We start from the raw sequence: 47,902 nt of genomic DNA on the forward strand, positions 1-47,902 counted from the left end.
TCGGAAGAGGTGCACCTGCGCCCGCTCCGGGACTTCTTCCAGCGTCAGAGCCTCCCTGTTTCGGTGTGACGGCCGTGCTGGCGACGATCCGGGACTTCGAGGCGGCGGCCCGCGCCCGGCTGGACCCCGCCCACTACGACTATTTCGCCGGTGGGGCCGGCGACGAGGTCACGGTGAAGGCCAACGAGGCGGCGTTCGCCCGGCTCGGGCTGCTGCCGCGTGTCCTGCGCGGCGCGGGAACCCCGCAGATCGGGGTCACCCTGCTGGGCAGCCGCATGGCCATGCCGGTGCTGGTGGCGCCGACCGCGTTCCACCGGCTCGCCGACCCGGAGGGGGAGAAGGCCACGGCCCGCGCGGTGGCCGCCGCGGAGACCATCATGATCGTGAGCATGGCCGCCACGGTCGCGGTCGAGGACGTCGCGGCGGCGGCGCCGGGCGCCACCCTGTGGTTCCAGCTCTACGTGCAGCCTGACATGGCGTTCACCGAGGCGATCGTCCGGCGCGCCGAGAAGGCCGGCTGCGCGGCGCTGGTCGTCACCGTGGACTCGCCCGCCCGGGGACGCCGGGACCAGGACGTACGCAACGGCTTCGACGACCTGCCCGAGGGCATGCACTGCGAGAACCTGCGCGACGGCGACGGCGACCACGATGCTGACGGTGACGGCGACCGGGGCCCGGTGCGGCCGATCGTCATGTCACCGGCGATCTCCTGGGAGCATGTCGATCTGCTGCGGCGGATGACCCGGCTGCCGATCGTGCTCAAGGGCGTCACGCATCCCGCCGACGCGCGCCTCGCCCTCGACCACGGCGTCTCGGCGCTGTACGTCTCCAACCACGGCGGACGGCAGCTCGACACCGTTCCCGCCACCGTCGATCTGCTGCCGGAGATCGTGGCCGCCGTCGGCGGGGCCGTCCCGGTGCTGGTGGACGGCGGGATCCGGCGCGGCACCGACGTGGTCAAGGCGCTGGCGCTGGGCGCGTCCGCCGTCGCGGTCGGCCGTCCGGTGATCTGGGGCCTGGCGGCGGGCGGCGAGTGCGGCGTGGCCCGCGTGCTCGAAATGCTGCGGGACGAGGTCGAGCACGCGCTCACCCTGTGCGGCCTCGCCTCGGTCCGTGACCTCGAACCGGGATTGGTGCGGCGATGCTGACGGCGGTGTGGGTGGCCGCGGCCGTCGTGGTCGTGATCAGCCTGCCCCGGTGGCTGCCCGGGCGGGTCGTCGCGCTGCGCGGCTGGGTGTTCACGAGGATCAACGGCGAGGAGAGCATCACGGTGCCCGGCGACCTCGTCGGCGTCGACCGGTTCAGGGAGGTCTACTCCCATCCGGCCGCCTCCGGCCGGAGCGAGGGCGCCGCCCTGTCGGACCTGTTCTGGTATTGGCTGTCGCCGGGGCCCGAGATGCACCAGGAGCACCTGGAGGCCGGGGAGCGGTACGACGCCGTCGCCCTCGCCACGCGCCGCATCCTGTCCGTGCCGCGGGCGCGGGTGGAGGAGCTGACCCGATCGTGCGTCGTACGGGCACTGGAGGGTGGGCGCGGGGACAGACGTCGGGTGGTCCGGCTGCGCGACCTGATGATGCCGGTCTGGGCGGAGTTCTCCTACGAGCTCGTCTTCGGCGAGCCGTGCCCGCCGCATGCCCGTGATCTCATCGTCGGCAACGCGGACGACGTCGTGACCGCGCTCAAGTGCTGCGGCCTGCGGCACATGGACCGGCGCGACCGGCTGACCGCCTATCTCGTCGAGTCGCTGCCCCGCGTGAAACACGAGCTGCCCGCGGGCCTGACCACCCGGGAGTGCGCGCTGTATCTCCAGGGCGCCTTCTTCAACACGGCCGTCGTGCAGATGTCGGAGGCCACGGCCCATGTGCTGATGGCGCTCGCCCGGCACCCGGACGTACAGGCCAGGGCGCGGGCCGGAGACGACCGCTACCTCGACCAGGTGATCGCGGAGACGCTGCGGCTCTATCCGCTCTTCGGCATCGCCCACCGGATCACCACAGGCGACATCCCCCTCGGCGAGGACGTCGTCATCCCGGCCGGTTCGGTGCTGTGCTTCGACTACCCCGCCTTCCACCGCGCGGGCTTCCCCGACCCCGGGCGTTTCGATCCCGGCCGCTTCGCCCCCGGGCACGCCCCGGTCAGGGAGCTCAACCACATCCCGTTCGGCATGCCGGCGAACCGTCCCTGCCCGGCGTGGCGGCTCGCGCCGCTCGCCCTGCGGGTCGCGGTCCGGGAGATCCTGCGGGCGTACGAGCTCGACTCCACCGCCGCGCACACCCGGTCGCTGCCCAACCGGGGACCGTGCCTGCTCACCCCCCTGGATCCAGCAGGCTCGGCGGCGGCGCGGCACGGGCCGGGACGCCGCCTGACGCTGCTGTACATGCGGCTCAAGGACGGCTGGGAGGACGTCTGGCGCAGCCTGGTCCAGCTCGTCCTCGGCACGTACATGGTGTGGGACGCGCGGCGGCTGCGGCTGTGCGAGCGCCACTTCTCCGGCCACGCCCGTACCGAGGGCACGTAGACGACCCGCCGATCTCCGGCTCCGGTCAAGATCTCAGGCCCCGCCGGATCTCCGGCTCCGGCCCGCCGATTTCAGGCCCCGAACGAGTCACAGGTTCCGAACGAGTCACAGGTTCCGACCACGAGCGGAGGCACTTGCCATGCCCGTTCCGGCCCTTCTCTCCGTTTCCGCCCCTGATTCTCCCCCCGCCCTCGCCGCCCTTGCCGAGCAGGCCCAAGCGGTCGATCCCAACCTGGAGCTGGTCCTCAGGGTGCTGCCTGCCCTGGCCGTCATCCTGCTGACCGCCGCGGTGTGCGGCCGGCTGGCCAACATGGTGCTGCAGCCGCGTGTTGTCGGCGAGATGGTCGCCGGCGTCCTGCTCGGGCCGACGCTGCTCGGCGCGGTGTTTCCCGACGCGCAGGAGGCACTGTTCCCCGACGAGGTCAGGCCGGTCCTGTACGTGCTCAGCACCCTCGGCCTGACGTTGTACATGTTCCTGGTCGGGGCGGGGATCGACCACGACGCCCGGGAGCCGGGCGAGCTGCGCAAGGCGGGCGTGCTCGCGGCGGCGGGCATCCTCTCTCCGGTGGTGCTCGGCGGCGCCGCCGGTCTCGCCCTGTGGGACAGCCTCTCCCGCCCGGACGTCGGCCGGATCGAGTTCGCCCTGTTCCTCGGGGGAGCGCTGTCGCTGACCGCGTTCCCCATGCTCGCCAGGATCCTGTACGAGCGCGGGCTGCAGAACTCCCGTATCGGCAGGGTCGCCCTGCTGGCCGCCTCGATCGACGACGCCGCGGCGTGGTGCCTGCTCGCGGCGCTGTCGGCGGTGCACCTGGGCGGCGGCACCGGTGACACGCTGCGCACCATCGCCCTGGCGGCGCTGTTCGCGGTGGTGATGCTCGGGGTGGTGGCCCCGCTGCTGCGCCCCCTCGGCCGCCGCGTCGCGCGCACCGGGAGCCTCAGCGCCGGAGCCGTGTACGTGATCGTGCTGGTGCCGCTCACGGCCGGATGGATCACCGACGCGATCGGCGTCTACTCGGTCTTCGGCGGCTTCATCGCCGGGTTGTCGATGCCGCGCGATCCGGCGTTCCGCGCCGCTCTGCACGGCCGGATGATGGACGTCGTATCGACCCTGCTGCTGCCCGTCTTCTTCGCGTTCTCGGGGCTGAACACCCATCTCGGCGGCATCGCCGGAAGCTCCGCGCTCCTGACGTTCGCGCTTATTCTGGCCCTGGCCTTCTCCGGGAAGTATTTCGGCTGTTCGCTGGCGACGCGGGCGTTGGGATTCGGCTGGCGTGAATCCTGGGCCATGGGCGCGATGATGAACGCCCGCGGACTGATGATCCTCATCTTCATCAACATCGGCCTGGCACAGGGCATGATCACGCAGGAGCTCTTCGCCATGCTCGTCCTCGTGGCGGTGCTCACCACCGCGGGGGCCATGCCCCTGTACAAGCTCGCGCTGCCGGAGCGCCACGAGCGGGCAGGCGCGGCGACCACGGGGAGCGCGACCCCGGTGGGCGCGGCGGCCGGCGAAACCGGTTTCAACTAATTTCATGTGTGAATTCGGACATTCGCAGAACACGGAGGGAGGTTTCCGGGGAAGGCGTTCCGAAGTCTGGAAATTTCCCAATTGTGGTGCCACGGTGGTCCGGTGGCACGGATATCGGGGACATCCGAACCGCGCTCCATGCGCCTGCTGCTCGTGGAGGACGACCGCGAGCTGGGAGACATGCTGGTCGAGGTGTTCGCCGACCAGGGCTACACGGTCGACCTGGCGCTGGAGGGCCAGCGGGGCCTGCATCTGGCGCTGAGCCGCGGCTACGACGTGATGATCATCGACCGTGGGCTGCCAGTGGTCGACGGGCTCGATCTGCTGCGGCGGCTGCGCAAGCAGGCCGTCACCGCTCCGGTGCTGATGCTCACCGCCTTCGGCGCCCTCGCCGACCGGGTCACCGGACTCGACGCGGGCGCCGAAGACTATCTGGTCAAGCCGTTCGAGATCGAGGAGCTGCTGGCCAGGGTGCGCGCCCTGCACCGCAGAAACCTGGACCAGGCCGCGCTGCTGCCGCTCGGCGACGGCTGGCTCGACTCCGCGTCCTGCACCGTACGGCTGCCGTCCGGCGAGCAGGTGCCGCTGTCCGGCCGGGAGTGCCGGCTGCTCCACGCGCTGGCGGCCCGCCCCCGGCAGGTGCACACGCGTACGTCGCTGCGGCAGCGGATCTTCGACGGCGCCAGGACCGAGGCCATCGTGGACACCTACGTCTACTACCTGCGCGCCAAACTGGGGCACAACGTCGTCCGTACGGTGCGGGGCGTGGGGTATCGCCTGGGTGAGCTGTGACGGCCCTGCGGTCCTACGACCCCGAGCGGCGCCTGCTGACCCGGACACGCCGCCGGATCACCGCGCAGGTGGCGGCCGTGTTCTCGCTGGCGATCGCCCTCCTGGGCACGCTGGTCTACTGCGTGGTGGTGGACGAGCAGGACGCCACCGCCCGGCGTGATCTGGCCGTGGCCGCGATGTCGGCCCCGATGGACCACCCGCCGCCCTGCGTATGGCTGTTCGAGCTCCGGGCGGGCACCCTGCGGAGCACCCCGGGGGCGCCGGAGAACCTGCCGGTGCGCGAGGAGCTCGACCGGGTCGCCGCCGACGGCCGCACCCGGGTCGAGGTCGCGGAGATCGGCGGCGCGACCTACCTGGTCCGTACGCAGTGGCGCGGCGACGCGCTGCAGCAGGCGGTGATGGACCTGTACTACCCCGTCACCGAGCGGGAGCGGCTGCTGCGCACGCTCTGCGCGGCCGAGATCGCGGCTCTGCTGGCGGCGTTGCTGATCGGCCAGGTCCTCGCCCGCCGGGCGATCGCGCCGCTGGGCGAGGCACTCGACCGGCAGCGCCGGTTCACCGCCGACGTCAGTCACGAGCTGCGCAGCCCGCTGGCCCGGCTGCACGTCCGCGCGCAGCTCGCCGCCCGGCGCCTGCGGCGCGAGCCCGATCCCGATCTCGTCGCAGGCGACGTCGACCGGCTGGTCACCGGCATCGGGCAACTCGGCGAGGTGATCGACGACCTGTTGCTGTCGGCCCAGCTCAGGCAGCGCCGCCGGCCGTTCGAGCCGGTGGACCTGGGCGCGCTGGCCGAGGAGTCGGCCGACGCCGAGGCGGCCCGCGCCGGGCAGCGCGGGGTGACGATCGACGTGCGGCGGGGTCCGGGTGACCATGTCGTGCGCGGAGCGCCGTCCGCGCTGCGCCGGGTGATCTCCGCGCTCCTCGACAACGCGCTCCGCCACACCTCGGCGGGCGGCCACATCAAGGTGACCGTGTCTTCGGAGGAACAGACCGTACGGCTCAGCGTCCGGGACGACGGCGTGGGTCTGGACCCGCGTGACGGCGAGCGCCTGTTCGGCAGGCATGCCGGATTGCCCCACGCCGGAGGTCTCGGCATCGGCCTGGCCCTCGTGAGCGAGGTGATGGACGCCCACGGCGGCACGATCGAGGTGGACGGGCGGCCGGGAGCCGGGGCCGCCTTCACCATCCGCCTCCCCCGGGCGGCGCCGGACCCCGCGCCGCGTCTCGCCCGGGTCCTCCTGCCCCAGCAGGCGCACGGCGAGACGAACCGAACGCCCGAGGCGACCACCTCCGGCCACGGCGACGCCTCCCTGTAGTCCTCCGACCTGTAGTCCTCCGCGCCGTTTTCCGGGCACGGGCCGTACGCGGCCGGCTGCGAGACCCGGAGGCGGGCAGGGGGCGGATACGGGACGGGTCGGCCGCGGGACGGGTCAGCCGCGGGACAGGTCAGCGGCGGGATGGGGCCGGTCGGCGGGCCGCCGACAGCAGGGCAAGCGCCGCGGACCGGGCCCGCTCGGCGGGGCCGGTGGCCGTGCCCATGGCGGCGGCGACGATGGCCCCCTCCACCAGCAGCAGGAGCTGGTCGGCGAGCGCGTCCGGATCGGCGGCGCCCGCCTCCGCCGCGAGCGTGCCGAGCCGTTCCCGCAGCCCGTTCTTGTGCGCCCGCGCCGCCGCGGCGACGGGCGGTGACGTCGGGCCGAGCTCGCCGAAGGCGTTGATGAACGAGCAGCCGCGGAAGTCCGCCGTGCCGAACCACTCGGCGAGGAAGCCGAAGACGGCCGTCACCCGGTCGCCGGGTGCGGCGGCGCGGGCGACGTGCTCGTCCAGGGACCGCGTCCACCGCCGGTCGCGATGCTCCAGGTAGGCCTCCACCAGCGCGTCCTTCGAGGGGTAGCTCTGGTAGAGCCGCTTGAGCGAGACCCCGGCCGCGTCGCGGATCTGGTCCATGCCCACGGCCTGGATGCCCTGGGCGTAGAACAGCCGCTCGGCGGCGTCGAGGATGCGGCGGCGCGCCTCGTCGCCGTCGATCCGCCCGCGCCGAGCGGTGCCCGTGCCATCGGTGTCCCCCGACCCGCCCCGGCCGGCGTCCGCGTGCCGTACGACCTTCGACCCGCCCCGAGCGGGGTCCGTGCCTCGGTCGTGCACCGGACCGCCGCGAGCGGTGTCCGTGCCTTGGGTGTCCGCCGACCCGCCCCGAGCGGTGCCCGCGCTCTGTGGTGCCACCGACCCCCTCCTCGCCCGCGAAAACGGTCGTTCTCTAGGATACGTATGGAGAACGATCGTTCTCCAGCTTGGGAAGGAGAGCCTGATGAGCACACGTCCCCCGCTTCCGCCGTTCACCGAGGAGACCGCCAGGCAGAAGGTGCAGGCCGCCGAGGACGCCTGGAACACCAGAGATCCCGAACGCGTCGCGCTCGCGTACACGGAGGACTCGGTGTGGCGCAACCGCTCGGAGTTCCTGACCGGGCGAGAGGAGATCGTCGCCTTCCTGCGCCGCAAGTGGGAGCGCGAGCGTGACTACGCCCTGCGCAAGGACCTGTGGACCTTCGGCGGCGACCGCATCGCCGTACGGTTCCAGTACGAGTGGCACGACGCCGAGGGCCGGTGGTGGCGCAGCTACGGCAACGAGTTGTGGGAGTTCACCGCAGACGGCCTGATGAGCCGCAGGGAGGCGAGCATCAACGACGTGCCGATCGAGGAGAGCGAGCGGCGCATCCACGGCCCGCGCCCCGAGTCCGAACGCGGGGCGGCCATCCCGCTCGCCTGACCATGCGCTCGGTCATCTGATCGTGAGTGCGCCTGACCGGCCGGATCGCGCGGCCCGCTTGATCCGGGGCGCGGTCGTCCGATCGGGGACGCCGCTCGGGTGATCGGCCGGGCGACGTGGCCCCCTGATCGGGCGCGGTCCCCTGATCGGGCGCGGTCCCCTGATCGGGCGCGGTCGCCTGATCGGGCGCGGTCGCCTGATCGGGCGTGGTCCCCTGATCGGGCGCGGTCCCTGAACCGGCCGGGGTGGCACGGCGCGCCCGGCCGAGGCGTGCCCGCCTTGTCGGCGGCCGGTTGTCCGCACCGGCCGCCTGGGGCCGGGTCACCCGATCATGCTGCCGAGGGGCCCGGCGCCGAGGGGGCCCGTGCGGAGCGCGTCCGGCGCGCAGGCCGGGCAGTCGGGCGCCGCCGGATGGCGTGTGTAAACGTGCTGGTCCGGCGCGACGAGGTTGACGCCCGTGACGTAGCTCCCCGAGGTCGTGGGCATCCCGGTCAGGAACGCGATGACCGCCTGGGCGGTCAGGTGACCCGAGACCCCGGCGGAGGGCGCGATGACGTCCGGCCCGCCGAGGTCGAGGGGGATTCCCGGCGCGAGCGGGGCGTCGACGCTCGCGGTCAGGCACTCGTAGCACGGGCCCTCGGGTGTGAACGCCGCCACGCTCACCAGCGGGCCGTTGTAACCGCCGAGCGCCCACGGGATCTTCTCCGTCAGGCAGGCCCGGTTGACCCAGATGCGGATGCCGCCCCGGCCTGCCGGTTCGTCGGCGCACATCGCCACCGCGTCGAACCCGTGTACGAGGTCGAGCATGTCCTCCTCGCATTCGACCGCGCGGGTCTCACCGGTGACGCGGACGGAGGAGTTGACCTCGGCCAGCCGGGCGACGGCCACGTCCACCTTGGGACTGCCGATGTCGGCCTCCCGATAGAGGGCCTGCCTCGTCAGGTTGGACAGCTCGACCAGGTCGCGGTCCACGCAGTGGATCGCGCCGACGCCGCACGCGGCGAGTGCCCAGGCCGTGTGGCTGCCGGTGCCGCCGAGCCCGAGAACGAGCACGCGCGAGCGTTTGAGGCGCACCTGGGCATCCCAGCCGTGATCGCGTGGCGCGAGGCCGCTGCCGTGGAAGAACGCCGCGTTACGCGAGTAGCGTTCCAGCTCCCGCGGGCTGAGCTCCTCGGGCCGCGAGCCGGCGGCGTCCTCCACATATCCGGAGGTGAGCAGGCGATCGACGATGCCGGTCGCCTCGGCCTCCGTGAGCCGAGGGTACGCACGGCGCAGGCGGGCGACGACCTCCTGCGGAGTCCTGGTGCCGTCCATCGCGTTCAGAGCCGCCCAGACGTGCCCTTCCGGGTCGTTGATCTCCCGGGTGGTGCCGCCGATCCGGATCCGGTCGTTGCCGTACCGGTGGGGGCGGTGCTGGGTTCTCACACGGGGCAACCGCAAGGCGACCTCTCGGCATCGCGACCGGGACAGTAATCGACAGATGGATCTTTCTGGAATTGACCAGATATGTCAAGACGAATGCCGAAGCAGCATGCCCTCTGCGTACGGCGGCGACGAGGTCGATTCGTCCGGCCCGAGCAGGTCAGGGCCGCCGGCCGGTGCGGGAGCCGTACGTGGATGGACCGGCCCGGACACGTACGTGACCGCATAATGCCTGGCAGCCCCACGTGCGCGGCTAAATGTCGTAGGGCTCGGCTACGTTCCGGATCATGACAGACCGTTCCCCCAACGGCTCCCCCAACAATGCCGCCGAGTGGGCGCGACACAGCAGGCTGCGGGTGGTGCCGCAGGTCCAGCCTCGCAAGCTGGCGAAGGTCCCCTTCGTCGAGCTGGCGGACGGCAGGCTGCAGGGCGTGGTGTCGAGCGGCTCGGACATCGGCCGGGTCTACGTCTCCTCCATCGCCGCCGGCACCCACAACTACAACTGCAGCACCAACAACAACCGCCCCTGCGGCGGCCTGTACGGCTCGCCGTGCAAACACCTGCGGGCCCTGGTCGCCGAGGCCGTCGTGCAGTACGGCGCCGACCGGGTGTCCCGTTATCTGCGGGTCGAGGTCCCCGAGGGCGCGGATCTGGCCGACTGCCTGGGCGGCGTCCACGAGCCCGCCCCCGCCGCGGTCGTGTTCAGCCGGTTCCTGCGCCACCTTGCCTATCTGGAGGTGCCCGGCACGACCCTGCCGATCCCGGAGCTGCACTGGTTCCCGGCCACGGGGACGGTGGGCTGATGCTCGCCGTACAGCTCGCCGCCCTGCTCGGCGGCGACCAGGGAAACGCCGGTGAGGGGACGGAGGAGGCGCTCGCGCTGCTCGACGGCTTCGACGACGCCCTGGTGCACGGCCTGGCCCGGCTCGCCGACGAGCGCGCCGAAGCGGTGGCCGCGCTGGCCGCGGCGTTCGCCGCCACGCCTCTCGGCGACCGGCTGGCGGATGCCGTCGACGCGGTCGTGTCCGGTTCGATCACGCAGGAGCACCTGACGGCGCTGGCGGGCGGCCGGGTCGCGTTGTCCGGCGCCGTACACGACGCCCTGCTCGAAAGCCTGGACACGGCCCTAGGACGGGAGCGAGCGGAATGGCCGCCGACGCCCGGCATCCCTGAGGCGGCGAGCGACTCCGGCGCCCAACCGGCTGGTCGGCCGGCCGCTGAGCCGTCCACGCAACCGGCCGGTCGGCAGGCCGCTGAGCCGGCTGCGCAACCGGCCGCTCAGCCTGTCGCGCCACCCGCCAGCGAGTCGGCCGCTCAGCCTGCCGCTCAGCCTGCCGCGCAACCGGCCGGTCAACAGGTCGCTCAACCGGCTGGTCGGCCGGCCGCTCAGCCTGCCGGGAACGTGCTCGGCGGCGTCCGGTCCTGGCTGCGCGAGCTGGCCATCACCGGCTGGCGCGGCGTCGACCACGACCTCGTCTCCGCGGCTGACCAGGTCATCGAGGCCCTGCTCGCCGCGCCGGGTCTGCGCAGGCTCGCGGTGCTGATCGACGGCTTCGCCGCCGAGCTGCGCGCCTCCTGCCCGATCGGCTCCGCGGAGCACCTGCCGGTGCGGCGCTGGGCGGATCTGTGGACCCGCGCCCTGCTGCTGTCGCAGGACGGCGTGCTGACCGGAGAGCCGACCGGTGAACCCGGGCCCGCCGCCATGGTGTCGGGACGGCTGCTGGTGCTCGGCGTCGACGTGCACGAGCACGGCACCGCCGTACAGTTCCAGGTGCACGCCGTTCTGGAGCCCGCCGACGGCGGCACGCCCCGGCTTGTGCGCACCTCGGTCACGGCCGCGAAGGTCGACACCATCGTCGGGACCGCGCTGTGGAAGCTGCCGCAGCGCCACAAGGTGCTGCTGGCCGCGCTGGCCGACCGCCGCAGCATCGAGATCGCCGACGTGCCCCTGCTCGACAGCGGCGACCTCGTCTGGCACGACGACCGCGCCTTCGTGAGCAAGCCCGCCGACCCGTTGGCGACCGCCCGGCTGTGCCTGCCCGGCGCGCTCGCCCCGGCGGTGCCGCCCCTCGATCGCGTTCCCGTACGGATCGCCGAACCCGTGCTGGTGGAGGGCTACAAGGTCACCAAGGACGGCTCCTTCGACCTGGACGGCACCCTGCTCGCCGTGGACACGGAACGGCTGCCCGACTGCGGCCCGCTCACGCCCAAGCTGGTGGCGGCCTCGTCGGTGTGCGTGGGACTCATGCGGTGGGACGGCGGCCGATGGACGCTGCAGCCGGTCGCCGTACAGGCCAAGGTCAAGCGCGAGGCGGTCGTGGTCGCCACCGGCGACTGGGCGCTCGGCCCCACCGACCCCAAGGCGGCCAAGGCCGAGGCCAGGGCCGCCGACGCGGTCGCCGTACTGCAGGAACGAGCCGGACGGTTGCTGCGACGATGAGCGACGACACCCCCACGACCGGCATCCCCGCAGCCGGTGCCCTCACGACCGGCGTCCCCACGGCCGGTGAAGAGGGACTGCCGAGCGCCGGCAGCTCCACGAGCGACATCCCCGCCGCAGGCGTCTCCGCGACTGGCGTCCCCGCGACCAGCGGCTCTGCGACCGGCGTCCCCACCGCCGGGGAAAGCGACCTGACGAGCGGCGGCATCTCCGTGGCAGGCGAAGGCGGTTTGACGGGCGCCGAGCGCAACCGGCGTCAGGTGCTCTACTGGCGGCTGCTCGCGCGGCTGTTCGACCACGACGAGCAGCCCGCGCTCGAGACCGCCAACGTCGCGGTCGTCGGCGACCTGGGCCTGCCCGCCGGGTTGCTCGACCCGGCCGTTTCGGTCGACTCGCTGGTGCAGCGCTTCCCCGAACTGGCCGCCGAGTTCGAGACCCTGCTCACGCCGGGCGAGCACGTGCCGGGCGGCGAGGTGCGCCGGGCGGCGCTGGTGTCGAAGCTGCTGCTCAACGTCTTCGCCACCGGTTCGGGTGACGTCAGCGCCACCCGGCTCGCGACCTGGCAGAAGGACGCCGCCTGGCTCAAGCAGGCCCTGTGCGCGGGGCAGGCGCCCGGACCGGGATCAGGCGCCGGACCGGGCGCAGGGCCAGGCACCGCGCCGGGAGCGGCGGGCGGCGACTCGGGAGCGGAGGCCGAGAGCGGTCCGGGGGCCGGGCCCACGGCGGGGCACGGGCCGGGTGCCGGGTTCAGGATCGGCGACGACGACCTGGCCAAGGCGCTGGCCGGCATCGAGGCCGAACTTGTCAGCCGCATGCGGCTGCGCGAGGTCCTGGCCGATCCGGCCCTGGCGCGGCAGCTCACGCCCAGCATGTCGCTGGTCGAGCAGTTGCTGCGCGACAAGGCCAACCTGTCGGGGGTGGCGCTGGCCAACGCCAAGGCGCTGATCCGCAGGTTCGTCGACGAGGTCGCCGAAGTGCTGCGCACCCAGGTCGAGAAGGCCAGCGTGGGCGCGATCGACCGGTCGGTGCCGCCGAAGCGGGTGTTCCGCAACCTGGACCTCGACCGCACGATCTGGAAGAACCTCACCAACTACAGCCCCGAAGACCAGCGGCTCTACGTCGACCGGCTCTACTACCGGCGCACCGCGAGGCGTACGACGCCGGCCAGGATGATCGTGGTGGTCGACCAGTCGGGTTCGATGGTCGACGCGATGGTCAACTGCACCATCCTGGCGTCCATCTTCGCCGGGCTGCCCAAGGTCGACGTGCACCTGGTGGCGTACGACACCCGCGCGCTCGACCTCACCCCGTGGGTGCACGATCCGTTCGAGGTGCTGCTGCGCACCCAGCTCGGCGGCGGCACGGACGGCACCGCCGCCCTGGCACTCGCCCAGCCGAAGGTCGCCGACCCCCGCAACACGGTGGTCGTGTGGATCTCGGACTTCTACGAATGGAACAGTCCCGCCGTCTTCGCCGGGATGGAGGCGCTGCACCGGTCCGGCGTACGGCTCATCCCGGTGGGCTCGGTGGACAGCGGCGGCCAGCAGAGCGTCAACCCGTGGTTCCGGCAGAAGCTCAAAGACCTGGGCACGCCGGTGATCTCGGGCCACATCCGCAAGCTCGTGTTCGAACTCAAGAACTTCCTCGCCTAGGAGACCCCCTCACATGACCAACGAGATGCTCCGCGCGCCCGCCGAGGTGAAGTACGCCGAGGAGCTCGACTGGCTGGAGTCGATCGACGACGGCCCCAAGCCGTTCTCCTGGCGGCTCAGCCCCCGAATGGTGCGGCTGTTCGTGCTCGGCAGCGAGCGGTCGGACGGCCTGGACCGTGAGATCCCGCAGAAGTGGTTCGGCGACCGGGGCTTCGTCGAGCGCAGCATCGTGACGCTCGCCTCCGACCGCGGCCTGCTGCTGATCGGCGACCCGGGCACCGGCAAGAGCTGGCTGGCCGAGCTGCTGTCGGCCGCCATCTGCCGCGACTCCACCCTGGTGGTGCAGGGAACGGCGGGCACCACCGAAGACCACATCAAGTATTCGTGGAACGTCTCGATGGTGATCGCCAAGGGCCAGTCCCGCGAGTCGATGATCCCCTCGCCGATCATGACGGCCATGGAGCAGGGCATGATCGGCCGGTTCGAGGAGCTGACCCGCGCCACCAGCGACGTGCAGGACGCCCTGATCTCGATCCTGTCGGAGAAGTACGTCTCGATCCCCGAGCTGGACACCGACAACACGGTGTTCGCCAGGCCCGGGTTCTCGATCATCGCCACCGCCAACAGCCGCGACCGTGGCGTCAACGACCTGTCCTCGGCGTTGAAACGGCGTTTCAACTTCGTCCGCATCCCGGTGGTGACGAGCAAGACCAGCGAGGCGGAGATCGTCCGCTTCCGCACCACCGAACTGCTGCGCCGGCACCGCATCGAGCTGGACGTGCCGCCCTCGCTCCTGGACATCCTGCTGCAGAGCTTCGCCGACCTGCGCGCCGCGGCGGCGTCGGCCACGAGCGAGGACGAGAAGCTGGAGTCGGCCCTGTCCACCGCCGAGCAGATCGGCGTGCTGGAGGACGCCATCCTGCACAGCCACTTCTTCGGCGACCGGACGCTGCGCGCCGAGACGCTGGCGGGTGCCCTGGTGGGCTCGCTGGCCAGGCGCTCTCCGGAGGACCTGGCCATCCTCAACAAGTATTGGCACGGCGTGGTCGAACCCCGCAGCAAGAACGACGGCGGGGAGTGGACACGGTTCCTCGACGGTGGCCGCCAGGCGATCTCGACGCTGTCATGAGCACCTTCGACGCCCTTCGGGAGCAGCTCCTCGACGCCGCCGCGGCCTTCTCGGGTGGCGGGGACGCGCCGCCTGCCCGGACGCTGGCGGGCATCCTGTCCGGCATGGTCGACGACGTCGACCGCATGCTGCGCGAGGAGCTGGAGATCTTCCCGGTCTGCCACCACTCACCGGCCTCCGCCCTGGCCATGACCCGGAGGCTGCGCGACAAGCGGCCCAAGGTCGTCTACCTGGAGCTGTGCGAAGACCTGCGTCCGCTGCTCGACGAGCTGCGCAACTGCCGGCTGCCGGTGGCGTTGCAGGCGTTCGCGACCGATCTCGACGGATTCCCGCCCGGCTCCGGGCCGCTCAGCGTGATCGCGCCGGTCACCGAAGCGTCGGCGGAGTATCAGGCCATCGCGTACGCGCTCGACACCCCCGGCGTCGAGATCGTGCTGGTCGACCGCTCGGTGGACCACGTCTTCCAATGGCTGCCCAAGGAAGGCGACGGTTCGGCTCCCCAGCAGGAGCCCGGTGAGGCCGGAGACGGGCAGGGCGACGAGGCGGCGCTGCACGGCGACGCCGTGGGCGTCGAGATCGGTGACCTGCGGCCGCGCTTCGCCGAGCTGGAAAGGCACCTGCTGCACCACGGCAAGGTGCGGCACTGGTCGGAGTGGTGGGACCAGTACGTCGAGCAGACGCTGACCGGGGCCGACTACGCCACCTACCGTCAGGCGATGGCGCTGGTCGGCAGCCTGTTCCGGCGGCTGCGGCCCGACGGGGACGGGCGTGTGGCCGTCGACGAGGAACGCGAGCGCTACATGTGGACGCGGATCCGCGAGCACCTCGCCGCGTCGGGTGCCGACCCCGCCGACTGCTTGTACGTGTGCGGGGCCTTCCACGCCGTCAGCGACGTCGCCGAGTTCGGCCTGCGCTCCGAGGCGGTGCCGTACGAGATCGGTCCGCGTACGGGCACGCGCTGGCTCTACGGGCTGATCCCCTCCAGCCACTCCGCGATCGAGGCGCAGTTCGGCCTGGCCCAAGGCTCGGTGTCCATCGCCGCCGCCACCTGGGCCAAGGCGGTCAAGCGCGGCGGCCTCACGCCCCACCGGCTGGCCGGGCAGCAGGACGGGCCGGGGAAACGGGCCGGCAAAACCACCCAGGCCGCCAAGTCCGGTGTCAGAGCCGCTGCGAGAGCCGGTACGGGAACCGGTGCGGGAGCCGCCAAAACCGGCTCGGCCACGGCCACACCGGCCGTCGCCGAGCCGGTGGACGACCGGCTGTCGGGATTCCTCGCCGGCCCGCCAGCGCTCGACGGCCTGGATGAGGACGAACTGCGCGGATGGTGCGTCGACATCGTGCGGCTGGCCCGCCGCAACGGCTATCTGGCCAGCACGGCCGACGCCATCGCCGTGTTCGAGACGTCGATCCTGCTGGCGGGGTTGCGTGGGCGGGCCAGGCCCACGCCGTACGACTTCGCCGACGCGGCCGTCACCTGCATCGAGAAGGACGCCGTGCCGGGCCGCCGGGACGTCCGCCGCCTGTGCGAGATCCTCCTGGGCGGCGACAAGATCGGGATGGTCGGCTACGAGGCGCTGCCCCCGCTGGTCCGCGACGTGTACGACCGGCTGGAGCCTCTCGGGCTCGACCTGACCAGGCGCACCCAGCACCGGGTGCTGCTCGACCTCAAAGCGGATCCCGAGCTGGAGCCGTGCTCCGATCTGCTGTGGACGCTGCGTTACCTGCTGCCCGAGGGCGCGGTCCGGCCGATCATGGGGGCACGCCGCCTCGGCGAGCGTCCGATCCAGGAGAGCTGGGACGTCGCGCTCGGCAAGCACCAGCGGGAGATCATCGAACTGGGCTACGAGGGCGTCACGGTCGAACAGGTGCTGGAGCAGCGGCTGCGCCGCACGGCGTGGGACCCCCAGGCCACGGCGGGGGTCGCACTCGTGGCCGTCGAGGACGCCATCCTCTACCTGGGCGGCCGCCGCCTCGCCGGCGAGCTCGGCACCCGCGCCGTCGAGCTGCTGGCCGCCGAACGCACGGTGGACGACGCACCCGAGGTGCTGCGCCGGATCAGGCGGCTGCTGACCTACTACCGGTCGAGCGAACCCGAGCTGCCCGCCTGGTGCGAGGACTTCGTCACGGCCGGATACGCCCACTACTGCACGCTGCTGCCCACCGCCTTCGCCGACGACGACACGGGCGTGCGCCAGGTCGGCGCGATGCTCGGCTTCCTGTTCACACTGGAGAGCCTCGCGCTGTCGCTGGGCTGCGACCGCGCCCAGCTCGAACTCGCCGTACGGCAGTCGCACCCGCGAGCCCCGGCCAAGGTCGCGCTGCTGTGGGCGGCGCAGACGCAGCTCGGCCTGCTCACCCGGGAGGAGCTGCGCGCCCGCTGCGACGAGCTGCTGGCCAACCCGCTCGTCGTCCCGGCCTATCCGCTCTATGTGAGCGGGTTCGTCCAGGCGCTCGAACCCGTCCCCGGCCTCGCGCCGTTCGTGGTCGAGGCGCTCTCGAAGGCGTTCGCGCGGCTGCCCGACCCCGTCCTGCTGCCGTGGCTGCCGAAGCTGATCACCACGTTGCGCAGGCACGCGCCGGAGCTGGTCCCCGTGCTCGTCCGCGAGGCCGGGCGGACCTTCCCCGGCACGCTGGCCGAGCTGGACGCCTGGACCCCGCCCTGGGAACGGCCGGCCGCGCCGGCCCGGAAGCCCCGGACAGCGCCCGCGCCGAGAGGTCCGGTGCCCGCGCTGCTCACCCGGCATCCGCAGGCGTGCGACGCCATGGCCGCGCTGCTCGGCTGTACGGCGGAGTGGGGGAGCGCCGGGCCGGAGCCGGGTTCGGAACACGGTGCGGAGCGGGGTTCGGAGCACCGTTCGGAGCACCGTTCGGAGCACGGCGAGGTGCGGGCCCTGCTCACCCGGCACCCGGCGACGACCGGCGCGGTCGCGGCCCTGCTCCGCCGGTGACGCCCGCGCTCACTCAGTGGTCCGCGATCACTCAGTGGTGGCGTCGGCGAGCAGGGCGGGGACGAGCGAGGCGAGGACGGCCCGGTCCTCCTCACGCCGAGGGGCATACTCGGTGATCCCCGAACCGGCCAGGGGAAAGCGGGCCGTCAGCGCGCGTACGGCGTCTCGCAGCGTCGCGACGGACAGGCCGCCCGCCTCCGGGTAGCTGAGCGACCCGAACTCCTCGGGGTCGAGTACGTCGAGGTCGATGTGGATATAGACGGCGGTGCCCCCTACACCGGCTCCGCCTCCACCCCGCAGTCGCCGCCGACCGGCCCGGTGCCCGGCGGCACGTGCGGGTGACACTCAGGCCCGGTGGTTCGTACGCGTGGAGGCCGGGCCTGGTGGCTCGTGCGCGTGGCGGCCCGGCCGGGCGGTGGGTGCGGGTGGTGCTCCAACCGGGGGTGCGTGCGAGTCGGTTTGGCCCGTCATGCCGGGCCTGTCGTGCGGGGCCTGTCGTGCGGGGCCTGTCGTGCGGGGCCTGTCGTGCGGGGCCTGTCGTGCGGGGCCTGTCGTGCGGGGCCTGTCGTGCGGGGCCTGTCGTGCGGGGCCTGTCGTGCGGGGCGTGCCGTGCGGGGCCTGTCGTGCTCGGGTCTTCGCCGGTGGGATTTCCCAGCCGGTGGGGGGCTCAGCTGGTGGTTCTGGGGCGACGGCGGAAGCGGCAGGGCGACGGCGTGCGCCGATCTTCCAGTGCTTCCAGCACCGCGTCGATCCGCTGCCGGCAGTCATACGGCTTCGTGTGCCGCAGGCGCCCGTCCCGCCTGTTCCGGGCCGCGTCGGCGGGTGCGTCGGTCATGAGGCCCCACTGCCAGTACCACTTCTGCACGCCGTGCAGCACGCACACATAGAGAGTGCCGATCTCGCTGGAGCACTGCGCGGCGTACGTCGCGATCTGGTGCCAGTTCGCGACGAGCGGTGTGGTGGTGGTGGATCCTCCGGCGCGGACGTGCGTCACAACGTACAGGCGCGTGTGCTGGTCGAATTCGGCTTCGACCATGTCGCTGAGCAGGCGTGGCTGCCGCAGGATCAGGTGGGCTCGGGGCGGGGGCCAGGACGAGAACGCGAGCAGGCTGAGCAGTGCCACCTCGATGCACCAGTCCAAAGTCATCGGAGGGGTTCCCTTCGTCGGAGGCCGCACCGGCATTCGTCCCCGGGCGAAGCCCGACCGCGCACACCGCCTTGCTTCTGTCGTGTCGCGGGATGTCGGAATCGGGACGCGGGTGCGGTCCAGGAGGTGAGACGAAACAAGGAGAGCGGCTGCGACGATGCCGGTCGCAGCCGCTCTCTCGCGGCGCGTTTCCATCCGCGACCCTGCCCCAGGTAGCGGGGCGCGAATGGAAACGATCATCCGGTGCTCCAGATGGCAACTCCGCCGCGAACCGGACGAGGGACGTCCACTAGTAACCCCCACGTCCCTCGTCTTTCTCGGCGGTGGCGCGCATCGCCGAGAGCATTTCGGTGCTGTCGTCGCCGGCGCGGTGGGATGTCGGTTCACCGCGCCGGCTGACACCAGGGCGAGCGGTTAGCCGCGCCGCCCGGCGCCGTGGCCGCCCCAGCTACCGGCCCCCGCCGTGGCTGGAAGAGCCGAAGTGGCTGCCGAAGCCGCCCGGACCGAAGTGGTTCGAGCCGCCCCGCGGACCGCCGCTGTTCGAGCCGCCCCGCGGACCACCGTGGTTGCCGTTGCCCCAGCCGCCGGGGCCGCCGTGGTTGCCGTTGCCCCAGCCGCCCCAGGTGCCACGGCCCCAGTGGCCGCCCCAGTGGTTGCCGCCCCAGTTGTGGCCCGGGTTCCAGTAGCCGCGGCCGGGCAGGCCGTACCAGCGGCCGGGCAGGCCGAGGGTCGTGTCGCAGCCCCAGCTGCCGGGCAGCGGGACGTAGCGGTCCTCGACGACGTAGACCGGCGTGGTCATCCCAGCCCCGCAGGACGGCGAGACGTAGATCCCGCCGTTGACCACGGACTGGCAGCTGGGGAGCACGTAGGTCTGGGTGCCGACGACGTACTCGTGGACGCCGGTGCCGAGCTCGTAGCCGGGGAGGCCGTACCAGCGGCCGGGCAGGCCGGTGACGATCTGGTCGCGCCAGACGCCCGGCAGGGCATAGGTGCGGCCGGACAGGACGTACACCGGCCGGGTCAGCCCGGCCCCGCAGGACGGCGAGACGAGGACCCCGCCGTTGACGACGTACTGGCAGCTGGGGAGGATGTACGTCTTGCCCTTGAGGATGAACTGGTGGACGCGGATGTCCGAGCGCGGCGCCGGAACGTGTCTGGCGGTGTCGACCGGACGGACAACGCTGCCTGAGGCCTGCGAGGCGGTGCTCGCCGCGCTCGCGGCTTCGGCGGCCACCACCATGGGAGTGACCAGGGCAGCGGTGGTGAGTGCCCCCGTGAGGAGGGCCTTCTTCATCGTCAAGAGACGATCCTTTCCTGAGGTGTGCTGCTGTCGGATCGAATGCGCATCCCGTAAGCCGGCGGTGCGGCGACGGCGAGGAGGGATGCGCAGGACCGCAGTCGAGGCGGTTCCGGCCGGACTCGCCGCGAGAGTCTCCGCCGGGATCGGGAGTGACCCCGGACCGGAAACACATGACGCCATTACGCGTCCTCGCTCGTGTCAGCAGATTTTGACGACACGGAGGGCCGGAACAGGTCGAGAGTCCGCACCCCCGCCGCTGCCGCGATGGCGTCCGCCGTGGTGCGGCGGCATGTGCCTCGCTTGAGCAGACCGTCGATGCACTGCCTGGTAAGGGCTGCCCGGCGAGCGAAATCGGCCACGCTCTCACTGCGACCGACCATCAAGGCGCGCAAGAGCGCCACGCTCCGAAGGTGCATCTGCGGCTTTCCCGCCATTGCGAACCTCTCCGATGGAAACTTCATCATCAGATTCTGCTGACGTCCCGACTGCAGGTCGCACTCTAATCCGGCCGAGCGCGGCCGCACGTGAAAACGCAAGGTTTCCGCGAATAAATCTTGTAGGGGCCGGCCTTTTGTGACGCATCTTGTTGACACAACTGGTCCCCGTCTTCGTCGGGGTTTGCTCCCTGTCGTCAGGATCTAGCGGGCATGATGGGGGTGATCGCGGCCAGAAAGAGTCGAGGAGCTGACAACCGAATGCCGTCGCAGCGCGTGACACCCCAGCCCCCCACCCCCCTGAGCGACTGCATCCGCGACTACGTGGCGGACAAGGGAATGAGCATCCGCACGCTCGCCCTTAGGTCGGTGAGCGAAAGCACAGGTCAGGGCCTCACTGCCCAGTGGATTACCGACGTGCTGAGCGGCCGGGTGTCGAGGATGCCTGATTTGTGGCGTCTGGAGGCTCTCGCGGCCGGGCTCGAGATGGATCCGGACAGCGTCAAGGCGCTGGCCATCAGTCAGTGGATCGGATGGGACATCGCCGATGTGCGGACCGGTCCCGGAGAACGCCTGATCTTCCGCGTGCCGGCGGGTTATACAACTGAACAGTGCGCACGCCTCGCCGACGAACTCATGCAGGTGATCAATAGCGCGGCCGAGACAGAAGCCGAGACAGAAAGGGAAGAAAGGTGATTTTCCGGATGCACGGTCGCCTTAGCGGGTGCTGATGCGTCAAACTTTCCTGGCATCGAGCAGCGAAACGATCGGGGACGTGATTGCACAGAAAGGATATGGTGGATGATTCGTGTCATCACCGTCGCAACCATCAGTGGAATTCCGTCGCGCCCACTTGCTGCATAGCTCCCCGGTGGTAATCCACCACGCACTTGGCGAGAACAGGATCATCGCCTTCGTCGACGAGAGCCAGTTCGCTCCCGAGCTGATCGCCCCCATGGACGAGCTCGGCGCGGCGACGCTGAGGCGGCTTGAGCCCGTCGAGGACGCACGCCCGACGCCGGCGCTGCGCATCCGCATCAGAAGAAGTGGAGATCTCGGCCACGAGCTCGTCGTGGCCGAGTACGCGACAGAGGAACTCACGGTAGCTGTCGAGAAGACTCTCATCACCGAGGAACTGGCCGCCGTCCTGGGTGAGGCGGGCACCACGGTCACCCGCGCCTTTGTCCGGCGGACGACGTGAATGTCGTTCTGGAACGTGCCAGAACGGCGTGCCGCCCGGCGGCGCGGGGATCGCGGGCGGCGTCAGGAAGGGAGTGCGGCTCTGCGAGCAGGCCGGAGGAGTGAGGGGAGGAGGCGGCGAAAGTCAGGGTTCACGCGGGGAGGGTGGCAGCCGCCGCGCGCAGCCGCGCGTCGCGCCCATGATCAGAATCATGCGGGGGGACGCCTTGTGGGCGGCCGCTTGCCGCGCTCACGGTCGGGGCGCGGGCAGGGGTGCGGCACGGGCGAGCCGTTCGCGGCGTCCACGGTCGGGACTCACTCGGGGGGGTGGGTGGCTTGCGTGTGTGGGCCGCTCGTCACGCTCGGGGGCAGGGCTGATGCAGGCGGGGGTGCGAGTCCTGTGTGCACGGTCGCTCGCGGCGTCCACGGTCAGGGGGCATGCGGGGGGTGCGGGCGCTTGTCACGCCAGTGGTTCAGGAGTCGTGCGGGCGGGGGCGATCGGTGGGAGGCCGGGTGCGCTTTGACGGGTGAGCGGGGCCATGATGCCGGCGGGCTCCCGCCGGCAGGCCCTTCTTGCCCCTCTTCGAGCGGGCGCGGTGCTCGGACGGCGATCGCGCGGGCTTCGACGGAGCGGTGCCGGGCTGGACCGTGCCCTCAGGAGCCGTGGCGTTGGGCTGGACTGCGCCGTCAGGAGCCGTGATGTCGGGCTCGACTGCGCCGTCAGGACCTGTGGTGCCGGGAGCCGTCGTGGCCACTGTGCCGGCGGGTGGGGGCGGGCCCGGCGCCGGGCCCGAGGCGCCGCTGCTCGCCCAGACGCCCACCGCGGTCAAGGCCACAGCTCCGGTCAGGATCGCGGCGCGGATCAGCTTCGGCCGCGTGAAGGAGCGATGGCGTCGGGACTTCGCTATCGGGGAGGGCTCGGGTTCCGGCTCGGATCGGCCATGAGGCCGGCCGCCGAGGGTGTCGCGCCGCCCGGGGACGGACGCGTACGGCGGCTGCTTGGGCTGCGCCGTGCGGGCGGGGCCGTAGGGGGCTCGCCCGATGCGCCGGGGAGAGCGAGGTCTGTCGTGGCCGTTCATCACGCACTCCGGATCGAAGATTGTTCGTGCCATCACTGAGGGAGAGGGGATGGCTACGAACGGTATCCGAAGATCTGAGGGTCGCGACCGGCTTTGGCCCCAGGTTGTCAGCAAAATCTGCTGACAACCTGGGGTTTTTAAATCCCTCGTCGAGTCCGTGCTCGATCGAGGGTGATGCGTCCGATCCTCAGGCGGGATCTCTGACGAGATCCCCGATCACCGTGGGTCAGCCGCAGGACGTGGCGGCGACGGTGGCGGCGGCGTCATCGGCGGCCCCGCAGCTGCTGGCGAGACTGTTGTCCACCAGGACCACCGGTGCGGTGACCACCGGCGCGGTGATTACCGGCGTGGTGACCACGGGAGTGGTCCAGTAGCCGAGCGGGCGGCTCCAGTAGCCGAGGGGACGGTTCCAGTAGCCGTAGGGGCTGCCCCAGTAGCCACCGTGCCAGGGGCGACCCGAGTGGTGACCCCACCCGCCGTTACCCCAGTCGCCGGCGTGTGCGGTTGCGGCCGCCTGCCGCGGGGCCGCCGTCTCCGCCGAGGCGGCGATCGGCGCCATGACGACGATTCCGGCGGCGCAGGCAGCGCCGGCCAGGAGCAGTCGACGGATCATGCGTAACCTCCTGTATGCGTGAAGTCACTGGTTGTGACCGCTGTCACGCTACAACTCCTCTGATCACGCACGTGGACGGCGACACTCCAAGCGATGGCAATGTCGCAGGCGGCGCTGCCGCACCCACAAAGCCGCCGAACCGACACAACTGCCGCACTGATACACCGGGCGCGCTGATACGCCGGGGCGAGGAAGAGGCCATGGAGGGCCTGGAGCCGGCCAACGCCTACTCCACCGTGCCGCTCGACACCGTGCCGCTCGACACCGTGCCGCTCGACGCGTGCCGCTCGACGCGCGCCCGACTCCGGCGACGACGATGTGGCGCTGAGATGCCGGGCGCGCTGTTACGCCGAGCGCGATGATGTGCCTGGCGCCGGCTCGGTCCCCGGCCCGCCTGGGCCGTGAACACCATCGCCGGCGCTCGGTCCTGTGCGAGGGATCTACCTCAAGGTCGAGAGGCACCGGGCGGGGGGTCACCAGTCGCCGTCCCCGCCCTCGTCGCCCTCGAAGATCTCTTCGATGATCTCGCCTGCCACCAGGCCGCCGACGATGCCCGCCGCACCGGCCGCGGCCACCGCGCCCCAGCCGGGGCCGTCGTGGTGCCCGTGGTGACCGCCGTGCCCATAACCGTGCCCATAGCCGTGCCCGAACCCCTGGTCAGGCCCATAGTCGTGCCCATAGCCGTGCCCATAGCCGTGGCCGTGGTACCCGTGGCCGTGGTCCCCGTGGCCGTAGCCGTGCTCGTAGCCGCCGTACTGGGCGAGCCCGCTCAGCCAGCGATCGATCTCCCCGGGCCAGTCCATGCGCACCGCGTCCTCGTGGCCGACGCGGAAGCGGCCGATGGCATCGCCGGAGTACCGTCCGGCACGCTTGTCGGCCTCCAGGATCACCTCCAGGCCCGCGGGGTCGGCCACGAAGGTGAGCTCGACCTCCCCCACCACATCGGCGTGCCGCGGGGGCGGGTAGAACTCGATCTCCTGGTAGAACGGCAGCTCCTGGCGTACGCCGTACAGGCGGCCGGCCTCCAGGTCGGCAGACTTGAAGGCGAAACCGAGCTGGAGGAACGCCTCCAGGACGCGCATCTGCGAGGGAAGCGGCTCGACGGAGATCGGGTCGAGGTCGCCCTTGTCGACGGCCTTCGCGATGGCCACCTCGGTGCGTACGCCGAGCGCCATGCCGGTCAGGTGCTGCCCGTCGATCTCGCTGATCGGGGCCTCCCACGGCACCGGGATCTGGAAGGGGATGCTCCGGTTCTCGCCCTGGCGCAGGGTGAACGGGCCGGACACCCGGGTGCGGGAGAGCTCGCCGAGCCCCGCGCTCTCGCCGTCGCCGTGCTCGATCTCCACCCCGGCGACCAGGCCGAGCGTGATGTTCTCGATCTCGGCGTCGAAGTCGCCTCCGGACAGTCTCACCTCACCCGTGAGCACGCCGCCCGGCCGGACTCGCGGGGTGGCCAGTACGGTGTCCACCGAGGGGGCGCCCGCCCCGAGGGCGCCCAGCATCCGCTTGAAGACCACGTGTTTCTCCCCTGTCGACGGTCGATGAGGTGTCAGCCGCCCACCTGAACGATCAAGTGGTGTGGCCGGGTTCCGGCCGGGGGCAGAGATCGTCCTCGGGATGATCGACCCCGGCCTGTACGGAGGCTCCGCGAGCGATCCGGCACGACGCTGCCGCGAATTTGCCGCCCGTTTACCCAAACAGGCGGTTCGGATTTGTTCTCCCTTTGGCTCACCGACTTGGCTCACCGACGAACAAGCGACGAACGAGAGGGAGGCGGCGAACCGGCGTGGAGACCATCGCGGCGGAGACGGAGATGGCGACGGGGCGCGCGTCCCTGAGCAGGGTCGTCATGTCGCTGATCTCCCTGGCGCTGGCGGCCGGGCTCATCTCGTTCCTCCCTCACCTCACCGGAGTCACCTGGGGGCAGCTCGACGAGCGCCTGGTGCGGGTCGGCTGGGGCGCGATGGCGGTGCTCACGGGGGTGTGGCTGGCCGGGCTGTGGGCGTACTCGAACGTCGTGAGCGAGTCGCTGCCCGGGTTGAGCAGGCGCCGGGCGCTGCTGGTCAACTGCGTCGGCAGCGGCGCCAGCAATGTGCTGCCGTTCGGCGGGGCCGTGGGCGTGGCCATGACCGTCGCCATGATGACCAGGTGGGGCTTCGGACGGCGGCCGGTGGCGGCCTCCGCGGTAGTGACCGGGGTGTGGAACCTGCTGTCCCGCTTCCTGCTCCCCGCCGTGGGGCTCGTCTGCCTGCTCGGCGCGGGATACATGCCGGACCGTCAACTGGCGGCGGCCGCCGGGGTCGGCGGCGTGCTGCTCATCGGCGTGGTCGTCGCCATGTCGGCCGCACTCCGCCGGGAGGCGGTGGCCGACCTGCTGGGGCGGGGCCTGGACCGGCTGGTCCGATTCCTTCGGCTCAGGCGTGAGCCGTGCGTCCGCGACTTCCTGCTCGACCTGCGTCACTCCACCATCGAGATCACTCGTACGCGCTGGCCCCGGCTCACGCTCGGCATGGTCGGCTACATGGCGCTGCAGTGCGTTCTGTTCGTCGGGTGTCTGCACGTGACCGGCGCCGAGGTCGCCGTCCCCGAGGCGGTCGCGGCGTTCGCGATCAACCGGGTGCTGACCACCGCGGTCATCACGCCCGGCGGGTCGGGGATCAGCGAGTCGGCGACCGCGCTCGCGTTGATCGGCTTCGGCGTCGCACCGGGGGCGGCCGCGGCGGCGGTGCTGCTGTTCTGGTTCTTCGCCCATCTGATCGAGATCCCCGTCGGCTGGTTCGCCTGGGGCATCTGGTCGCTGACCACGCGCCCACGGTCGTGAGCGCGGCACCTCACCCCGGCACCTCACCCCGGCACCTCACCCCGGCACCTCACCCCGGCACCTCACCCCGGCACCTCACCCCGGCACCTCACCGCAGTGCGGCCGGCGACGGGAAAACCTCAGCAAGCGTCAGATGGCGCCGGAGAACGTGTCACATCGGGCGGGGGAGCCCGTCTCGTATCCCGTGGTGAACCACTTCACCCGCTGCTGGGAGCTACCGTGTGTCCACCCCTCGGGGTCCACCCTGCCGCGGGTGCGCTGCTGGATCCTGTCGTCGCCGACGGCCGCCGCGGCGTCCAGCGCCTCCTTGATGTCCGCCGCGGTGAACGGGCTCGCGTAGAACCCCGTGTCGACCGCGTTCTTCGCCCACACTCCCGCGTAGCAGTCGGCCTGAAGCTCCAGCCGTACGGAGGCGCTGCCGGCGCCCTGGCTGCCGCCGCCGACCCGCCGGGTGGTGCCGAGGAGGTTCTGCACGTGGTGGCCGTACTCGTGCCCGATCACGTACGCCTGCGCGAACGGCCCGCCCTTGGCGCCGAACTGGCTCTCCAGCTCCGCGAAGAAGCCGAGGTCGAGATAGACCTTGCTGTCGGCCGGGCAGTAGAAGGGGCCGACGGCCGAGCTCGCCTGGCCGCAACCGGTGCTCACGGCGTTGGTGAACAGCACGGTGCGTGCGATGCGGTACGGCTCCTTGCCCCGCTCGGCGAAGGCGTCGCGCCAGTATGCCTGGACGCTGTTGACCACACCCACCACGCGGCACTTCTCCGACTGGTCCGCGTCGCTGCCCTTCTTGCACTGGGCGCTCAGGTCCGAGGCCGGGCGCGCGCCCGTGGACCCGCCTGACGAGGAGCCTCCACCGCTGAGAAGATCGGCCGGGTTGACGCCCAGGAGCAGGGCGACGACCAGGGCGACGACACCGATGGCGCCGCCGCCGATCGCGAGCCCGCCGCCCGGGAACCCGCCGCCGCCCTCCTCCACCTGAGACGCGTCGAGGTCGACGTCATCGCGGAAGTCCATAAGCCCGCCTTCCTGCCCTGGAACCTGCCACCCCCTATGATCCCCGACGGCCGCATTCCAGAGGAGCCGAGATGATGAACGAACGATCCCTCCGCGAGACCCGGGAGTTCTTCGCCGCGAAGGCGGCCACCTGGGAGGAGAAGTATCCCGACGACGGCCCGGTCTTCGCCGCCGCGATCGCCGAGATGGCCCTGCCGTCCGGGGGCCTGGTCCTCGACGCCGGATGCGGCACCGGCCGCGCGTTCCCCCTGCTGCGCGACGCCGTCGGGCCCGCCGGGCGGGTGGTGGGCATGGACGTCACCCCGGAGATGATCCGGTCGGCCCGCGACCGGGGACGTGCCGAGTTCGGACTGCTGCTGATCGCCGACGTCGAACGGCTCCCGCTCGGTGACGGTGTGGCCGACGGCGTGCTGGCCTCCGGGCTGATCTCCCACGTTCCGCGGCCGGCGGCCGTGCTGGCCGAGCTGGCCCGGGTGACCCGTCCCGGCGGGCGGCTGGCGCTGTTCCACCCCGTGGGCCGTGCGGTGCTCGCGGCCCGGCGTGGCCGCACCCTGACCCCCGACGACATCCGGGCCGAGCACAACATCCGTCCCCTGCTGGAGGCCGCCGGCTGGACGCTGCTCGACTACCACGACACCGACGAGCGGTATCTGGCAATGGCTTGCAGATGAGATATGAAGAAAGGAATCGGTAATGTTTCTGCAAGGGGCTGAGTGTCGAATACCCCGCAATTGCGGCGTAAGGTGGTGCCCGTGACGACGTTCCGGATCAGCGAGGCGGCCGCGGTGCTCGGCGTCAGCGCCGACACCGTGCGGCGTCTCGTCGACGGGGGCCGGCTCGCCGCGCACCGCGACGAGAACGGCCATCGCCTGATCGCCGGCATCGACCTCGCCGCGTACGCGCGGGCGCAGACCGAGGCGGACGAGCGCACCGGCATCTCATCGGCGCGCAACCGCTTGCGCGGGATCGTGACCGAGGTGATCAGGGACGCGGTGATGGCCCAGGTGGAGATCGCCGCCGGGCCGTTCCGCGTGGTCTCGCTGATGAGCCGCCAGGCGGCCGACGAGCTCGGCCTTGAGCCGGGGGTGATGGCGGTGGCCGTCGTCAAGTCCACCAACGTCGTCGTCGAGATCCCCGGCCACGCGCGCGTCGCGAGTCAGTAGAAGGAGCTGTGGTGCTCGGACGTCTCTGCCTGGTCGCCGTCCTCGCCTCGGTGCTGAGCGTGGCGGCGTGCGGCTCGTCCTCTTCGGACACGGCCGCTCCCGCCTCCTCCGCCGCCGCCGGGAAATCGCTGACGGTGTTCGCCGCGGCGTCCCTGACCGAGACGTTCACCGAGCTGGGCAAACAGTTCGAGAGCACCCACTCCGGCACGAAGGTCACCTTCAACTTCGGGTCGAGCGCGACACTGGCGCAGCAGATCACGCAGGGCGCCCCCGCCGACGTCTTCGCCGCCGCGAGCCCGGCCACCATGAAGACGGTCACCGACGCGGGGCTGGCCTCCGCGCCCACCGTGTTCGTCAAGAACACGCTCCAGATCGCCGTCCCCGAGGACAACCCGGCCAAGGTCGAGTCGCTCAAGGACCTGACCGACCCGAAGGTCAAGATCGCCCTGTGCGCCGAGCAGGTGCCCTGCGGCGCGGCGGCGGTCAAGGCGCTCGACGCGGCGGGCCTCAAGGTCACCCCCGTCACCTTGGAGCAGGACGTCAAGGCGACGCTCACCAAGGTGCAGCTCGGCGAGGTCGACGCGGCGCTCGTCTACCGCACCGACGTGATCGCCTCCGGCGGGAAGGTCAGGGGCATCGACTTCCCCGAAGCCGCCCAGGCCGTCAACGACTATCCGATCGCGGCGCTCGCCACGGCGCCCGCACCCGATCTGGCCGAGCAGTTCGTCGGTCTCGTGCTGTCGCAGCAGGGCAGGGACGTGCTGACGAAGGCCGGTTTCCAGGCGCCGTGACCAGGTCCGTACGCGCGCGGGCCCCGCGGGCGCGCATGCCGTGGCCGCTGCTGGTGCCCGCGCTCGCGGGGCTGGCCTTCCTCGTCCTCCCGCTGGCCGGGCTGCTGGTCCGCGCCCCGTGGGCGACCCTGCCGGGGCGGCTGGCCGAGCCCCGGGTGCTGGAGGCCCTGCGGCTCTCCCTGGTGACCGCGACCATCGCGACCGTCGTCTGCCTGCTGCTCGGCGTGCCCCTCGCCTGGCTCCTGGCCCGTACGACGCTGCCGGGGAGGCGGGTGCTGCGCGCGCTGGTCACCGTGCCGCTCGTGCTGCCGCCGGTCGTCGGCGGCGTCGCACTGCTGCTGGTGCTCGGCCGCCGCGGGCTCGTCGGCCAGTGGCTGTACGACGCCTTCGGCGTCTCCCTGCCGTTCACCACCACCGGAGTCGTCGTCGCGGAGGCGTTCGTCGCCATGCCGTTCCTCGTCATCGCCGTGGAGGGGGCGCTGCGCGCGGCCGACCAGCGTTATGAGGAGGCCGCCGCGACGCTGGGGGCCTCCCGCTGGACGGTCTTCCGCCGGGTCACCCTGCCCATGGTCGCCCCCGGCGTGCTGGCCGGCGCCGTGCTGTGCTGGGCCCGCGCGCTCGGCGAGTTCGGGGCGACCATCACCTTCGCCGGGAACTTCCCGGGCCGCACGCAGACCATGCCGCTGGCCGTCTATCTGGCGCTGGAGACCGATCCGGACGCAGCCATCGTGCTCAGCCTGGTGCTGCTCGCGGTCTCGGTGATCGTGCTGGCCGGGCTGCGCGACCGCTGGGTGGGCGCGGCATGAGCGTGAAGGCCCATCTGGTCGTCGAACGTCCCGCCTTCCGGCTGGATCTGCGGATCAGCGCGGCGGCCGGTGAGGTGGTGGCGCTGCTCGGCCCCAACGGCGCGGGCAAGACGACCGCGCTGCGCGCCCTCGCCGGGCTCACCGCCCTGAACGGCGGGCGCGTCGAGCTGGACGGCGCCGAGGTGCACCACCTGCCGCCGGAACGCCGCGGGATCGGCGTGGTCTTCCAGGACTACCTGCTGTTCCCGCACCTGTCCGCCCTCGACAACGTCGCCTTCGGGCCCCGCTGCCAGGGGCTCGGCAAGGCCGCGGCCCGCCGGGTCGCCGCCGAGCTGCTCGATCGCGTCGGGCTCGCCGGCCACGCCCACGTCCGTCCCGGGCGGCTGTCCGGAGGCCAGGCGCAGCGCGTCGCGCTCGCCCGCGCTCTTGCCGTACGGCCCCGCCTGCTGCTGCTGGACGAGCCGCTGGCCGCCCTCGACGCGCACACCCGGCTGGAGATCCGGGCCGAGCTGCGCCGCCACCTGGCCGACTTCGACGGCGCGACCATCCTGGTCACCCACGACGCGCTCGACGCGATGGTCCTGGCCCACCGGCTCGTGGTGATCGAGAACGGCGCCGTCGTGCAGACCGGCACGCCGAGCGAGATCGCCCGTCATCCGCGTACGGACTACGTCGCCCGCCTCGTCGGCCTCAACCTCTATCGGGGGCAGGCCGACGGCGATCAGGTCGTCGTGGGCGAGGTGCGCTTCAGCAGCGCCGAACGCCTGACGGGGCCCGCCTTCGTCGCCTTCCCGCCGTCCGCCGTCGCCCTCTATCGGAGCCGCCCCGACGGCAGCCCCCGCAACCTGTGGCAGGCCGTCATCGACGGCATCGAACGCCACGGCGACCACGTCCGGGTGCACCTGCGCGGGCCCATCCCGCTGCTCGCCGACGTCACCCCGGCGGCCGCCGCCGATCTCGACCTCACCCCGGGCCGGGACGTCTGGGCCGCCGTCAAGGCCACCGAGACACACGCGTACCCGGCCTGAACCGGCCGATGGGGGCGAAACGGTAGATTGCCCGCATGTCTTCCACTTCGCGGCCGGACGACCGTCTCGCGTCCGTGTTCCGGTTCGCCAGCGAGCTGGTCGCCTGGGTCGCGACCCCGTGGGCCCTCGCGTCGTGGTCCGTTCCGCTGGCGGTGCTGTCGGTCGTGGTGCTGATCGGGCTGCCGACGCTGTTCTCCACTCCGGGGGACAAGCGGAACGTGATCGTCGCGGTGCCCGGCACGGTGACCATCGCGCTGGTCCTTCTTCAGCTCGTCGCGGCGGTCGTGGCGGCGTGGGTCGCCTGGCCCACGCTCGCCGCCGTACTGGTGACCGTGCTGGCCGTGGTCACCGTGGTGCTCGAACTGCCCCGCTGGCGGTGGCTCGCCTCCCGGTGAGGCTGCGGCCGGGGCCGGTCACGCGTACGCGCGGTCGCGCCGCAGGAAGACCGCGGCGAGCAGGACGCCCAGCAGGACGAGGACGGCGTTGACGCTGATCGCGGTCGTGACCCCGTGCAGGATCGCCCCGGCGGACGCCACGCCCCCGGCGGCGGCGGTGGCGACCGCCGACATGATCGGGGTGCCCATGGTGATGCCGACCTGCTGGGACATCGACGCCAGGCCGGTGGCCAGGCCCTGCTCGTGGTCGGGGAGGCCGGTGGTGGCGGTGACCATGAAGCCGACGATGACGAGCATGTTGCCCACGCCGCCCAGGAAGGTGGCGGGCAGCAGCAGCCCCACCGAGGCCGGCGTGTCACCCAGGAAGATCAGGACGGCGGTGAAGACGGCCTGGAGCAGCCCGCCGCCGACCAGGACGGCCGTCGTGGACGTACGGGCGATGGCCTTCGGGGCGAGCACGCCGCCGGTCACGGTGCCGGCTCCCAGGACGCCGAAGGAGAGCCCGGCGGCGAGGGCCGAGAAGCCGAGGGTCTTCTGCATGTAGAGGGTGAGCAGATAGACCAGGGACGTCTCGGTGACGAAGGCGAGCAGCCCGAGCACGTTTCCCCAGGCCACCGTGCGCTTGCGCAGGACGCGTACCGGCACCAGCGGCTGGGCGGCCCGGCGCTCGACGAGGTAGAAGACGACCAGCAGGACGGCCCCGGCAAGGAGGCCCGTGAGTGCGAGGGGATCGGCCCAGCCGTGTTCGCCCGCCCGCGTCAGGCCGTAGACGACGCCGAGCAGCCCGAGCGTGACCGACAGCGCGCCGGGCAGATCGATCGTGGGACGGGCGGCGGGGCGCGACTCGGCGATGACGGCAGGGGCGACGAGCAGCACGGCCACGGCGACGGGGACGTTGACGAAGAAGGCCCACCGCCACGACAGCAGGTCGGTGAGCACGCCGCCGAGGACCGCGCCGGCGGTGAACCCGGCGGACATGAGCGCGCCGTTCAGGCCGAGTGCCTTCTCGCGCAGCGGGCCTTCGGGGAACGACGTGGTGAGCAGGGCGAGCCCGGCCGGGGTGGCGGCGGCGGTGGCGAGCCCCTGGGCGACGCGGGCGACGATGAGCACCCCGGGGCCGGGGGCGAGCCCACCGGCGAGCGAGGCCGCGCCCAGGAGCGCGAGGCTGCCGAGGAAGATGCGCTTGCGGCCGATCAGGTCGCCGATGCGGCCGAAGAAGAGGGTGAAACCGGCCGCGCACAGGGCGAAGGCCGTGGCGACCCACTGCAGATCGGCCAGCGAGAACCCGAGGTCGTCGCCGATCGCGGGCAGCGCCACGTTCAGGATCGAGAAATCGACGGCCAGCATGAACTGGGCGACCAGCAGCACCGCGAGGACGACCTTCAAGCGGCCGGCCAGGCGTGACGCCTCGTGAGCGGCGGCCGGCGGCGATTTCGTGGTGGACATGACAGGGACCCCCTTCAGGGAGGCGACTTAACGGGTCTACCGTCCCATTAGACTGAGGGGGACACTAGCACCACGCGTCGCCTTAAGGGAACAGTGGTCCCGATAGTGACCCTTGGGAAGGAGCCGTCATGGCAGCAACTCCACCGCCCGGTGCCGTCCGCCCAGGTGGACGCACGGCCCGCGTCCGCGAGGCCGTCCTCGAAGCCGCCGCCGACACCCTGGCCGAGAAGGGCTTCGACGGTCTCGACCTCGGCGAGATCGCCCGTATCGCGGGGGTCGGGAAGACGACCCTCTATCGCCGCTGGGGCACGCCCGCCGCGCTCGCCGCCGACCTCCTCCAGGACATGGCCGAGCGGTCCCTGCCCCGCTCGCGCAACGGCGACATCGACCGGGATCTGCGCGACAACGCCCACCTGGTGCTCAAAACCCTCACCGATCCCCGCCAGGGACGGCTGTTCAAGGCGCTGATCGCCGCCTCGCTCTGCAACGACCAGGCCGCGCAGGCGTTGCGCCGCTTCTACGCCGTACGCATCGACGAATGGGCCGGCTGCGTCACCGACGCGATCGAACGCGGCGAGCTGCCTCCCGGCACCGACCCTGGCCGGGTGATCGCCGCCGTTTCCGCACCCCTCTACTACGCCCTGCTCAACACCGGAGAACCACTGGACGAGGCGGCGGCCGATCGGGCCGCGGCGGCCGCCCTGGCGGCGGCCCGCGCCGGCGTCCTCACCTGAGGCGTGCACCTAAGGGATCCGCTTCGGCGCCGGGCCCCCGCCGGTGCGCACTTTTCCGGTACGGCGTCAGACGGAGCCCTCGTACAGGCGCCGCATTTCCGCTTCATACTGCTCGAACGGCTCCAGGCCCATTGCGGCACGGCGGTCGTCCAGGTGATCCGCGTCCTCGATCGGGTATGGCCTGAAACCGTTGCCGTCGCTGAAGAATTGCGTTCCATAGAGCTGGGGACGGCCGGAACCCATTCGAATGCGATCTTCGAGATATGCGAGATGCGCGGGCTTCGCCTCCTTCCGGGAAACTCAGCGGTTCCGCCCGCAGTTCGTCGTCGGTCACGTGCCGAATTTACGCCGCAAGTGACGTCCGGTCGCCGCCCGATCGATTTCGATGGTGCGGCTTTCGCGGGTGTTTTCCGGGCCGCCGCGACCGGCCCGTCCACTGCGGAGCGAACGGCGACCGGGGCAGGGACCGGCCGTACGAGCGGTTGCGCGCATCGCGGATCACAGGTCATCATCAAGGCATGATCTCCAACCGAAAGGGCGGCGACGCCCACGCGCGGTGACCGCGCTCACGCGGCGCTATGCCGCCGCCGAACCTGTGGCCGGCGTACGGAGCACGAGCGCTCACGACCGGTGGCAGGAAGCAGTCAAGATCCGACAGGAGTGGCTGGACCACGGTCTTTCCACACAGCCGGCCGACCGGCGGGCCGTCGAACACAGCCTCACCGTCATCTACGCGAGGATCTCTCGCCCGAAGCCCCGGTTCGAATGGGTCGACTCACCGGCACGGGCGATCCCGCTCGTCGCCGGTCTGCCCACTCTCGACCGGCTCTACGGGTGGATCCGCGATCCTCATCCGCAGGGGACACCGCCACTGGCCGGCGATCTGGCCATGCTCGAATCCCAGCTGCGCGGCGCGCTCAGCGCCGGTGTCTCCCACACCGACCCTGAGCTGTCCCCGATGCGAAGGGGCAGACGGGGCGAGCCCTGGCCCGAACTGCCACCGCTGAGGGCGCTCGACACCGGCGTTCCCCTGGGTGTGGTGCTGCATCAGGGCATCCGTACGGCACTGCACCGGAGCCTCGCGCACGGATACCGCATCCCGATCCGCAGCGCCCTGACCGGCAGCAGCCCCTTACCGGCCTGCTGGTACGGGCAGCAGGACGCAGCGTGGGTCGCCTACTACGACGCCCTGCACCGGCTCGGGCTGGCCTCCTACGGGCCGGACCAACTGGAACACCTCGGCCACTGGGCCACACTGGTGCGCTCCGGCGGCTGGTGGTGGCCGGGCGAGGAGATGTGCGTCGTCGTGGACCGGCCCGAAATGGTCCGCGTCGAACCCGTGCCCGGCACCTGGCACGACGAGGTCCGGCTGCGGCGCGGGGGTGTCCGCTATCGCGACGGCTGGCATCCGCTGCTCGCCTGAACCCACTGGAGGGCCGGGACGAGACGCGTTGTCCCGTCCCGGCCCCTTCCGGTCCGCCCCGGCGGGCAAGATCGATCCGTCGAGTCGTGCCCGGCCGCCGCCGGTCAGCGGGGTGAGGCGGTGCTCCCGCGTACGACCAGGTGGGTGGCGAGCTCGATGCGGTGCTGTGCGGCGGCGCGATGGAGTCGCATCGGCACCGTCGGGGCGTCGGCGCGACCAGGAAAGCCGGCCTGAAATTTACAGCGGTGCCCCTGGCGGACCAGCGGGTCGAGCGCGTCGTCTCCCTTTCTGTTGACGCACTCCCGCCTCCTCTCTAGCGTGAGGCCCCCGTGGTGATGTTATCGCTAACACTGTGCGCAGGTGAAAGTTCGGCCCAGCAATTCGGATCTCGTGATGGGACATTTCATGGCACTGAGCATGGCGTCTGATGATTACTTATCAGGACCAACGCGGACCATCCGATCGTTGCGCCGATTGCTGATCGCCCTTGTGGTGACCGTGCTCGCCGCAGTGGCAGCCCTCATCCCCGCGCCGTCGGCCCATGCCGCCACCAGCCAGTTCCGAGGCATGAACTGGGCCGTGCTGGGTGACAACTTCAGCACCGGCACGCTCGTCCTGCAGGGACTGAGCCAGTCCGACAGCAACGCGACAGTGCGAGCCAAGGCCAACGCGCTCTACGACTACATGGAATCCACCATGGGGGTCAACACCGTCCGGTTGCCTATCAACACTCACACTGTGGCCAACACGACCTGGTGGAACTCCTACCGCGGCGCCATCGACGCCGCCACCGAGCGTGGATTCAAGGTCATCCTGGCCTATTGGGAGGACGGCGCGGCCTCCGGTGGCAGGATCACGAACCTCGCCGCGTGGAACTCGATGTGGTCCACCGTGACCAACACGTACGGCTCCAACGGCAACGTCTACTTCGAGCCCATGAACGAGCCGCACGGCTACTCGTCGGCGGACTGGCGCAACGTGGCAGCGAACTGGCTCAACACTCACACCTCGGCGGTGCCCGGCCGGGTGCTCATCGGCGGCACCGGATTCAGCCAGGACCTCCGGGACATCTGCAACGACAGCCGTTTCAACTCGACGCTGCTGTCCTTCCACTACTACGCCTTCTTCTACAGCGCGATGACCTACGACGCTTTCCGGAGCCACATCCAGACGCTTCTGGGCAACTGCGCCTCCCGCGCGGTCGTGACGGAATTCGGCGCGCCGATGTCCACCGGCCTCAACTACGCCGACGCGAACAGCACCGACAACTTCGTGCGCTACCTCCGCGCCGTGGCCCAGGTCATGCGTGACAACCAGATGGGCGGCACCTACTGGCCCGCCCTCGGCGGCAAGCCGGGCGACATCGGCTACGACTGGTACTCGATGTACGCCCTCGGCGGCAGTGGCACCAATCTCACCTTGAGCGTCCGCAACCAATCCGGCGCCGACCGGATCCGCTACGCCTGGGGTGACACCATCGGCGGCTCCACCCCCTCACCTTTACCCTCGTCTCCGCCGCAGACCGAACCCTTCTACCGGATCGACGTACGCCACAGCGGCAAGACCATGGACGTCCTGCAGGCGAGCACCGCCAACGGCGCGCGCGTGGGCCAGTACCCCTACAACGGCAACCCGTGGCAGCAGTGGCGGTTCGAGGACGCCGGCGGCGGCTACTGGCGCATCGTCAGCCGCCACAGCGGAAAGTGCCTTGATGTGGTGAGCGCTTCAACCGCCGACGGCGCCGAGCTCATCCAGTACACCTGTGGCACCGGCGCCAACCAGCAGTTCCAGATGGTCGCCAACGGTGGATACTTCCAGCTCCGGGCACGGCACAGCGGCAAATGCGTGGACGTACCGGCCGCATCGACGGCGGACGGCGTAATCCTCAAGCAGTATTCGTGCAACACCGGCGCCAACCAGCAGTGGTCGCGTACGCCCGTCTGACGGTCGTCTCGACGTGACCGCGAGTCCGCGGTGCATCCCCCTCCCCGGTGCCGATCTCGTGCTGCGCGCTCGGTGCCGGGGATCCGGACAGCGGCGTTCTACGCTCCCTCGATGAACAGCGCTGCGGGCAGATCGGACAACGCCCGGAGCCGCGCCTAACCGAGTGCCGGCGGGTCCTCATCTGGACGGCGTCCCCAGGCCGAGATCAGCGGCGCGAGTGTCAGGTCGAGTTCGCCCGCGTGGATGGCGGCCAGGTGCGCGTCGATCTCGGCGTCGTCGGCCAGGCCGGCCGCGAGCAGCTCGCCGCGCACGTGCCGGATGGTCGCCGCCTCCAGCCGGTCGCAGGCCGGTCCGCCGACCGGGAAAAAGCCCGCCGCGCCGACATCCACCAAGCCGGCCTCGCGCAATGCCCGCGGCAGTGTCCGGCCGTAGCGCAGGTCCGCTCCGCGGCGCGTCAGCAGCTCCCGGACCGCGTCGCGCAGCCGGTTGGCCCGCCGCTGCGCCGGGCCGCTGTCATCCAGGCATGCCAGTGGCTGCAGGGCGGTATCGGCGTCCTCGACCAGCAGCCGGCCGCCGGGCCGCAGCGCCGCGACCATCGTGGCCAACGCCCGAGCCCGGTCGGGTACATGGACCAGCACGAGCCGGGCGTGCACCAGATCGAACGTTCCCGGCTCCGGGGGCGGATCAGCGGCGACGTCGTGCCGGCGCACCTTGTACCCGTCGCCTGCCTCCAGCCACGACGGGTCGATGTCCGTGGCCAGCACATACCCGGTAGGACCGACGGCCGCCGCGAGCGCCTCCGGGATACTGGGGCCACCGGCCCCCACCTCCCAGCACCGCGAGCCGGCCCCGACCCCCAGCCGATCCAAGTGCCCCCGCGTCACACCATCGAACAGTTCGGCCAGCCAAACGAATCGCTCGCCCGCCTCGGCGCGCGCGTTGTCCAGCAGGTAACCGCGGGCGGAAGCGGGCTGTCCGCCGAGCGCGGTAGTCCCGCTCGCCGGAGCCGATCCGCCATCGACGTGCGGCGGGCGTGGCGAGGAAGTCATGACCACATGGTCACCACCTCCGGCCGCCCAAGCCACGACGACGGGAGACATTGATGTCAGGCTGTGACCTGGGCAAACCCGAGACCCTGGCCCACCGGGCCGTACGGGCGGCCGTGACCCGCGGGCCGAATCCGGATCAGGAACCCCGTCGGATCACGGCCGGGGAGGCGGGGAGCTCAGCCCGGCCAGGGTGACGGTGACCAGGCGGTGGACCGCGTCGGGGCTGTCGGCCGTGCCGGCCGCGGTGAGGGCGTGCAGGCAGTAGCCGGCCAGTTCCCCGGCGGCCACGTCGTCGCGGACATCCCCGTCCCGTGCGGCCTCGGTGATCAGGTTCTCCACGAACTCCCGTAGCCGATGCCGCGCGCGGTCGACGTGCTCACCGCGATGCAGCAGCGCGGCGAGCTCACCGCCGTGATGGCGCGCGGAGTGGTGCTGGATCTCGGCGAAGGCCCGCAGCGCGGCCCGCAGGCGTACGACGGCGGGCTCGGCCGGGTCGGCCGCGGCGGTGAGCCGGTCGAGATGGTCGGTGATCTGGCGTTCGTGCCACGCGGTGAGGACGGCCTGGGCGTCGGGAAAGTACTTGTACAGCGTCGCGCGCCCGACACCGGCGCGTTCGGCGATCTGCGACATCGTCAGCGCGACCAGTCCGCGCTCGGCCACCAGCGCCGCCATGGCGTTCAGGGCGGCATCCCGGACCGCCGCGCGATGCGCGTCGATCGTCTCTGTCCACAGCTTGGGCACGCCCAGATCATACAGAACGTCCGCTTGCGCGACATAGTGCTGTTGCCGTAGACACTATGTATCGATAAATTCGATCGCTCGCCAACGACGAACAGGGCCGCATCGCCTGATCCCTTCACCAGAGACGAGTCCCCGATGCCACATCTGCACGCTCGCATCCAGACCGAACGGGCCGGGCGCTACCTCGCCCAGTTCTGCAAGCACGCGGCCGCCATGGGTGGCGGCGGCCATACCACCCGGCTACATCCGCACGGACCGGCCGCCCGCCGCGACGTGCGGGTGACGGCCGAATGGTCGGACACCAGCGGAACCGTCACCTTCATCCCCTGGGGCGAATGCACACTCACCGCCGGGGCCGGCGTCCTCACGGTTCGCATCGACGCACCGGACGAGGAGGGCCTGGACCGGATACGTGACGTCGTCACCCGCGACTTCGAGCGGTTCAGCCGCCGCGAGCCACTGGTCGTGACCTGGCAGCGGCAGGACCCCCCGGACGCCTCCGTCGGCGGTGCGACCCCGGCCACGCCCCGGCGGAGGATTTCCCGTCCGCGCCTGCGGACCGTCCTCCTGGCGTCGGCCCTCCTCCTCGTCATCGGCCTGCACGTCGGCCTGGCCGGCACGGTCGTCGCGGAGTCACGCTGGACCGTCGCTGCCGCCGACATCGTCATCGTGCTCGTCGTGGTGAAAATCGCGCTGATCATGTGGGCCCGCCTCCGCAAGCGCAGGTCGCCGTACGGCTCGCAGACCCCGGAACACGATCCGGCGAGTGCCGACCGGCTCAGCACGAGGCGCGCATCCCCACCCTCTTGATGAGCGGGTAGAGGCCGCGGTCGAACGTGCCGTACGCGAACCAGCGGTACCGGTTCCGGTGGTTGGGCAGGTTCTTGACGAACTTGGTGCTGTCGCCGGGGACCGGGTCGTCGTTGTAGACGGATGCGAGCACGGCCCCGTCGCGGTCCTTGAGCGTCAGCCACATGAGCCAGGCGTCGTTGTCGTCGCCGCTCGTGACCACACCCTCGAATCGGGCCTTGCCGTCCGAGGTCAGCATCAGCTTGGCCTCGTGGAACAGTGTGCAGTCGCCCCGGTGGATGTCGTAGTCCCAGACGATCGTCTTGACCGCGCTCGTGGACGCGCTGGCCAATCCAGCGGTGGGCAGTGTCATACCCGCGGCCAGGGTGGCGAGAATCGAGACCGCGCCCGCCGTCCGGCGAATCCTGTTCATGGAAATCCCGTCCTTCCTTTTCTTTTTCGGTGATTCCTTCCGACGTTCAAAAAGATAAGGACGGAGGGGTTTACGGGTCGATGATGTCAGCTTGAGGATCTTGGGGGTGCCAGCACTCCCTCCACGTTCCGGGATATCGCCGTTGCGTCACCGGTCGGGGCCTGTGCTACCAGCGGAACCAATGCCTGGGGGAAGCGGCTACCATTCCCGCGCCCAATGAGGGGAGGGCGCAGGGGCCGGAGTGAGATCGCGCAGGTCCTGGGACCATGTTCGCGTCCACGAGCCCGATTGCCGATCGGTGATCGTCACGAGGCCGTCGCGGGTGGCCATGAGCAGTCTTCCCTTACTGTCCCAATCGGCCCAGACGGCCTCGGGCAGCGGAGTGAAGGCACCGTCGGCCTCCCTCCGCAGATAGCTCACCTGGACGCCCTCGATGCCGTGCCGCTGAAAGTCGGTGCCGGTGTGGGCCAATACCAGGGCGTGGTCGTCACCCCGGCGGGTGCGCTCGATGAGCACGGCTTGACGCAGTTCCGGGGGCAGCCGCTTGGCCGCTTCCTGGGGCAGGGGGCGCCAGCCGCGATTGAGCTCGTTCTGGAGATCCCGGCGCACCCAGTCGTGGTCGAGATCCCGCACCGTCACCCGATAGGGATAGCTGCCGTGGAAGGGCTTCTTGTCCATCGAAGCGGAGATCGTCAGGCTGTTGTCCGGGGCGAATTCGCAGCCGCCGGTCCACGTACCGTGCGTCTGCCAAGCCGTGAGCGCGGTCAGCCACGGCGTTTTCGACACCGCGAAATAGGTGTCCCACGGCGACTTCCCGTGCCCGAGTGCGAAATAACCGAGAAGCGTGCCGTCGGGGGAAACGGCACACCGGCGTGGATAAAGAGTTCCCCGGAGCCAGGCGCCGGGGGTCACCTCGCAACGGAGGAGGTCCCATTTCATCAGGTGCCACCAGCCGGCCGGGCCTCGGCGCATGATCAGCGCGACGGGCGCGGCGGTGGCGGGGAGCACATAGAGACGGCAGGGCGGCGCAGGGTAGGTCATCGGCGGCTCCGCGTTCGGGATTTCGACGTTAGCCCGCCGGCACCCCGGACGCGCGGGGTTCAATTCGCCCCACCGGGCACGGCGTCGCGCGGCGGACACGGCACCGTTGAAGATGCCATGCCCCCCGTACGGCCCTTGTCGATGACGTGGAGCTCAGCCGCAGTGAAGGAACGCGGTCGTGGTGCCCGCGGTGGTGACGAGGCCCGTCCTCACGTCGAGGACCACGATGGTGGCCGGCCCCGTCTGGTAGCTGCGGCACCAGACGTCCGCGACGTACTGCCATCCCGGCAGATTGCCGTAGGCGTCGGCGTACAGCGTGCCCAGCCCGTACGGCCCGGTCGTGCCGATCCCGACCGCGGAGAACGTCACCGCGCCGTAGGGCGTGAGCCCGCTGCCGTTGGCGAACAGGCGGCCGCCCAACTGGTTGAGCGTGGTGGAGATGCTCACCCCGCCGCGCGGAGTCGCGCCCGGGTCCGCCAGCCGCAGGTGGGCGCTGGAGTTGTCGCTGTAGGCCTGGTCGCGGCTCGACGGCGGCACGCAGACGTGGTCCGAGGGCCGCGTCTCACGCCAGACGTAGCCCTGCTTGCAGGTGTCCGGCCCATAGGGGCCACCGCCCGGCTCGCGGCGCGACGGGCCCAGCGCGTTCTCCGTCGCGGTCTGCGTGCGGATCGCCGGCGTCACGCAGACCTGATCGCCCGCGTAGGCATCCCGCCACACGTACCCGTTCGCGCAGGTGTACGGCCCGTACGGAAGGTCGGCCGCCATAGCCGGCGAATTCGTCACCACCAGGCTTGTCAGCAGCGCGACCACGGCGGTCAGCCACGCCGTTATGCGCCGCAGGGCGCGTAAACCGGCTTTCTCGGTGGCTCTTCTTTCGCAACCCATCTTTCCTCCCCGGTTACCAGGGTCAATGCGGCCGGCCAATATGGCCGCGACGTTTCGGAAATCGGCAAAAACCAACGCCGTATCGGTCCGAATTCGGAGAGGGGATCCGCGTCCCTGCTGCTCTACGCACACAGGTATCTCGTAGTGAGCACCTTTGTCAAAGATGTAATGCGCTGCGTGTTAAGGGAGCCTCGGAAAGAGCTGAATCGCCGTGCTAGGCGGTCGCATCCCGGCCGGACCGGCGCTGAAATTTCAGACCGCCCTGGAATACTCCGGCGGGCGGGACGTCAGCAGCCGGCAGGGAAGGCAGCGTGTCGCCCGCGGACTGTTCGTACCCTGAGCGGATGCGTACGGGCTCTCTGGACACCTGTTTGATCGTTCTTCGCGGGAACTCCGGCTCCGGGAAGACCAGCGTCGCCCGGCGCCGCCGGTCTGCCGGCGGACCTCAAAGACCATGCGCACCGCGCGCTCGCGAAGCTCTTGGGGGTATTTCCTCGGGGCTGGCATCGTGACGTGATTCTCCCTTCCGCCAGCAGATGATGCTGGCTTCAGGGCCTCCACGAAAGTCGGAGTGGTTCACCGCCAGGAGTAGGCCAAGCGCGTCGGTGGCGACGCTGCGTTTCCGCCCGACGATCTTCTTAGCGGCATCTGTCCCCTGCGTGGTGGTGGGCGGGTTGGTGGAGGTCTTCACGCTCTGGGTGTCGATGACGGCCGCGGTCGGCTCGGCAGCGCGTCCGGCCTTCACGCGGGCCAGACCGGTCAACTCACAGTTGAGCTGCGCGAAGATGCCCTCATCGCGCCAGGTGGCGTAGTAGGAGTAGACCGTGGGGTGTGGCGGGAAGTCATGCGGCAGGTACTTCCAGGCGATCCCCGTCCGGTTCACCTACAAGATCGCGTCGAAGATGTCCCGCAGGTCGGTGCGGGCTGCCTCTCCGGTCGGGCGCCGGTCGAGCCGGGCTTGGCGCCAAGCGGTCAGGGTAGGTTCGATCAGCGCCCAGCGGAGGTCGGAGATGTCGGAGGGGTACGCGCGTCGGGGGGCCATGCATCGACCCCTACTCCTCGTGCGCCGCGACACCCCAACATCAGCCGAACACGGCGTGTCTCCTGCAAAGCTACGCCAGACGGAATCCAGGCACCCTCACCTCACGAAATGGACACAGACGCGAGCGCGCCCTGGTTCCCGGATACGCCGATACCACGCATGTCACACAAATCAACCAACAGACATAGGCGACTTCAGCTCACGAGACGCCCCAAAACGCCCTCTAAGACTCTCTAGTCCTCCTCCTCGCCGGCGGATAGGATGAATCGCAAATGCTCTGATTCCATCCATTCATGACCCACGCGGACTCCTGTCAGCTGTTCCGCCAAGACGAGGGCGGATATTTTCCAGGAGTCATCGAGGGTATCTGGGAACGGTATACCCTGGACGGCGCCTCCAGAGGTGGACCTGTTGAAGTCCATTGTCAACTGTCCGTTGACCGAGTACCGGAACTCATTGCGGACTGGGCCGTCCCAGTAGAGATTCAAAGCTTTGCCATTCTTGGACAACGAATTGAGCTGTTCCGGCAGGCTGCCCTCCCAGCCGTTCGGCTCCAGTGCGATCACCCAAGCACCGGCCTCGCCGATGAGGACTGACTCGCAGTCCTCGTCATATCGCTCGAACTGGGCATCGAGCCAAGACATCGGAGAACTCGATGAAATGTCCGCGCCTAGTATCTCGGCGACTTTCTCGACGCCGGCGCCGCTAACCCAGGTGATGCAGGCTGGCCCGGTCAGCCACCGGGCAACCAGGGCAGAATAATGCTCTGCAGCATTTGACTCCATAAGCACCACTATGACAGCTGCCTCCTTTCTGTACAAGTGGAGAGCCCAGGCCCTGGCATACGTATGCAGGACCTGGGCTCTCCTGGTGGCGGTCAGCGCTTTTCCTGAAAGCCTATCGAACCTTCCTTCCGCACGGTTGCGGGATTGTTATCAGAGAAGGCGTGCGTGACCAGACCGCTACAACTAGTCGTCTTCTTCGATTCCGGAATAGTATCGGTTTTTCACTTTGTTAGAATGTACCACGCGCACCTTGAATGGGTCCCCATCGAGAATCCTGTACCTCTGCCAGAGGATGTTCTGGCGAGCGCCGCCCGCTTTGTTTGCGGTTAAGGGGATGGGTCTAACCGAGTAACTCCATCCGGCAGTGTTTGCCGCCCCCTCATATGTCTTTGCGAACGGATACTCGTCACACTCCTTTCCGGTGCGCTCGGCATCGCTCCAGTGTTTATAGCAGAACTGCTCAACTGCGATGTGCCGGTTGTCGCTTTCGACTTGCGGATCCATGGCCCTGGTCAGCGGAGCTGAGAAGTTGTTCGGTTCGCCGTTGCCCGGGAACCGCTTACCAGCAGGGTTTGTCGGCAGTGTGCTGTTGGGCTTGGTGAAGACATCGTCAAGGTGTTGCGCGAACTCTTTGGCCTTGTTTATGGAACCGTTTACGTAGTTCGAAGTGCTGACTACTAGTCGAGGAACAGCCTCGACTAGTACGCAACCACCGTAATACATCAAGATTTTTGGCGAGGTGTCGCAGTCAACGACAGGGGAGTCCTTCGCCTCTACCACCCGCAGATTCCTTGGCTTGAAGCCATCGCTCAGCGCTATGTATGGCCGGAAGGTGCAGGTAGCTAATTTATGCTCGTTATTAGCGGCACTCTCATTCGAGTGGAATAGGAATTCCACTTCTTTTCCGCTTCCGGTGGCCTTGCTCCATTGATTGATTGTCCGAGCGAACTCTCCTCCGCCGGTGATGTTGGTGCAGCCGCTGACGGACACGGCGGGGCGCAGCGTGTCGACGTCGTTTTTGTCCTGCATGCTCTTGGAGAATCCCCAGACCTTGTCAATCCGCATCACAACCCGGATGTTTCTCGCTTCCGGCGCGGACTGGGCTGGTGGATTGCCGTTACTGTCCTCCGCTACCTTCCCGCCTGTATAAGTATGAATGAGGCTACTTGTTTCCCATACCGCATCATCGATTGTGACTCTTTGCCACTTACCGAGATTGACTTTGAAAACGTTCTTATAATAGATTGCCGAGTGCCATCTCTTCGCACACCAGCTGTACGAATTCTTTGTCCATCCCCCAGTGATGGCGATGGCCTCGTTTGGGTTGGCATCGCAGTCGGAGAACGTCACATGCTTGTAAAACTTCCTGACCGGCTGACTGCCTGCGGCCATCGCGCGGTCAGCGGACGTTTCTCCGCTGACGGCGGGAGAATTCGTATCACCGGGGGGACTCGGATACGGCCTGGTTGCCGGTGAGGGAGAGTGGTCGATGCTCGATGCTCCCGCCTCAACGGACGTGGAAGCGTCAGCACTCCACTCCTTGTCTACACCTAGGATCTTGCCCTTCAGCCGGATCCCGCTCTTCGAAACTGCCCTACTCCTCGAATGGGCGTACCCATTTGGGACCACCAAAAATTCTGGCCCCGCCTTTCCGGATTTCTGGGCTCTTGCAACGTCGCTTGCTGCGGCCATCCCAGCGGCCGGGCGTAATGTAATCTCGTCTAGGTAGATCGTGGCACCCGATCCCAGAAGAATGAGCGCGTTTGCAGCTCCTGCAGGTGCGGCCACCGTTTCCGATACCGACTGCCACCGGCCCACTGTGGATGTGCTACCGAAGATGCTGTCGGAGAGGTAATTCCAGTCGGTGTCGTACCACTCCACGCCGTACTCGAACCCGCCGAACGGATCTTCAGTAGCGGGAAAGAACCAGCCTGCTAGCTGATAGTTCGCGCCACCGGCTACTGGGAACTCTTCAATTGCCCAGCCCCACTCACCCTCTGCAGGAACGAACTTGGCCGATGCTATCCCCTGATGCGCCCGGTCCGTCGATCTAGTCAGCTCGTCCTCGTTGTAGTAGGAATACCAAGGATCGAGCGTCGCTTCGAAGTATGGGTTCGGGTTCACAGGTTCAGGGGTGGGTGGCGCTGATGCGGTGGTCGAGAACTGCCATGTGTAGGGAACCATGACATTCCCTGCCGCGTCTCTAGCGCCATTGACTTCGGCGATGTAAGTCCCCTGAGCCAGAGGTGCTCTGGGGACAAAGACCAGCGTCTGTTCATCCGGGAAGCTGCTCACGCCGGCCACAATTGTGCCATCGGCGTTCTTGAGCACGAGCTGCGCCTGGAAAATGGGCTCGTCAAATTGGACACTCGGATGAACATCGGAGGGAGCGTCGGTTGTGTTCGGTTCCGGAGTCGCTCGGTAGATCTCCGGAGGGACCGTGTCAGGGGTCGGTTCAGGGAAGCAGTCGCCGGCCTCCTCCCCACAATCCGGAATCACTGTGGACCAGTCCTCGTCCTCCATCGGCTTGGAGAGTTCTTCGCTCGGCTCGAACCAATCAGACGAGTTACGTCCGATCTCTTTCGACTGCTCGCCCGTGATGCTAGGTGCTTGCGACTCTTCTTCAGGCGTTCCTACCTGATGAGCAACAGCATCCTCATATGAGATGGGCCTGGACGGCGGCTCGCTGTAGTTTGATACGACCTGTTCTACCGTGGCCGGCTCATATTGCACGAAAAGGATTGGAGCGTGTTCTGGTTCGCGATCCCATGAGCCAGATTCTGATGAATAGTACTGGCGCCAGTTGATGACGGCCGTCTCGTTCACCGCTTGGAGGACCAGGCCGTAGTCGGGCTCACCGCTGGCCCACGACTGAACGATCGGTTCGATCGAATGTATCAGTTCACCTCCCCCTGAGCAGCCAGCCGTGTCGCTGTAAGCGGCCTGATTGGCGTCTTGACCCGATGTGGTCGATGACGGCTGTTTTCTCCATGAAAGGGTAGAGTCCCAGCCTGAGGTTAGCTTACGGGCGACGATCCCCGAACCGACCTGCAGGCCGCAGTTCTTACTACTGCCTGTGGGGGCTCCTGATCGATAGTTCCAGAGCATCAAGTCGGCGTTCAGGATCTTGGCGCCGTCCAATGCTTCGGTGCCGGTGACGTTGTATCGCAGATAGACGCGGGCGATATCAGCGCTTGTCTGAGTGGTTCCGGCACGCAACCAGCCGTCGGTCAGGTGGTTGAGATCGGGATTGTTCTTGTTGACCCAGGCGTCGTTCGCCAAGCCCGCGCCTATGTAGTCGCTGGCGACTGCGATGGTCACCGGGTAAGTTACTGCTTTATCGGCCAGGAACGTAGAGTCCGGCTTCAGTACGAGTGTTGGCCCGTCTGCTGCCTCGATGATGCTCGTCTCTACTTTACCGATCTTTCCACTGTCCGGGGACAACTCCGCCTGCGCGTCCGTCGCTTGGACAGTTATGGGTGCCGCCTTGGGCTTACCCTCGGTGGTCTGGAGCTGAGCCCCCCCATTCGGAATGCTGCGGTAAGTCAGCCCCCTCGGCAGGCCCATTGGAAGTCTCACCGAAAGTGGCGCCTTTGGCCGCTCCCGGAGAACAATATTCTGGATGAAGCCGTCGGATTTGGCCGTGACCACGAGATCGGCGCCTTTGGCTACCGCATCACGGTAGGTTATTCGGCTACCCGAGATCTGGGGGGCGGGCAGTTTCTTCCCCCACCGGAATCCGGCTCTACCTTGTGCCGTTTTAGCGGACACAAGGGTGGTTGAGCCCTCGGTGCCGAATTCCAGTGGAGTCTTCACACGTCTGGCTTCTAACTTACCGCCGTTGGAGACGATAGTCGTGTCGATCGGCAACCAGCTCGTTACGCCATTGATGTCGGTGCTGTTGAGCTGAATCGGTGTGGTGTGGAATTCAGCCTGAAATGTCTTGCCATCGCTCTTGGCAAAGACTTTGGCGTTTTCAGTGAAGAGAGCCGGCACCTCCACCGGACGCCCGATCTCTGCTGCCTGCTTCTGCGCAGCTTCCACTTCTCGAGCCAGGACTTGGACACCCCCTGGCGGCGCAGAATCGATCGTGGGAGTGGGGGCAGGCGATGGCGCAGGGGCAGCGTTTGCTGGCGTGCCGAGGCTTGGCGCCGTGGCCGTAGTCAAAGTAATGATTGCCAGTCCTGCTACCAGCCTACGCATGGGCGCCTACTGAGCGTGAACCTAAGGGGTGCGTCACGAATACCTCCTCGGTGGGCTGCGAACTCAGGTTGATCTTCACCTTCGTCGCTCAGGCTTTGCCAGCGAGTTGGTTGGTGACAAAACTCACAAATGGGATTGGCGGGTTAAATCTTGCTTGCTATTTCCATCTGTGATAAAAGAATATCCTTGGGGGTAGTTTCGGTTATCCCGAAATCGGTCTGACACGTATGCATACATGCGAAAGGCTTGTCCCCCGAAGGGCTGGCCGGTGGGGAAGCAAAGTCATTGCGTTGTCGGGTAGCTGCTGGTCACCGCGGTAATGAGCTCGTGAGGGCGGCGGTTGGCGCGTCGGGTGGCGCGGGCGATATTGGTCTCGCCGTTGATGCGGCAGGGCCAATGCGTTCTCGGTCATGGGATGACT

43 protein-coding genes and 2 pseudogenes (1 of these 45 cut by a window edge) are annotated in these 47,902 nt (G+C 69.7%); 27 read left to right on the forward strand and 18 right to left on the reverse strand.

From position 1 onward, the window contains the following. From HCK04_RS20910 to HCK04_RS20935, 6 genes are all read left to right on the forward strand, one after another. Positions 1-69, forward strand: the final stretch of a protein-coding gene (locus HCK04_RS20910; RefSeq protein ID WP_168066128.1) for an NAD(P)-binding domain-containing protein. The gene continues 1,500 nt to the left of window position 1, outside the view; the window shows 69 of its 1,569 coding nt (coding positions 1,501-1,569); the start codon falls outside the window, past its left edge; its stop codon occupies positions 67-69. Continuing rightward, entirely contained in the window at positions 66-1,148 is a 1,083-nt protein-coding gene (locus HCK04_RS20915; protein ID WP_205830502.1) for an alpha-hydroxy acid oxidase, read from the forward strand. Before HCK04_RS20910 ends, HCK04_RS20915 begins: the two co-directional genes overlap by 4 nt. Then, complete coding sequence (locus HCK04_RS20920; protein ID WP_142649055.1) at positions 1,142-2,518, forward strand: cytochrome P450; 1,377 nt, start codon at positions 1,142-1,144, stop codon at positions 2,516-2,518. Before HCK04_RS20915 ends, HCK04_RS20920 begins: the two co-directional genes overlap by 7 nt. A gap of 139 nt (positions 2,519-2,657) precedes the next feature. Next, positions 2,658-4,046 carry a cation:proton antiporter gene (locus tag HCK04_RS20925; protein WP_142649056.1) on the forward strand — a complete coding sequence of 463 codons (1,389 nt, stop codon included), beginning with the start codon at positions 2,658-2,660 and terminating at the stop codon, positions 4,044-4,046. A 138-nt stretch (positions 4,047-4,184) separates the two neighbouring features. Then, a complete protein-coding gene (locus HCK04_RS20930; RefSeq protein WP_205830503.1) occupies positions 4,185-4,838 on the forward strand; it encodes a response regulator transcription factor in 654 nt (217 codons plus the stop codon). Beyond that, positions 4,835-6,154, forward strand: a complete 1,320-nt coding sequence (locus tag HCK04_RS20935) for a HAMP domain-containing sensor histidine kinase (protein ID WP_205830504.1) — start codon at positions 4,835-4,837, stop codon at positions 6,152-6,154. Before HCK04_RS20930 ends, HCK04_RS20935 begins: the two co-directional genes overlap by 4 nt. Positions 6,155-6,284: 130 nt before the next feature. On the opposite strand, the gene HCK04_RS43690 is transcribed toward HCK04_RS20935, so the two are convergent. Further along, positions 6,285-7,061: a TetR/AcrR family transcriptional regulator gene (locus HCK04_RS43690; RefSeq protein ID WP_260617354.1), complete on the reverse strand. Its 777-nt coding sequence runs from the start codon at positions 7,059-7,061 to the stop codon at positions 6,285-6,287. 82 nt (positions 7,062-7,143) lie between these two features. On the opposite strand from HCK04_RS43690, the gene HCK04_RS20945 reads away from it, so the two are divergent. Then, the gene (locus tag HCK04_RS20945; protein WP_205830525.1) at positions 7,144-7,605 is read left to right on the forward strand and encodes a nuclear transport factor 2 family protein; all 462 of its coding nucleotides are present in this window, start codon (positions 7,144-7,146) and stop codon (positions 7,603-7,605) included. A gap of 321 nt (positions 7,606-7,926) precedes the next feature. Here the strand turns inward: HCK04_RS20945 and HCK04_RS20950 are convergent, their stop codons facing one another. Next, positions 7,927-9,030: a ThiF family adenylyltransferase gene (locus tag HCK04_RS20950; RefSeq protein ID WP_205830505.1), complete on the reverse strand. Its 1,104-nt coding sequence runs from the start codon at positions 9,028-9,030 to the stop codon at positions 7,927-7,929. 284 nt (positions 9,031-9,314) lie between these two features. On the opposite strand from HCK04_RS20950, the gene HCK04_RS20955 reads away from it, so the two are divergent. Genes HCK04_RS20955 through HCK04_RS20975 form a run of 5 tightly spaced genes read left to right on the forward strand, consistent with a single transcriptional unit; the run spans position 9,315 to position 17,196 of the window. Further along, positions 9,315-9,830, forward strand: a complete 516-nt coding sequence (locus tag HCK04_RS20955) for a hypothetical protein (RefSeq protein ID WP_205830506.1) — start codon at positions 9,315-9,317, stop codon at positions 9,828-9,830. Then, entirely contained in the window at positions 9,830-11,467 is a 1,638-nt protein-coding gene (locus HCK04_RS41320; RefSeq protein ID WP_185949006.1) for a hypothetical protein, read from the forward strand. The genes HCK04_RS20955 and HCK04_RS41320 overlap by 1 nt, the downstream gene beginning before the upstream one ends. After that, positions 11,464-13,119, forward strand: coding sequence for a VWA domain-containing protein (locus HCK04_RS20965; protein WP_312845754.1), 1,656 nt, complete (start codon positions 11,464-11,466; stop codon positions 13,117-13,119). Before HCK04_RS41320 ends, HCK04_RS20965 begins: the two co-directional genes overlap by 4 nt. Before the next feature lie 13 nt (positions 13,120-13,132). After that, positions 13,133-14,248, forward strand: coding sequence for an AAA family ATPase (locus tag HCK04_RS20970; protein WP_142649059.1), 1,116 nt, complete (start codon positions 13,133-13,135; stop codon positions 14,246-14,248). After that, positions 14,245-17,196 carry a DUF5682 family protein gene (locus HCK04_RS20975; protein WP_142649060.1) on the forward strand — a complete coding sequence of 984 codons (2,952 nt, stop codon included), beginning with the start codon at positions 14,245-14,247 and terminating at the stop codon, positions 17,194-17,196. The genes HCK04_RS20970 and HCK04_RS20975 overlap by 4 nt, the downstream gene beginning before the upstream one ends. Positions 17,197-17,223: 27 nt before the next feature. Here HCK04_RS20975 and HCK04_RS20980 read toward each other — a convergent pair whose 3' ends face one another. From HCK04_RS20980 to HCK04_RS20990, 3 genes are all read right to left on the reverse strand, one after another. Then, the gene (locus HCK04_RS20980) at positions 17,224-17,541 is read right to left on the reverse strand and encodes an arginase family protein (protein ID WP_142649061.1); all 318 of its coding nucleotides are present in this window, start codon (positions 17,539-17,541) and stop codon (positions 17,224-17,226) included. A gap of 322 nt (positions 17,542-17,863) precedes the next feature. After that, positions 17,864-18,343: a hypothetical protein gene (locus tag HCK04_RS20985; RefSeq protein ID WP_142649062.1), complete on the reverse strand. Its 480-nt coding sequence runs from the start codon at positions 18,341-18,343 to the stop codon at positions 17,864-17,866. 448 nt (positions 18,344-18,791) lie between these two features. Next, positions 18,792-19,643 carry a hypothetical protein gene (locus tag HCK04_RS20990; protein WP_142649063.1) on the reverse strand — a complete coding sequence of 284 codons (852 nt, stop codon included), beginning with the start codon at positions 19,641-19,643 and terminating at the stop codon, positions 18,792-18,794. 647 nt (positions 19,644-20,290) lie between these two features. Between HCK04_RS20990 and HCK04_RS20995 the strand changes: the two genes are divergently transcribed. The 3 genes from HCK04_RS20995 to HCK04_RS21005 all read left to right on the forward strand — a co-directional run bounded on the left by HCK04_RS20995 (position 20,291) and on the right by HCK04_RS21005 (position 22,201). Next, entirely contained in the window at positions 20,291-20,773 is a 483-nt protein-coding gene (locus HCK04_RS20995) for a helix-turn-helix transcriptional regulator (RefSeq protein ID WP_142649064.1), read from the forward strand. Positions 20,774-20,948: 175 nt separating this feature from the next. Further along, on the forward strand, positions 20,949-21,278 hold the full coding sequence (locus HCK04_RS21000) for a hypothetical protein (RefSeq protein ID WP_142649065.1): 330 nt from the start codon (positions 20,949-20,951) through the stop codon (positions 21,276-21,278). Positions 21,279-22,003: 725 nt separating this feature from the next. Next, positions 22,004-22,201, forward strand: coding sequence for a hypothetical protein (locus HCK04_RS21005; RefSeq protein WP_142649066.1), 198 nt, complete (start codon positions 22,004-22,006; stop codon positions 22,199-22,201). A 360-nt stretch (positions 22,202-22,561) separates the two neighbouring features. Here the strand turns inward: HCK04_RS21005 and HCK04_RS21010 are convergent, their stop codons facing one another. Next, positions 22,562-22,948 carry a hypothetical protein gene (locus HCK04_RS21010; protein ID WP_142649067.1) on the reverse strand — a complete coding sequence of 129 codons (387 nt, stop codon included), beginning with the start codon at positions 22,946-22,948 and terminating at the stop codon, positions 22,562-22,564. A gap of 200 nt (positions 22,949-23,148) precedes the next feature. Between HCK04_RS21010 and HCK04_RS21015 the strand changes: the two genes are divergently transcribed. After that, on the forward strand, positions 23,149-23,310 hold the full coding sequence (locus HCK04_RS21015) for a hypothetical protein (protein ID WP_168066130.1): 162 nt from the start codon (positions 23,149-23,151) through the stop codon (positions 23,308-23,310). A gap of 111 nt (positions 23,311-23,421) precedes the next feature. On the opposite strand, the gene HCK04_RS21020 is transcribed toward HCK04_RS21015, so the two are convergent. After that, positions 23,422-24,465 carry a sporulation protein gene (locus HCK04_RS21020; RefSeq protein ID WP_142649068.1) on the reverse strand — a complete coding sequence of 348 codons (1,044 nt, stop codon included), beginning with the start codon at positions 24,463-24,465 and terminating at the stop codon, positions 23,422-23,424. Between the two features lie 269 nt (positions 24,466-24,734). Between HCK04_RS21020 and HCK04_RS21025 the strand changes: the two genes are divergently transcribed. After that, the gene (locus HCK04_RS21025) at positions 24,735-25,769 is read left to right on the forward strand and encodes a lysylphosphatidylglycerol synthase domain-containing protein (RefSeq protein WP_142649069.1); all 1,035 of its coding nucleotides are present in this window, start codon (positions 24,735-24,737) and stop codon (positions 25,767-25,769) included. 129 nt (positions 25,770-25,898) lie between these two features. On the opposite strand, the gene HCK04_RS21030 is transcribed toward HCK04_RS21025, so the two are convergent. Then, on the reverse strand, positions 25,899-26,783 hold the full coding sequence (locus HCK04_RS21030) for a neutral zinc metallopeptidase (RefSeq protein ID WP_142649070.1): 885 nt from the start codon (positions 26,781-26,783) through the stop codon (positions 25,899-25,901). Between the two features lie 71 nt (positions 26,784-26,854). Between HCK04_RS21030 and HCK04_RS21035 the strand changes: the two genes are divergently transcribed. The 6 genes from HCK04_RS21035 to HCK04_RS21060 all read left to right on the forward strand — a co-directional run bounded on the left by HCK04_RS21035 (position 26,855) and on the right by HCK04_RS21060 (position 30,966). Next, positions 26,855-27,454 carry a class I SAM-dependent methyltransferase gene (locus tag HCK04_RS21035; protein ID WP_205830507.1) on the forward strand — a complete coding sequence of 200 codons (600 nt, stop codon included), beginning with the start codon at positions 26,855-26,857 and terminating at the stop codon, positions 27,452-27,454. A gap of 81 nt (positions 27,455-27,535) precedes the next feature. Next, a complete protein-coding gene (locus HCK04_RS21040) occupies positions 27,536-27,946 on the forward strand; it encodes a helix-turn-helix transcriptional regulator (RefSeq protein ID WP_142649071.1) in 411 nt (136 codons plus the stop codon). Positions 27,947-27,957: 11 nt separating this feature from the next. Further along, entirely contained in the window at positions 27,958-28,737 is a 780-nt protein-coding gene (gene modA, locus HCK04_RS21045; RefSeq protein ID WP_260617355.1) for a molybdate ABC transporter substrate-binding protein, read from the forward strand. Between the two features lie 35 nt (positions 28,738-28,772). Then, positions 28,773-29,543, forward strand: coding sequence for a molybdate ABC transporter permease subunit (gene modB, locus HCK04_RS21050; protein WP_142649105.1), 771 nt, complete (start codon positions 28,773-28,775; stop codon positions 29,541-29,543). Further along, the gene (locus HCK04_RS21055) at positions 29,540-30,571 is read left to right on the forward strand and encodes an ABC transporter ATP-binding protein (RefSeq protein ID WP_142649073.1); all 1,032 of its coding nucleotides are present in this window, start codon (positions 29,540-29,542) and stop codon (positions 30,569-30,571) included. The genes modB and HCK04_RS21055 overlap by 4 nt, the downstream gene beginning before the upstream one ends. A gap of 35 nt (positions 30,572-30,606) precedes the next feature. After that, complete coding sequence (locus HCK04_RS21060) at positions 30,607-30,966, forward strand: hypothetical protein (protein WP_142649074.1); 360 nt, start codon at positions 30,607-30,609, stop codon at positions 30,964-30,966. Between the two features lie 18 nt (positions 30,967-30,984). On the opposite strand, the gene HCK04_RS21065 is transcribed toward HCK04_RS21060, so the two are convergent. Then, positions 30,985-32,412: an MFS transporter gene (locus HCK04_RS21065; RefSeq protein WP_142649075.1), complete on the reverse strand. Its 1,428-nt coding sequence runs from the start codon at positions 32,410-32,412 to the stop codon at positions 30,985-30,987. A 128-nt stretch (positions 32,413-32,540) separates the two neighbouring features. Here HCK04_RS21065 and HCK04_RS21070 point away from each other — a divergent pair, with 128 nt between their 5' ends. Next, on the forward strand, positions 32,541-33,146 hold the full coding sequence (locus HCK04_RS21070) for a TetR/AcrR family transcriptional regulator (protein WP_142649076.1): 606 nt from the start codon (positions 32,541-32,543) through the stop codon (positions 33,144-33,146). 66 nt (positions 33,147-33,212) lie between these two features. Here HCK04_RS21070 and HCK04_RS21075 read toward each other — a convergent pair. Next, a pseudogene (locus tag HCK04_RS21075) lies at positions 33,213-33,407 on the reverse strand (DUF6624 domain-containing protein); the annotation flags it as partial. 295 nt (positions 33,408-33,702) lie between these two features. On the opposite strand from HCK04_RS21075, the gene HCK04_RS21080 reads away from it, so the two are divergent. Then, on the forward strand, positions 33,703-34,569 hold the full coding sequence (locus tag HCK04_RS21080; protein ID WP_205830509.1) for a DUF6745 domain-containing protein: 867 nt from the start codon (positions 33,703-33,705) through the stop codon (positions 34,567-34,569). 465 nt (positions 34,570-35,034) lie between these two features. After that, a complete protein-coding gene (locus tag HCK04_RS21085) occupies positions 35,035-36,513 on the forward strand; it encodes an RICIN domain-containing protein (RefSeq protein WP_205830510.1) in 1,479 nt (492 codons plus the stop codon). A gap of 155 nt (positions 36,514-36,668) precedes the next feature. Here HCK04_RS21085 and HCK04_RS21090 read toward each other — a convergent pair whose 3' ends face one another. After that, positions 36,669-37,613 (reverse strand): methyltransferase domain-containing protein, encoded by a 945-nt coding sequence (locus tag HCK04_RS21090; protein ID WP_205830511.1) that lies wholly within the window; start codon positions 37,611-37,613, stop codon positions 36,669-36,671. A 102-nt stretch (positions 37,614-37,715) separates the two neighbouring features. Next, positions 37,716-38,303: a TetR/AcrR family transcriptional regulator gene (locus HCK04_RS21095; RefSeq protein WP_142649078.1), complete on the reverse strand. Its 588-nt coding sequence runs from the start codon at positions 38,301-38,303 to the stop codon at positions 37,716-37,718. A 135-nt stretch (positions 38,304-38,438) separates the two neighbouring features. On the opposite strand from HCK04_RS21095, the gene HCK04_RS21100 reads away from it, so the two are divergent. Continuing rightward, the gene (locus tag HCK04_RS21100; RefSeq protein ID WP_142649079.1) at positions 38,439-39,113 is read left to right on the forward strand and encodes a DUF2218 domain-containing protein; all 675 of its coding nucleotides are present in this window, start codon (positions 38,439-38,441) and stop codon (positions 39,111-39,113) included. On the opposite strand, the gene HCK04_RS21105 is transcribed toward HCK04_RS21100, so the two are convergent. The 6 genes and pseudogenes from HCK04_RS21105 to HCK04_RS21130 form a co-directional block, all read right to left on the reverse strand. Then, complete coding sequence (locus tag HCK04_RS21105) at positions 39,082-39,525, reverse strand: DUF6294 family protein (RefSeq protein WP_142649080.1); 444 nt, start codon at positions 39,523-39,525, stop codon at positions 39,082-39,084. The genes HCK04_RS21100 and HCK04_RS21105 overlap by 32 nt on opposite strands. Positions 39,526-39,723: 198 nt before the next feature. Next, positions 39,724-40,566 (reverse strand): hypothetical protein, encoded by an 843-nt coding sequence (locus tag HCK04_RS21110; RefSeq protein ID WP_168066135.1) that lies wholly within the window; start codon positions 40,564-40,566, stop codon positions 39,724-39,726. 153 nt (positions 40,567-40,719) lie between these two features. Next, positions 40,720-41,451 carry a hypothetical protein gene (locus tag HCK04_RS21115; protein WP_142649082.1) on the reverse strand — a complete coding sequence of 244 codons (732 nt, stop codon included), beginning with the start codon at positions 41,449-41,451 and terminating at the stop codon, positions 40,720-40,722. Positions 41,452-42,028: 577 nt separating this feature from the next. Continuing rightward, positions 42,029-42,493, reverse strand: a pseudogene (locus tag HCK04_RS21120) (transposase); the annotation flags it as partial. Positions 42,494-42,726: 233 nt separating this feature from the next. Further along, positions 42,727-43,314, reverse strand: a complete 588-nt coding sequence (locus HCK04_RS21125; protein WP_142649083.1) for a DUF6461 domain-containing protein — start codon at positions 43,312-43,314, stop codon at positions 42,727-42,729. Positions 43,315-43,461: 147 nt separating this feature from the next. After that, entirely contained in the window at positions 43,462-47,322 is a 3,861-nt protein-coding gene (locus HCK04_RS21130) for a DNRLRE domain-containing protein (RefSeq protein WP_168066137.1), read from the reverse strand. Between the last annotated feature and the right edge of the window lie 580 nt (positions 47,323-47,902).

Origin of the sequence: Microbispora sp. CL1-1 (assembly GCF_012034195.1) — a bacterium.
Taxonomy (GTDB): Bacteria; Actinomycetota; Actinomycetes; order Streptosporangiales; family Streptosporangiaceae; genus Microbispora.

Excerpts from the sequence above, each read along its gene's own strand:
- HCK04_RS20920 (WP_142649055.1), top strand. The coding sequence starts at position 1,142 with ATGCTGACGGCGGTGTGGGTGGCCGCGGCCGTCGTGGTCGTGATCAGC.
- HCK04_RS20925 (WP_142649056.1), top strand. The coding sequence starts at position 2,658 with ATGCCCGTTCCGGCCCTTCTCTCCGTTTCCGCCCCTGATTCTCCCCCC.
- HCK04_RS20930 (WP_205830503.1), top strand. The coding sequence starts at position 4,185 with ATGCGCCTGCTGCTCGTGGAGGACGACCGCGAGCTGGGAGACATGCTG.
- HCK04_RS20955 (WP_205830506.1), top strand. The coding sequence starts at position 9,315 with ATGACAGACCGTTCCCCCAACGGCTCCCCCAACAATGCCGCCGAGTGG.
- HCK04_RS41320 (WP_185949006.1), top strand. The coding sequence starts at position 9,830 with ATGCTCGCCGTACAGCTCGCCGCCCTGCTCGGCGGCGACCAGGGAAAC.
- HCK04_RS20965 (WP_312845754.1), top strand. The coding sequence starts at position 11,464 with ATGAGCGACGACACCCCCACGACCGGCATCCCCGCAGCCGGTGCCCTC.
- HCK04_RS20970 (WP_142649059.1), top strand. The coding sequence starts at position 13,133 with ATGACCAACGAGATGCTCCGCGCGCCCGCCGAGGTGAAGTACGCCGAG.
- HCK04_RS20975 (WP_142649060.1), top strand. The coding sequence starts at position 14,245 with ATGAGCACCTTCGACGCCCTTCGGGAGCAGCTCCTCGACGCCGCCGCG.
- HCK04_RS20985 (WP_142649062.1), bottom strand. The coding sequence starts at position 18,343 with ATGACTTTGGACTGGTGCATCGAGGTGGCACTGCTCAGCCTGCTCGCG.
- HCK04_RS20995 (WP_142649064.1), top strand. The coding sequence starts at position 20,291 with ATGATGGGGGTGATCGCGGCCAGAAAGAGTCGAGGAGCTGACAACCGA.
- HCK04_RS21010 (WP_142649067.1), bottom strand. The coding sequence starts at position 22,948 with ATGATCCGTCGACTGCTCCTGGCCGGCGCTGCCTGCGCCGCCGGAATC.
- HCK04_RS21015 (WP_168066130.1), top strand. The coding sequence starts at position 23,149 with ATGGAGGGCCTGGAGCCGGCCAACGCCTACTCCACCGTGCCGCTCGAC.
- HCK04_RS21030 (WP_142649070.1), bottom strand. The coding sequence starts at position 26,783 with ATGGACTTCCGCGATGACGTCGACCTCGACGCGTCTCAGGTGGAGGAG.
- HCK04_RS21035 (WP_205830507.1), top strand. The coding sequence starts at position 26,855 with ATGATGAACGAACGATCCCTCCGCGAGACCCGGGAGTTCTTCGCCGCG.
- modB (WP_142649105.1), top strand. The coding sequence starts at position 28,773 with ATGCCGTGGCCGCTGCTGGTGCCCGCGCTCGCGGGGCTGGCCTTCCTC.
- HCK04_RS21055 (WP_142649073.1), top strand. The coding sequence starts at position 29,540 with ATGAGCGTGAAGGCCCATCTGGTCGTCGAACGTCCCGCCTTCCGGCTG.
- HCK04_RS21060 (WP_142649074.1), top strand. The coding sequence starts at position 30,607 with ATGTCTTCCACTTCGCGGCCGGACGACCGTCTCGCGTCCGTGTTCCGG.
- HCK04_RS21065 (WP_142649075.1), bottom strand. The coding sequence starts at position 32,412 with ATGTCCACCACGAAATCGCCGCCGGCCGCCGCTCACGAGGCGTCACGC.
- HCK04_RS21070 (WP_142649076.1), top strand. The coding sequence starts at position 32,541 with ATGGCAGCAACTCCACCGCCCGGTGCCGTCCGCCCAGGTGGACGCACG.
- HCK04_RS21090 (WP_205830511.1), bottom strand. The coding sequence starts at position 37,613 with ATGTCTCCCGTCGTCGTGGCTTGGGCGGCCGGAGGTGGTGACCATGTG.
- HCK04_RS21100 (WP_142649079.1), top strand. The coding sequence starts at position 38,439 with ATGCCACATCTGCACGCTCGCATCCAGACCGAACGGGCCGGGCGCTAC.
- HCK04_RS21105 (WP_142649080.1), bottom strand. The coding sequence starts at position 39,525 with ATGAACAGGATTCGCCGGACGGCGGGCGCGGTCTCGATTCTCGCCACC.
- HCK04_RS21110 (WP_168066135.1), bottom strand. The coding sequence starts at position 40,566 with ATGACCTACCCTGCGCCGCCCTGCCGTCTCTATGTGCTCCCCGCCACC.
- HCK04_RS21115 (WP_142649082.1), bottom strand. The coding sequence starts at position 41,451 with ATGGGTTGCGAAAGAAGAGCCACCGAGAAAGCCGGTTTACGCGCCCTG.